At 62.3% G+C, this 56,580-nt stretch carries 52 protein-coding genes, 5 pseudogenes and 1 riboswitch (2 of these 58 running past the window's edge); of the genes and pseudogenes, 30 read left to right on the forward strand and 27 right to left on the reverse strand.

Features of this window, described 5'->3' with window-relative positions; all coding sequences use genetic code 11:
- Window positions 1-491, reverse strand: partial view of a hypothetical protein gene (locus ACD578_RS09325; RefSeq protein WP_404292490.1) — the 5' portion only. 112 nt of this gene lie to the left of the window's left edge; the window shows 491 of its 603 coding nt (coding positions 1-491); its start codon is at window positions 489-491; the stop codon falls past the left edge of the window.
- Between ACD578_RS09325 and ACD578_RS09330 the strand changes: the two are divergent.
- From ACD578_RS09330 to ACD578_RS09355, 6 genes and pseudogenes are all read left to right on the forward strand, one after another.
- A pseudogene (locus ACD578_RS09330) lies at window positions 491-1,387 on the forward strand (HAD family hydrolase); the annotation flags it as partial. The gene ACD578_RS09325 and the pseudogene ACD578_RS09330 overlap by 1 nt on opposite strands.
- Before the next feature lie 441 nt (window positions 1,388-1,828).
- Window positions 1,829-2,029, forward strand: coding sequence for a hypothetical protein (locus tag ACD578_RS09335; RefSeq protein ID WP_404292491.1), 201 nt, complete (start codon window positions 1,829-1,831; stop codon window positions 2,027-2,029).
- A gap of 681 nt (window positions 2,030-2,710) precedes the next feature.
- Window positions 2,711-3,361, forward strand: a complete 651-nt coding sequence (locus ACD578_RS09340) for a DUF1326 domain-containing protein (protein WP_404292492.1) — start codon at window positions 2,711-2,713, stop codon at window positions 3,359-3,361.
- A gap of 11 nt (window positions 3,362-3,372) precedes the next feature.
- Entirely contained in the window at window positions 3,373-4,284 is a 912-nt protein-coding gene (locus ACD578_RS09345; protein ID WP_404292493.1) for a DUF2182 domain-containing protein, read from the forward strand.
- A 16-nt stretch (window positions 4,285-4,300) separates the two neighbouring features.
- Window positions 4,301-5,749 carry a DUF5939 domain-containing protein gene (locus ACD578_RS09350; RefSeq protein WP_404292494.1) on the forward strand — a complete coding sequence of 483 codons (1,449 nt, stop codon included), beginning with the start codon at window positions 4,301-4,303 and terminating at the stop codon, window positions 5,747-5,749.
- A gap of 356 nt (window positions 5,750-6,105) precedes the next feature.
- Window positions 6,106-6,390 (forward strand): hypothetical protein, encoded by a 285-nt coding sequence (locus ACD578_RS09355; RefSeq protein ID WP_404292496.1) that lies wholly within the window; start codon window positions 6,106-6,108, stop codon window positions 6,388-6,390.
- Between the two features lie 71 nt (window positions 6,391-6,461).
- Here ACD578_RS09355 and rnk read toward each other — a convergent pair whose 3' ends face one another.
- Together rnk and ACD578_RS09365 are read right to left on the reverse strand one after the other, a co-directional pair.
- The gene (gene rnk, locus ACD578_RS09360; RefSeq protein ID WP_404292497.1) at window positions 6,462-7,094 is read right to left on the reverse strand and encodes a nucleoside diphosphate kinase regulator; all 633 of its coding nucleotides are present in this window, start codon (window positions 7,092-7,094) and stop codon (window positions 6,462-6,464) included.
- Window positions 7,095-7,157: 63 nt separating this feature from the next.
- A complete protein-coding gene (locus ACD578_RS09365; protein ID WP_404292498.1) occupies window positions 7,158-7,712 on the reverse strand; it encodes a transcription elongation factor GreAB in 555 nt (184 codons plus the stop codon).
- Between the two features lie 406 nt (window positions 7,713-8,118).
- Between ACD578_RS09365 and ACD578_RS09370 the strand changes: the two genes are divergently transcribed.
- The 11 genes and pseudogenes from ACD578_RS09370 (at window position 8,119) to mnhG (ending at window position 18,440) form a co-directional block, all read left to right on the forward strand.
- The gene (locus ACD578_RS09370) at window positions 8,119-8,535 is read left to right on the forward strand and encodes a DUF3830 family protein (protein ID WP_404292500.1); all 417 of its coding nucleotides are present in this window, start codon (window positions 8,119-8,121) and stop codon (window positions 8,533-8,535) included.
- 178 nt (window positions 8,536-8,713) lie between these two features.
- Window positions 8,714-8,802: riboswitch (glycine riboswitch) on the forward strand.
- Window positions 8,803-9,193: 391 nt separating this feature from the next.
- On the forward strand, window positions 9,194-9,775 hold the full coding sequence (locus ACD578_RS09375; RefSeq protein ID WP_404292502.1) for a L,D-transpeptidase: 582 nt from the start codon (window positions 9,194-9,196) through the stop codon (window positions 9,773-9,775).
- 26 nt (window positions 9,776-9,801) lie between these two features.
- Window positions 9,802-11,089 (forward strand): annotated as a pseudogene (istA, locus tag ACD578_RS09380) (IS21 family transposase).
- Window positions 11,089-11,889 (forward strand): IS21-like element helper ATPase IstB, encoded by an 801-nt coding sequence (gene istB, locus ACD578_RS09385; RefSeq protein ID WP_404292504.1) that lies wholly within the window; start codon window positions 11,089-11,091, stop codon window positions 11,887-11,889. Before istA ends, istB begins: the two are co-directional and overlap by 1 nt.
- 56 nt (window positions 11,890-11,945) lie before the next feature.
- Window positions 11,946-12,137: pseudogene (locus tag ACD578_RS09390) on the forward strand (L,D-transpeptidase); the annotation flags it as partial.
- 269 nt (window positions 12,138-12,406) lie between these two features.
- The gene (locus ACD578_RS09395; RefSeq protein ID WP_404292506.1) at window positions 12,407-15,343 is read left to right on the forward strand and encodes a monovalent cation/H+ antiporter subunit A; all 2,937 of its coding nucleotides are present in this window, start codon (window positions 12,407-12,409) and stop codon (window positions 15,341-15,343) included.
- On the forward strand, window positions 15,343-15,687 hold the full coding sequence (locus tag ACD578_RS09400; RefSeq protein ID WP_404293766.1) for a Na+/H+ antiporter subunit C: 345 nt from the start codon (window positions 15,343-15,345) through the stop codon (window positions 15,685-15,687). Before ACD578_RS09395 ends, ACD578_RS09400 begins: the two co-directional genes overlap by 1 nt.
- Window positions 15,684-17,300: a monovalent cation/H+ antiporter subunit D gene (locus ACD578_RS09405; protein ID WP_404292507.1), complete on the forward strand. Its 1,617-nt coding sequence runs from the start codon at window positions 15,684-15,686 to the stop codon at window positions 17,298-17,300. Before ACD578_RS09400 ends, ACD578_RS09405 begins: the two co-directional genes overlap by 4 nt.
- Window positions 17,297-17,785: a Na+/H+ antiporter subunit E gene (locus ACD578_RS09410; RefSeq protein WP_404292509.1), complete on the forward strand. Its 489-nt coding sequence runs from the start codon at window positions 17,297-17,299 to the stop codon at window positions 17,783-17,785. Before ACD578_RS09405 ends, ACD578_RS09410 begins: the two co-directional genes overlap by 4 nt.
- Window positions 17,782-18,066, forward strand: coding sequence for a K+/H+ antiporter subunit F (locus ACD578_RS09415; RefSeq protein ID WP_404292511.1), 285 nt, complete (start codon window positions 17,782-17,784; stop codon window positions 18,064-18,066). Before ACD578_RS09410 ends, ACD578_RS09415 begins: the two co-directional genes overlap by 4 nt.
- Window positions 18,063-18,440 (forward strand): monovalent cation/H(+) antiporter subunit G, encoded by a 378-nt coding sequence (gene mnhG, locus ACD578_RS09420; RefSeq protein WP_404292513.1) that lies wholly within the window; start codon window positions 18,063-18,065, stop codon window positions 18,438-18,440. The genes ACD578_RS09415 and mnhG overlap by 4 nt, the downstream gene beginning before the upstream one ends.
- Window positions 18,441-18,670: 230 nt before the next feature.
- Here mnhG and ACD578_RS09425 read toward each other — a convergent pair whose 3' ends face one another.
- Window positions 18,671-18,913, reverse strand: coding sequence for a helix-turn-helix transcriptional regulator (locus ACD578_RS09425; RefSeq protein WP_404292515.1), 243 nt, complete (start codon window positions 18,911-18,913; stop codon window positions 18,671-18,673).
- Window positions 18,914-19,216: 303 nt separating this feature from the next.
- Window positions 19,217-20,404 (reverse strand): metallophosphoesterase, encoded by a 1,188-nt coding sequence (locus tag ACD578_RS09430; protein WP_404292517.1) that lies wholly within the window; start codon window positions 20,402-20,404, stop codon window positions 19,217-19,219.
- A 317-nt stretch (window positions 20,405-20,721) separates the two neighbouring features.
- Here ACD578_RS09430 and ACD578_RS09435 point away from each other — a divergent pair, with 317 nt between their 5' ends.
- The 3 genes from ACD578_RS09435 (at window position 20,722) to ACD578_RS09445 (ending at window position 23,705) form a co-directional block, all read left to right on the forward strand.
- Window positions 20,722-21,756 (forward strand): sialic acid TRAP transporter substrate-binding protein SiaP, encoded by a 1,035-nt coding sequence (locus ACD578_RS09435; RefSeq protein WP_404292519.1) that lies wholly within the window; start codon window positions 20,722-20,724, stop codon window positions 21,754-21,756.
- A 168-nt stretch (window positions 21,757-21,924) separates the two neighbouring features.
- Entirely contained in the window at window positions 21,925-22,422 is a 498-nt protein-coding gene (locus ACD578_RS09440) for a TRAP transporter small permease (RefSeq protein WP_404292520.1), read from the forward strand.
- A complete protein-coding gene (locus ACD578_RS09445) occupies window positions 22,419-23,705 on the forward strand; it encodes a TRAP transporter large permease (RefSeq protein WP_404292522.1) in 1,287 nt (428 codons plus the stop codon). Before ACD578_RS09440 ends, ACD578_RS09445 begins: the two co-directional genes overlap by 4 nt.
- Before the next feature lie 68 nt (window positions 23,706-23,773).
- Here the strand turns inward: ACD578_RS09445 and ACD578_RS09450 are convergent, their stop codons facing one another.
- From ACD578_RS09450 to ACD578_RS09480, 7 genes are all read right to left on the reverse strand, one after another.
- On the reverse strand, window positions 23,774-24,784 hold the full coding sequence (locus ACD578_RS09450) for a Gfo/Idh/MocA family protein (RefSeq protein WP_404292524.1): 1,011 nt from the start codon (window positions 24,782-24,784) through the stop codon (window positions 23,774-23,776).
- Window positions 24,781-25,671 (reverse strand): sugar phosphate isomerase/epimerase family protein, encoded by an 891-nt coding sequence (locus tag ACD578_RS09455; protein ID WP_404292526.1) that lies wholly within the window; start codon window positions 25,669-25,671, stop codon window positions 24,781-24,783. The genes ACD578_RS09450 and ACD578_RS09455 overlap by 4 nt, the downstream gene beginning before the upstream one ends.
- A complete protein-coding gene (locus tag ACD578_RS09460; RefSeq protein WP_404292527.1) occupies window positions 25,668-26,504 on the reverse strand; it encodes a carbohydrate ABC transporter permease in 837 nt (278 codons plus the stop codon). Before ACD578_RS09460 ends, ACD578_RS09455 begins: the two co-directional genes overlap by 4 nt.
- The gene (locus tag ACD578_RS09465; RefSeq protein WP_404292529.1) at window positions 26,501-27,394 is read right to left on the reverse strand and encodes a carbohydrate ABC transporter permease; all 894 of its coding nucleotides are present in this window, start codon (window positions 27,392-27,394) and stop codon (window positions 26,501-26,503) included. The genes ACD578_RS09460 and ACD578_RS09465 overlap by 4 nt, the downstream gene beginning before the upstream one ends.
- Window positions 27,395-27,466: 72 nt before the next feature.
- Window positions 27,467-28,687: an ABC transporter substrate-binding protein gene (locus ACD578_RS09470; RefSeq protein ID WP_404292531.1), complete on the reverse strand. Its 1,221-nt coding sequence runs from the start codon at window positions 28,685-28,687 to the stop codon at window positions 27,467-27,469.
- Window positions 28,666-29,643, reverse strand: coding sequence for an alpha/beta hydrolase (locus ACD578_RS09475; RefSeq protein WP_404292533.1), 978 nt, complete (start codon window positions 29,641-29,643; stop codon window positions 28,666-28,668). Before ACD578_RS09475 ends, ACD578_RS09470 begins: the two co-directional genes overlap by 22 nt.
- The gene (locus tag ACD578_RS09480) at window positions 29,640-30,278 is read right to left on the reverse strand and encodes a GntR family transcriptional regulator (RefSeq protein ID WP_404292535.1); all 639 of its coding nucleotides are present in this window, start codon (window positions 30,276-30,278) and stop codon (window positions 29,640-29,642) included. The genes ACD578_RS09475 and ACD578_RS09480 overlap by 4 nt, the downstream gene beginning before the upstream one ends.
- 585 nt (window positions 30,279-30,863) lie before the next feature.
- Here ACD578_RS09480 and ACD578_RS09485 point away from each other — a divergent pair.
- Complete coding sequence (locus tag ACD578_RS09485; protein ID WP_404292537.1) at window positions 30,864-31,619, forward strand: calcium-binding protein; 756 nt, start codon at window positions 30,864-30,866, stop codon at window positions 31,617-31,619.
- A 308-nt stretch (window positions 31,620-31,927) separates the two neighbouring features.
- Here the strand turns inward: ACD578_RS09485 and ACD578_RS09490 are convergent, their stop codons facing one another.
- The 4 genes from ACD578_RS09490 to ACD578_RS09505 form a co-directional block, all read right to left on the reverse strand.
- Window positions 31,928-32,530 (reverse strand): hypothetical protein, encoded by a 603-nt coding sequence (locus ACD578_RS09490; RefSeq protein WP_404292539.1) that lies wholly within the window; start codon window positions 32,528-32,530, stop codon window positions 31,928-31,930.
- Window positions 32,531-32,811: 281 nt separating this feature from the next.
- Window positions 32,812-33,636 carry a carbohydrate ABC transporter permease gene (locus ACD578_RS09495; RefSeq protein WP_404292541.1) on the reverse strand — a complete coding sequence of 275 codons (825 nt, stop codon included), beginning with the start codon at window positions 33,634-33,636 and terminating at the stop codon, window positions 32,812-32,814.
- Window positions 33,637-33,638: 2 nt separating this feature from the next.
- Entirely contained in the window at window positions 33,639-34,571 is a 933-nt protein-coding gene (locus ACD578_RS09500; protein WP_404292543.1) for a carbohydrate ABC transporter permease, read from the reverse strand.
- A 42-nt stretch (window positions 34,572-34,613) separates the two neighbouring features.
- On the reverse strand, window positions 34,614-35,939 hold the full coding sequence (locus ACD578_RS09505) for an ABC transporter substrate-binding protein (RefSeq protein WP_404292545.1): 1,326 nt from the start codon (window positions 35,937-35,939) through the stop codon (window positions 34,614-34,616).
- Between the two features lie 140 nt (window positions 35,940-36,079).
- On the opposite strand from ACD578_RS09505, the gene ACD578_RS09510 reads away from it, so the two are divergent.
- From ACD578_RS09510 to ACD578_RS09520, 3 genes are all read left to right on the forward strand, one after another.
- Entirely contained in the window at window positions 36,080-36,967 is an 888-nt protein-coding gene (locus ACD578_RS09510; RefSeq protein WP_404292547.1) for a dihydrodipicolinate synthase family protein, read from the forward strand.
- Window positions 36,964-37,638: a GntR family transcriptional regulator gene (locus tag ACD578_RS09515; RefSeq protein ID WP_404292549.1), complete on the forward strand. Its 675-nt coding sequence runs from the start codon at window positions 36,964-36,966 to the stop codon at window positions 37,636-37,638. The genes ACD578_RS09510 and ACD578_RS09515 overlap by 4 nt, the downstream gene beginning before the upstream one ends.
- A gap of 69 nt (window positions 37,639-37,707) precedes the next feature.
- Window positions 37,708-38,637: a PfkB family carbohydrate kinase gene (locus ACD578_RS09520; RefSeq protein WP_404292551.1), complete on the forward strand. Its 930-nt coding sequence runs from the start codon at window positions 37,708-37,710 to the stop codon at window positions 38,635-38,637.
- Here ACD578_RS09520 and ACD578_RS09525 read toward each other — a convergent pair.
- From ACD578_RS09525 to ACD578_RS09545, 5 genes are all read right to left on the reverse strand, one after another.
- Window positions 38,634-39,536 (reverse strand): NAD(P)-dependent oxidoreductase, encoded by a 903-nt coding sequence (locus ACD578_RS09525; protein WP_404292553.1) that lies wholly within the window; start codon window positions 39,534-39,536, stop codon window positions 38,634-38,636. The genes ACD578_RS09520 and ACD578_RS09525 overlap by 4 nt on opposite strands.
- A gap of 57 nt (window positions 39,537-39,593) precedes the next feature.
- Entirely contained in the window at window positions 39,594-41,108 is a 1,515-nt protein-coding gene (locus ACD578_RS09530; protein WP_404292555.1) for a tripartite tricarboxylate transporter permease, read from the reverse strand.
- Window positions 41,109-41,133: 25 nt separating this feature from the next.
- A complete protein-coding gene (locus ACD578_RS09535) occupies window positions 41,134-41,613 on the reverse strand; it encodes a tripartite tricarboxylate transporter TctB family protein (RefSeq protein ID WP_404292557.1) in 480 nt (159 codons plus the stop codon).
- A gap of 81 nt (window positions 41,614-41,694) precedes the next feature.
- On the reverse strand, window positions 41,695-42,690 hold the full coding sequence (locus tag ACD578_RS09540; protein ID WP_404292559.1) for a Bug family tripartite tricarboxylate transporter substrate binding protein: 996 nt from the start codon (window positions 42,688-42,690) through the stop codon (window positions 41,695-41,697).
- 56 nt (window positions 42,691-42,746) lie between these two features.
- Complete coding sequence (locus tag ACD578_RS09545) at window positions 42,747-43,766, reverse strand: 4-hydroxythreonine-4-phosphate dehydrogenase PdxA (protein WP_404293769.1); 1,020 nt, start codon at window positions 43,764-43,766, stop codon at window positions 42,747-42,749.
- 216 nt (window positions 43,767-43,982) lie between these two features.
- On the opposite strand from ACD578_RS09545, the gene ACD578_RS09550 reads away from it, so the two are divergent.
- From ACD578_RS09550 to ACD578_RS09575, 6 genes and pseudogenes are all read left to right on the forward strand, one after another.
- Complete coding sequence (locus ACD578_RS09550; protein ID WP_404292561.1) at window positions 43,983-44,672, forward strand: GntR family transcriptional regulator; 690 nt, start codon at window positions 43,983-43,985, stop codon at window positions 44,670-44,672.
- 55 nt (window positions 44,673-44,727) lie between these two features.
- A complete protein-coding gene (gene otnC, locus ACD578_RS09555; protein WP_404292563.1) occupies window positions 44,728-45,447 on the forward strand; it encodes a 3-oxo-tetronate 4-phosphate decarboxylase in 720 nt (239 codons plus the stop codon).
- 4 nt (window positions 45,448-45,451) lie between these two features.
- A complete protein-coding gene (locus ACD578_RS09560; protein ID WP_404292565.1) occupies window positions 45,452-46,261 on the forward strand; it encodes a hydroxypyruvate isomerase family protein in 810 nt (269 codons plus the stop codon).
- Window positions 46,258-47,522, forward strand: a pseudogene (otnK, locus tag ACD578_RS09565) (3-oxo-tetronate kinase). The gene ACD578_RS09560 and the pseudogene otnK overlap by 4 nt, the downstream one beginning before the upstream one ends.
- A gap of 79 nt (window positions 47,523-47,601) precedes the next feature.
- Complete coding sequence (locus ACD578_RS09570; protein WP_404292567.1) at window positions 47,602-48,996, forward strand: NAD(P)H-dependent oxidoreductase; 1,395 nt, start codon at window positions 47,602-47,604, stop codon at window positions 48,994-48,996.
- Window positions 48,997-49,021: 25 nt separating this feature from the next.
- Window positions 49,022-50,032 carry a bile acid:sodium symporter family protein gene (locus ACD578_RS09575; RefSeq protein WP_404292569.1) on the forward strand — a complete coding sequence of 337 codons (1,011 nt, stop codon included), beginning with the start codon at window positions 49,022-49,024 and terminating at the stop codon, window positions 50,030-50,032.
- A 12-nt stretch (window positions 50,033-50,044) separates the two neighbouring features.
- On the opposite strand, the gene ACD578_RS09580 is transcribed toward ACD578_RS09575, so the two are convergent.
- From ACD578_RS09580 to ACD578_RS09605, 6 genes and pseudogenes are all read right to left on the reverse strand, one after another.
- On the reverse strand, window positions 50,045-50,908 hold the full coding sequence (locus tag ACD578_RS09580) for a PCC domain-containing protein (RefSeq protein ID WP_404292571.1): 864 nt from the start codon (window positions 50,906-50,908) through the stop codon (window positions 50,045-50,047).
- A gap of 84 nt (window positions 50,909-50,992) precedes the next feature.
- Window positions 50,993-51,796 carry an SDR family NAD(P)-dependent oxidoreductase gene (locus ACD578_RS09585; protein WP_404292572.1) on the reverse strand — a complete coding sequence of 268 codons (804 nt, stop codon included), beginning with the start codon at window positions 51,794-51,796 and terminating at the stop codon, window positions 50,993-50,995.
- A 7-nt stretch (window positions 51,797-51,803) separates the two neighbouring features.
- The gene (locus ACD578_RS09590; RefSeq protein WP_404292574.1) at window positions 51,804-52,610 is read right to left on the reverse strand and encodes an SDR family NAD(P)-dependent oxidoreductase; all 807 of its coding nucleotides are present in this window, start codon (window positions 52,608-52,610) and stop codon (window positions 51,804-51,806) included.
- Between the two features lie 56 nt (window positions 52,611-52,666).
- Window positions 52,667-54,303, reverse strand: a pseudogene (locus ACD578_RS09595) (acyl-CoA synthetase).
- Between the two features lie 101 nt (window positions 54,304-54,404).
- Window positions 54,405-56,279: a TRAP transporter large permease subunit gene (locus tag ACD578_RS09600; protein WP_404292575.1), complete on the reverse strand. Its 1,875-nt coding sequence runs from the start codon at window positions 56,277-56,279 to the stop codon at window positions 54,405-54,407.
- A gap of 115 nt (window positions 56,280-56,394) precedes the next feature.
- Window positions 56,395-56,580: the 3' portion of a TRAP transporter substrate-binding protein gene (locus ACD578_RS09605; RefSeq protein WP_404292577.1), read on the reverse strand. The gene runs 834 nt beyond the window's last position; 186 of the gene's 1,020 nt are visible here — the last part of the coding sequence; its start codon lies beyond the right edge, outside the window; its stop codon occupies window positions 56,395-56,397.

A 56,580-nucleotide genomic window follows, 5' to 3' on the forward strand; every position in this document is an offset into this window, starting at 1 on the left:
GACCTCGCCTCCTCAGTGCCCGTTGAGCAAAGAGCGAGAATGCGCGCAAGATCGCCGTGCAGCAGCGCGTCCAATCCCCCCTCCTCGCGCGGGCCGAGTTCGATCTTCTCGATCAGCGAGCGGATCAGCTCCATCGCCTCATCCTTGTGCGTGGCATCCTCAAGGAGGCTTTCCAGTTCTTCGACCTTGCGGCGGTAAACCGCCGCGAGGTTCGGATGCACCGAAACGTTCGGTACGATGTTCGAGTTTGCTTGCTGCCCGAGAAGGCTCACCTTCTCGGCCTCCAACTCTGAAAGGCGCGCCTTCATCGAAGGCTGGTGCAGCCGGTCCTCGATCGCTCGCATGATGCCGTCGATCTTGCGTTGAACGCCCAGGAGCTTTGATTCGAGTTCCGCCGCCTTGCCACTTGCCTCCTTCGTCAGCCGACTCACCTCCTCCTGATACGCTCGGGTAAACTCCGCGACGAGATCCGGCGTGAGGAGGTCTCGCAATCTGGATCTCGGTTGCCTTCGCCCAGACCGACCCGCTGCCCTCGTGGAACGACGGTCCGGCGAAACAGGCGATCGTCGCCTTCGTCACCGACGTGACCCGGGAAGGATCCCCCGACTTCGTTCCGCCGCCGGAGCGGATCGCCACGTTCGACAATGACGGGACGCTGTGGATCGAGCAGCCGATCTACGTGCAGTTCGCCTACGCGCTCGACCGGGTCAAGGCGCTGGCGCCGCAGCATCCGGAATGGAAGGACACGCAGCCCTTCAAGGCGGTGCTCGACGCCGACATGACGGCACTTGCCGCCACCGGGGAGAAAGGGGCCGTCGAGATCGTCGCCACGACCCATGCCGGCATGACGCCGGAGGAGTTCCGGCAAGGCGTCAAGGAATGGCTCGCGACCGCCAAGCACCCGCGCTTCGGCCGCCGCTACGACGAGCTCGTGTACCAGCCCATGCTGGAAGTCTTGGCCTACCTGCGCGCCAACGGGTTCAAGACCTACATCGCGTCCGGCGGGGGAGCCGAATTCATCCGGGCTTTCGCCGAAGAGCGCTACGGCATCCCGCCGGAGCAGATCATCGGCTCCCGCATCGTCACGAAGTACGAGCGCCGTGATGGCCGGCCGACGCTGTTTCGCCTGCCCCAGGTCGACTTCGTGGATGACGGTCCCGGCAAGCCCGTCGGCATCAACCAGGCGATCGGCCGCCGGCCGATCGCCGCCTTCGGGAACTCCGACGGCGATCTCGAGATGCTGCAATGGACCACCGAGGCGGGCAAACGCAGGCTTGGTCTTGTGGTGCATCACACCGATGCGGAGCGGGAATACGCCTACGATCGCCAATCGAAGGTCGGCCACCTCGACAAGGCGCTCGAGGCCCCCGCCGTGCCCGGGTGGACCTACCACGTCACCCCCTATGGCTGGCTCACCGCGCTGACGGGCACCCAGACCGTGCGCGGGCGCTCGGTGAAGGTCGATGCGAGCTTCATCGACATCGTCGAGAAGAGCGATAGCCTTGTAGCCTTGATGGGCAACATCGAGGCCCGCAACGGCCCGTTTGCGCTCTACGGCGATCAGGTCTGGAGCAAGGTCGGTGTCGAGGGCGGCAATGTCCGCACGCGCACCTTGGCACCGGGCGTGACCGGAACGCTCGGCACCTCTCTCAACCTCGACATCGAGATGGCCATCATCGAGGTCGGGGCTGCCTACGAGGTCGTGCGCTCGGGGTCGCTGGCGTTCAATATCCTCGCTGGCGCGCGCTACTGGCACTAGGAAGCGGATCTTTCGTTCGACATCGCAGGTGCGGTCGACATCGGCGACCTCCAGATCGCCGGTGCTCGGGTGTTCGCCCGCTCCGGGTCCGTCGACTGGCTCGATCCGGTGATCGGTGCCCGGATCCGCTATGCGATGGCGCCGGGCCATGAGCTCTTCCTGCGCGGCGACATCGGCGGCTTCGGCGTCGGGAGCGACTTTCCTGGCAGGCTATCGGCGGCTACGGTTTCGAGTTCGGCACCTACCAGGGCATCACATTCTCGGGCGTGATCGGGTACCGGGCCCTCTCTGTCGACTATGTCCAAGGCGAGGGCCGCCGTCGCTACGAGTTCGACATGATCCAGCACGGGCCGATCCTCGGCATCAGCGCTCGGTTCTGATCTCGCATCCCCGTGTGCAAAAACCTGCAGGAAAGGGGTATGTGAGGACAATCGTCGAAGGTCTGGAAGCGGGCAACCAGCGACGTAGGGCGGATGCATCTGAACGTCCGCTCTCTGTCCTCATTCCGACGCTGGAGCAACGTGAACGCTTGTCCGTTGACCAGATCTGCGGAAGGCCCTTGCTTCACATTGCGGAAGTATTGTCCGGACATCCGCGGAGGGCGAATGACTGAGCTTCACGCCACAGATCGCAGTGGCACAACCTTAGGCTCGGTGATTTTTGAGCTCAGGTCCTCACCTTCCGCTCACTTCTGTCTCGGACTCTCGACGTCTAATAAGTGAGAGCAGCCACAGTGGAGTTCGGCTCTTCGGACAACTGCCAAGTGACCCCGCCTGAGAGAAAGGCGGTTGCAGGTTTGGTCGCCATTGTTGGGTTTGCCGGATGGTAGTAATATGAAATTGCCTGATCCGGCTGTGCCATCGCGTAATAGTTTGCGGTTTGGTTGGCATCGAGCCGTACGCTCACCGCCGCAGATCGGAGTAAGATTTCAACTTCACGGAGGGACACCCAATGGCAACGGTCCCTGAGTGGCGTCTGGCCGGCGACTGGTTCGACATCTGCAGTTGTGACATCCCCTGCCCCTGTGAGTTCGCCCAAGCCCCAACGAATAACGCCTGCCAGGGCATGCTGGCATGGCATGTCCGGCAAGGTCATTTTGGCGATGTCCAGTTGGACAATCTGAATCTGCTCGCCCTTGCGGCCTTTGAGGGCAACGTATGGGCTGGGGACGCGGCGGTCGCGATGGGCCTCTTTATCGATGAAAAAGCCGACGGGCAGCAGCGCGAGGCCCTGCAGCGGATCTTTGTCGGTGAAGCCGGCGGGTGGCCTGCCCAGTTTGCCGCTCTGATCGGCGAATTCCGGGGCATCGAATTCGTCCCCATCACCTTTGAAGTCGCGCACGATCTTGCCTTCTGGCGAGCCGAGATCCCAAACCGGGTCGTCGGGCGAGCGGAGGCCCTGACTGGGCCGACAACACCGCCGGGTCAGCGGGTCCAGACGCTCAATCCGCCGGGATCCGAGGTCGGACCCGGGCAAGTCGCCACCTGGGGCCGATCGGTCGATGTGCGCACAGAGGGATTTGGCTTCCAATGGTCCGGTGAGAGTCGGTCGAGCAAGCACATCCCGTTTGCCTGGGCCGGACCGGACCCCGTCTCGCCTTGAGAGGTCTGCCGGTGCCCGAGCCTATCTCAAACAGAACCGGCCACCCTGCAAAGCTGCACCCGGTGCTTTCTCCGGCACGGGCGCGGTTGTCCCTACTGCTGTCGCTCGGCGTCCTGACCGCAGGAGCTTGGGCGCTGACTCTGTATCAAGCCTTCGTCATGGCCAAGCCGACGGGCATCGCGGTACCTAGCGGCTCGACAATGGAGGGCATGAGCATGGACAGCATGAGCGGGATGGCGATGACGGGCACGCCAGTAGTCGTCTGGTCGCTGCAGGAAGCGGTTGCGTTTGTGGCAATGTGGACAGTGATGATGGCGGCGATGATGCTTCCCGCCATGACGCCAATGGTGCTGACCTTCGCGGCCGCCCAGGCGCGGCGAGTACGGATCATGACCATCCCGACGTGGATTTTCATTGCCGGATACCTGCTGGTCTGGCTGGCTGCCGGCCTGCTCGTCTACATCCTTGTCCAAGCCGGCAGCTCGGTTATCGCCCACCTGTCCAGCGCCGAGTGGGAGCGCTGGATGCCTCTCGCCCTCGGGGCCGTTCTCGTCGGCGCCGGGCTGTATCAGTTCACCCCGCTCAAACGCACGTGCCTTGCCCATTGTCGCTCGCCCTTGGCGTTTGTTGCCCTGCACTGGCGCGATGGTCGAGCCGGTGCTCTCCGGATGGGCCTTCGGCACGGCGTTTATTGTCTTGGCTGTTGTTGGGCCCTGTTCGCCGTACTGGTTGCTGCCGGCGTGATGAGCGTGGCCTGGATGCTTTTGCTGACGCTTGTGGTCGCCATCGAGAAGCTGCTGCCGCTAGGTCAGCGGGCATCGGCGGGCATCGGCGTTGCGCTGCTCATCCTCGGGGTGGCTGTTGGTAGCGGCGCCGCTTTGATGCCATGGCTTGCCGCGGCCATCGGGCGCGGGCCAGGGTAGGTGCGCGATGGAAGCGATGGTTCATGAACAGATTCTGGACGAGCGCCTCGCGGCCTTAGAGGCAGCTCGTGCCTGGAACCCGCGCGTGATGTCCAAGCTGGAGAGCCACATCCGGGTGGCCGATGATGTCGCCCTGTTCCGGATCAATCCGATCCGGTTTGCCACTGAGAAAAACATCGCTGAGGCCGAGACCATCGATCTGTTCCTGCACGGAGCGTTCCTGGGCCTATTCGAGATGGACTGGCTTCTGCTCTGCTCAGCCTGCTCCTGCGTGGTTGAGAGCTTTGGCAGCCTCAAGGGGGTGCGCAATCAGTTCCACTGTGCCATGTGCCGGGCTGATGTGGAAGCAACGCTCGACGACTACATCGCGGTCACCTTCACGGTCTCACCGCAGATCAGATCGATCGCATTCCATAGGCCCGAGACCCTTACAGCCCAGGATTTTGCATTCGCCTACAAGCTGACGGATGAGGGACTGCTGCCCGACGGAACACCTTTCGTCCAGATGCTCAGGTCCTGGACTTCCGCCGTCAGCTACCTGCCGCCAGGAATGACGCAGCTCGAGGTCAACGCCAAGGTAGGGCTCCTGCATGCCTGGGGACCCGACACTGATGCCGGTTTTGACTTCCGGGTTGAAGGCGAACCGGCTACGTCACCTCAAATCGCCCGCATCCGCTACCTGGGTAACCGTTGCGAGCCAGCCGAGGGCACTGTGGCGCCAGGACGGATTGTGTTTGAGATCGAGAATGAAACTGGTCAGCAAGGATTTCTTGGCATCTCCGCCGTGCCTGCCAAGGACCTGCCGATCCTGGCGATTCCCGAACTCGACTTCCTGTCCTACCTGTCAGGCAGCCGCCTGCTTGCGACCCAGACCTTTCGAGACCTGTTCCGCTCGGAAGCGATCCGGGCGGTCGAGGGGATCCGTGTCCGGGACATCACGTTGCTCTTCACCGACCTGAAAGGCTCGACCGACCTCTATGATCGGATCGGCGATCTCAACGCCCTGTCCCTAGTGCAGCAGCACTTCGAGCGATTGCGAGATGTCACGGTCCGGCATGGCGGTGCGATTATCAAGACCATCGGCGATGCTGTCATGGCCGCTTTTGTCGAGCCGGCGGATGCCGTCCGGGCTGCACTTGCGATGCTGCAGGACATGGAAGTGTTCAATGGCCGCTTGCCGAGCCGGGAGGTCATTCTCAAGGTCGGCATTCACCGGGGAGCGGCCATCGCGGTCACGCTGAACGAGCGCCTCGATTACTTCGGTCAAACGGTCAACATCGCAGCCCGCGTTCAGAACCTATCGGGCGCAAAGGAGATCTGTCTGACGGGTGAAGTTCTGAGCGCACCGGGCGTCAAAGACATTCTGGCGCCCTTTGCCATGCAGCAGGAGATGGCCCAGCTGAAGGGGATACATCAGCAGATCCCGGTCTTCCGGATCGGTTCCGCGAATTCTCCGGCTGTGTAACGTTTGCTCTTCGCCGCTTCGCGGAATTACGACCTACTTCCGAGAAGTGCGACAAGCGGTCCTTACGCTTCGAGCCATCGGCATACGAATGGTCTCCATCCTTGCTAATGACGGATGCGCCGTTCTCAACCACGGTAGCTTGGAGCATCGACGCGCAAGGCGAACACCGCCGAGGATTGCCGTCGGATAAAGTACCACACGTTCTGATCGCAGACGCAACCATGGGTGAAGATTATGCGCTGCCATCACTGGCTTAGAACCTTGACATTGCTGCGCTTGAGAATGGCAGACATCAGCGCGTGCAAGCTTTGCATTTCAGGTGCCCTATCCATATAGATTGGCTCTCTTTTCAAGGCATGGGTGTCGCACACCAGCTATTCTGGATCGCGGAGGTCTCGACCGGCCCCGACCTCGTTCCGGACTACCTGACTTCCGTGCAGGAGGGCGGCTTCTACGGATGGCCTTACAGCTATTGGGGCCAGAACGTGGGCCCGCGCGCACAGCCGCAGGATCCGGAGAAGGTCGCTGCGGCGATCCGCCCGGATTATAGCCTGGGATCGCATGCCCGCGCCAGCGGGCCTTGCGGCGAGCGGGTCGAGAAGTCCGTCGCTGCGAGGATGTGCATGGTTCGTCTCCTGTAAGTTCGGATGGGCCGGAGTTTGCACACAACCTCGACCGAACTCCCGTATTCCGTTTTCCGGGCTGGCCGCTGCTACCCGATCTGGTCGATCACGAGCTTCCGGATCTCCTCGCGGGTCAGAGGGTTGGGTTGAGGTGCCCACGCCGGAACCACGACAGCCTTTGCTTCGGCTGGCCGAAGATTGCGCGACTCCCTGGTGTCCAAGATCTTGTTTTCGGATTTCACCCTTCTTCTCCTTTTCCGCTGCTTGGAAAGTCCCTGCGGCATGTTCCCGTTTCGGATTCGGGCGCCAAGGCTGGCCATTCGCTCGGGCTGGAAATGCACCCGTCGCAACGTGATCTTGCGCCGACCGCCCGTTGGCCCGTGCCATTCCATGGACTGTCCCCCTGACAGACCGATCAGGGCCGTACCGACCGCCATCAGGACCGAGAACCGTCCGGCATTCGAATCCTCCTCACCCGGATACACCAAGGTAATGCGGCGGGTCTGGCCGGTCACCTCATCCTGGTATTCGACCTCCGAATGCATCGTCACGACATCCGGGCGGATTGCGCCGGGTGCCGCGATCATCGCGCGATTGAGCCCGTCTGCCAGCATCTCGGCGACCGTGTAGCGTTGATTGTGAACGCCAGCGGACGCGATCCGGGACAGTCGATCGTAATCGATCGCAGAGATGGTGATGGGAGGCAGGTTCAAATCATCCATTGTCTTCTCCAATTCGGCATGGTGCCCGCAACCAAGAAGCGGCAAGCATTCAAGCTCTTCGTGTCAGGACCGTCCGCAGACGATGACCGAGACCGGATCGCTGGCCGGAAAAGTCTCCATCAGGGCGTTGTCAAGCCGACGGTCGAGATCGTCCCACGCGTTATCATGCCGCTCGCCTGACGGATCGGGTGCGTTCCCGCCAGGCTCCACTTCACCCGGCAGAAGCCTGAACTGGACATCTTCCACGACGACCTCGTGCCATGGCCCGCTGCGGTCCGTCCGGAACGGCATGCAGTCGCCCACGCGAAGACCGAGCAACGCGATTCCCAGTGGCGTCAGCACCGACAGTTCGGCACCCAGCCAGAGCAGGTCCTGTGGATGGACCAGGACGTGCGCCGTCGGCCGTCCGCCATCGATCCTGTACGTGACGTTCGCATTGGTCGAGACCACGTCGTCAGGCAACGCGTCGGGATGGCAAAGCGTAGCCCGACGCAGCTCGGACATCAGGAACTGGCGATGCGGCTTGCGCTCGTGGCGATCCATGGCGGCGACGGACATGAGACGGTTGTAATCATGCGTTGCGATGGTGACCTGCGGCAGGTCGATGTTTGTGTTCATGAGATGATCCTCTTGGACGCACCGATCCGGGTTCGCGAGCGCGCTGCCTCGAGACAGACGGCCGCTCTCACCCGTGACCGGGCTTGCTGGATTCAGTTTTGCAAGATTGGTCATGACCCCGAACCACAGCGGCGCATGGCGCGCGCCCGAGTTCGGGGTTCAGCGGCCTGCGAAGAGGCAGCCTCCGCGGAGAACGAGAATGTGACGCGATGTAATCATGACAATACGAACGTAATCATCAAAAGATGATATTCAAGAATTGGGACTGTTGTAGAATGCTCCAGAGCGTGAAGGCAGCCTGATCCCGATCTGGAGCTTCGAACCCGCACCCCTCCTAAAACAACGTGTTGGTGTCCCGCAGTTGCCGTTGATCACGCGTTCGCGATATCCTGACGGAGAAACACCGATGACCCTCCTCCACATCGAGGCCGGGCCCTTCGATTTCGAAGCGAGGCTCGAGCAGGAAGCCGCACCGAAGACTTGCGAACTGTTCCTGAATCTGCTGCCCTACAAGCAGCGGATCATTCACGTGCGCTGGAGCGGAGAAGGTTGTTGGATCCCCCTCGGCAGTACCAATTTCGGCCTCGCTTTCGAAAATGCGACAAGCTATCCGGCGCCCGGTCAGTTCATCTTCTATCCTGGCGGCTTCAGCGAAACCGAACTGCTTCTGGCTTACGGTGGGGTCCGTTTCGCGAGCAAGATGGGCCAGCTCGCGGGCAATCATTTCCTGACGATCAGCAAGGGGCAGGACAATCTCTTTGCGCTCGGCACGAAGACCCTCTGGGAAGGCGCGCAGGACATCCTGTTTGAGCGTCTCGACTGAACTCTTTCCCCATGAGGTTATGCAGAAAGCCATGGCCGGCATCCTGGCACGTCACGGCACCCTTGCAACATGTGCCCTTCCCGCAACAGGGCAGCGCCTTCTGGCTCAAATCGGCAGCAAGAGGTGCGGGCCGCGTCCAAGCTTCACAATTCCGCCCCAAACCGGCCTAGTCTCCCAACCATTGCAAGCGGGAGAGAGCCAGCGTGCTGGCCGCCGAAGGAGCAACCGCCCCGGAAACTCTCAGGCACCGAGGACCGCTTGTCGGTGAAACACTCTGAAAAGCGGAGCGTCCCGCTCCCGCCCACGGTGTAAGTCGCGCCCGAGCAAGTCGGCTGCGATGAAGCTCTCAGGCCAATGACAGAGGGGGCTCGCATGCAATCCGCGTGCGGAGCCTTTTCGGAGCCTGATCATGCATTTCCCCCACTATCCTCGTGCGCACCGATGCCGGGCCATCTTGGCCTGCGAACCTGCGCCCCTCGGCCAGCAGCACGCCCTGTAAGCTGGCGCAGGCGCTCACTAACTGAGCCCCGCCTCGATCCGACTGCACGCTTCCCCGCTCGTGAACCACACGTCCATCACGGATCCGTGCGGCGCAAGGGCCGGAAGCGTGCGTGCGGATGTCATCCTCTTAACCTCCCGTCAAAAGCAAACTCATCCCATGTCTCCTTTCAGTCTCCTCTCTCGCCGGAACCCGTCCAAGCACCTTGCGGTGATCGGCATCACGCTGCTGGCCCTGACACTGGCGGGCTGCGTCTCGACGCAGACGCTTCAGGACGCTGCTCTCGAGGCGCCGCATCCGACCTACGTCGCCATGTATGGACCGCAGCCGAACGAGAAGTTTCCCCTCCCGGCCACCGACATCTCGACCGTCGATCCGCAGTTTCTCCGGCGCGAAGTCGCCTACGACACCCGGGAGCGGCCCGGCACCATCGTGGTCGACACGGCCAACCGTCACCTGTACCTCGTGCGGGAGAACGGACGCGCGCTCCGCTACGGCATTGGGGTGGGCGCCGACGGCATGAAATGGGCGGGACGGGCGCAGGTGGACCGCAAGGCGACTTGGCCGCGCTGGACACCCACCGCCGCGATGATCAAGCGCGATCCCGAGCGCAATCGGCGCTGGGCGAACGGCATGTCTCCGGGACCGAACAATCCCCTGGGGCCGCGGGCGCTCTACCTCTTCCAGGATGGCCTGTCGGCCGAACTGAGAAACTGCCCCCCTGACGAAACGAAGAACTGACCCCCTCCTTGGCAAAGGAGGAATAGATGTCGACTGGGGTTTCAGTGGATCCTGCATTGTCGCGGACGATGCGGGGAGAGGAGATGCTTCAGGCTGAGGAGGTGGCCGCGATGCTGCGGCTTCATGAGCTTGGCTGGGGTGCCAAGCGGCTGGCCAAGGAATTCGGCTGCGCCCGCAACACAGTGCGGCGGTATTTGCGCGAGGGCGGGGCTGTGGCGTTCCGCAAGCCCGTGCGCCGGACCGCGTTCGACGGCTTGGATGACTGGCTGCGGGAGCGCTTCTTCCGGCATGGCGGCAATGCCGACGTGGTCCGCCAGGAACTGGCGAGCGAGCACGGGATCGTCATCGGGCTGCGCTCGGTGGAGTTGCGGGTGCAACGCTGGCGCCGCGAGCTGAAGGCGCAGATGCGCGCAACCGTGCGGTTTGAGACGGCACCGGGTCAGCAGATGCAGATCGACTTCGGCGACACGCGGGTGTGGATCGGTGGCGAGCGGGTGCGGGTGCACCTGTTTGTGGCCACCCTGGGCTACTCGCGCCGGCTGCATATCCGTCCCTCGCTGCGGGAACGCCAGGCGGACTGGTTCGAGGGTATGGAAGGCGCCTTTCTGCGCTTTGGCGGGGTTCCGGCCGAAGTGCTGTTCGACAATGCCAAGGCGCTGGTCGAGCATCACGATGCGGCAACACGGGAGGTGCGCTTCAATGGACGGCTTCACGCCTTTGCCCGCTACTGGGGATTTACCCCGCGCGTCTGTGCGCCCTACCGGGCGCGCACCAAGGAAAGGACGAGCGTGGGGTCGGCTACGTCAAGAAGAACGCCATTGCCGGCCGCTGCTTCGAGAGCTGGGCGGCCCTCGAGGCCCATCTGGACCGGTGGACGCGCGAGATCGCCGATCAGCGGGTGCATGGCACGACAGGCGTGGCTCCGGCGGAGCGCTTTGCGTCCGAGGCCGGGGCGCTTCGCCCCTCGGCGGACGAGCCCCGTTTGGGCAGTTGCGGGATCTGGTGCGCAAGGTTCAGGCGGACTGCGCCATCGACCTGGACACGAACAGCTACTCGGTGCCCTGGCGGCTGATCGGGGAGAGCGTCCAGGTGGTGGTGCTGGGTGGGCGGGTGATCGTGCGCCATGCCGGTGAGGTGGTGGCCGACCATGCCTTGTGCCGGGGGCGCCGGCAACGGATTGTCGAGCGGGCGCACCTGACCGGCGTGGTCGGCGCGGCCGGGCCGGTGCGATCGGCGTCGGCGGACCTCGATCCGCCTCCCGCCCTGTTGCGGCCGCTGGCCGAGTATGAGGCGCTTGTGGGAGGAGGCTGGTGATGACGGGTGTCGATCACGAGGGGCTGGTGACGATGCTCGACCGGCTCAAGCTGACGGCGATCCGCGACCAGCTCGACACGCTGCTGGACGAAGCAGCCCGTTCCGACATGACCTTGCGCGAGGCCCTGGCGTTCCTGGTTAGGCGCGAGATCGCACGGCGCGACGAGCGGCGGATTGCCATGGCGAGCAAGATCGCGCAGTTCCCGTTTGTGCGGGAACTCGACGGCTTTGAGTTCGACGCGCAGCCGTCGCTGGATCCGCGGCAGATCCGGGAGTTGGCGACCTGCCGCTGGATTGCGCATGGTGACGCGGTTTTGCTTTTAGGACCTCCAGGCACCGGCAAGACCCATTTAGCGGTGGCGCTCGGGCGGGAGGCGATCCGGCAGACCTGCAGCGTGCAGTTCGTCACGGCTGCCACGCTGGTGGCGATGCTGGCCAAGGCCCATGACGATGGCGTGCTCGACAAGCAGCTGACGATCCTAGCACGGCCGAAGCTGCTGATCATCGACGAGCTCGGCTACCTGCCGTTCGAAGCCAATGCAGCGCATCTGTTCTTCCAGCTGGTATCGCGCCGCTACGAGCGCGGCTCGATCCTGATCACCTCCAACCGCTCCGTGGGCGAATGGGGATCGGTGTTTGGCGACGCCGTTGTGGCGACGGCGATTCTGGATCGCCTGCTGCATCATTCGACGGTGATCACCATCCGCGGTGACAGCTACCGGCTGCGCGAAAAGCGCCGTTCCGGCCTACTGCAAAAGGCTGGAGCGGCATTCGAAACCGAGGGAGCCACAAAGCAATGAGAGGGGGTTAGATCTTCAATTCGCTCAAGGGGTCAATTCTTCGGTTCGCTTGACATGGCCGGGACACCTTGTACCGGATCCACGGCACCACCGAGCCTGGCACCATCGGCGAGGCCGTGTCGAGCGGCTGCATCCGGATGCTCAATCCCGACATTCTCGACCTCTACAACCGCGTCCCGGTCGGAACCCCGGTGGTCGTCCTCCCGGACACGCGGACGGCCGATGCCACTATGGAGCCATCCGCTTAACTCGCCCAACCTTGGTTGCGGGCGCTCATCCGTCATCCAACCGATCCGGAGCGGCGCATGCATTGAGCCGCAGATCGCTCCAACCGGGTTGCCGATGGTTTGGGTAGGGACCGTCGGACGTACTGCCGCCCCCATCGGTCCCTACCCTGGCGTAAAATTTGTCAGGCCAAGTCCTTGCGTCTTGGCCTTCATGTCAACCATATTGGGTGACATCGCCCCAGTTTCGGAGTTTCGTCCGCGCTCCCGTCCGGAAGGAGACCGCACAATCCATGTCGAGTGGCATGCCCCTCCTGGCCATCGTCGCCCTTCCGTTCATCGGGAGCCTCATTGCCGTCTGCCTGCGGCAGGATGCCAGGAACGGCGCCGCCTTCCTGGCAGGGACCGTGGCCCTGTGCGCCACCGTTCTGACTGCCTTCCAGTATCCTGCTGTTCATCGCGGCGGCGTTCTGCGTATGGGTTTCAAGTGGCTGCCCACCCTCGGCCTCGACTTCACGTTACGTATGGACGGCTTCACGTGGCTGTTCGCCATGCTGGTCACCGGCATCGGCTTCCTGGTGGCCCTCTACGCGCGCTACTACATGTCGCCCGCCGATCCGGTGCCGCGATTCTTCGCCTTCCTGCTCGCCTTCATGGGTGCCATGCTGGGCATCGTGCTGTCCGGCAACCTGATACAGCTGGTCTTCTTCTGGGAGCTGACCAGTCTGTTTTCGTTCCTCCTCATCGGCTACTGGCACCACAATGCCACTGCAAGGGACGGCGCTCGAATGGCCCTGACGGTGACCGCCACTGGCGGACTGTGCTTGCTTGTCGGCATCCTACTGATCGGCCACATCGTCGACAGCTACGATCTCGACCACGTGCTGGCCTCCGGGGATCTCATCCGCCGTAGCAGCCTCTACCTGCCCGCCTTGATCCTGGTCCTGCTCGGCGCCTTGACCAAGAGCGCCCAGTTCCCGTTCCACTTCTGGCTGCCGCACGCCATGGCCGCGCCCACCCCGGTCTCGGCCTATCTCCATTCGGCCACAATGGTGAAGGCCGGCGTGTTCCTGATGACCCTGCTCTGGCCCGTGCTGTCCGGCACGGAAGCGTGGTTCTACATCGTGGTCTCGGCCGGGCTCTGCACCTTGGTCCTCGGGGCCTACGCAGCCATCTTTCAGCAGGACCTGAAGGGTCTGCTGGCCTATTCCACCATTAGCCATCTCGGTCTGATCACGCTCCTGCTCGGGCTCAGCAGCCCGCTCGCCACCGTCGCGGCCATCTTTCACACGATCAATCATGCGACCTTCAAGGCATCGCTGTTCATGGCGGCGGGCATCATCGACCACGAGTCCGGCACCCGCGACATCCGGCGTCTGAGCGGGCTGTTCCGGTTCATGCCGATCACGGCCACTCTGGCGATGGTCGCAGCCGCCGCCATGGCCGGCGTACCGCTGCTCAATGGCTTCCTGTCCAAGGAGATGTTCTTTGCCGAGGCGGCGGCCTTCCACGTCGACTCGATCCTCGACCACTCCCTGCCGTACTTCGCCATGCTGGCGAGCGCCTTCAGCGTTGCCTATTCCCTGCGGTTCATCCATGGCGTGTTCTTCGGTCCGCCCGCGACCGACCTGCCGCGTACGCCGCATGAGCCGCCGCACTGGATGCGCTTTCCCATCGAGTTCCTCGTCGTGGCGTGCCTGCTCGTCGGCATCCTCCCGGCGATGACTATCAAGCCTTTCCTCGCCTCAGCGGTGCGCGCGGTCCTGGGGCCGGATACGCCTTACTACAGTCTGGCCGTGTGGCACGGCTTCAACGAGCCCCTTCTCATGAGCATGATCGCCCTGAGCGGAGGCGTCATCCTGTACTGGCTGTTACAGGGATACCTCGCGAAGGGCATCGACGGTCCTCCGCTGGTGCGCCGTCTCAAGGGCCAGCGCATCTTCGAACGGGTGCTCGTCACTCTGTCATGGAAATGGGCCCGTTCCCTGGAGCGCCTGTTCGGCACCAAGCGGCTTCAGCCGCAATTACGGCTGCTGGTGGCCTTCGCGGTGATTGCGGCGCTCTGGCCGCTCTACCCTAATGGGTTCGAGACTGGCTCCGGTCCGAGCACCGAATTCGATCCCGCCTTCCTCCTGCTCTGGATCGTGGGCTGGCTCTGCGCCATCGGCGCGGCTTACCAAGCCAAGTACCACCGGCTCGCGGCCATGGTCCTGCTGAGCGGGGCCGGGCTAGTCACCTGCATCACCTTCGTCTGGTTCTCCGCCCCGGACCTCGCCATCACCCAGCTCCTCGTCGAGATCGTCACGACAGTGCTGATCCTGCTTGGCTTGCGCTGGTTGCCGAAGCGGATCGAGATTGTTGGGGAAGGTCTCTCAATGGGGGTCCGGGCCAGGGTGCGACGGGCCCGGGACCTGGCTCTTGCTGTTGCGGCCGGGGCCGGCATGACGCTGATCGTCTACGCGATGCTCACGCGACCGCTCCCGGACGCCATCTCGCGCTACTTCGTCGAGAATGCCTACGTGGAGGGTGGCGGACGCAACATCGTCAACGTCATCCTGGTCGACTTCCGCGGCTTCGACACCTTCGGCGAGATCGTTGTGCTCGCCGTGGTGGCGATCACTGTCTTCTCCCTGCTGCGCCGCTTCCGCCCCGCACCCGAGAGCGTCGAGGCGCCGGAGCAGCAGCAGGTGCAGGATGCCTATGACAGGGCCAGACCGGACCGGACCGCGGGCGACACCCTCGCCGATTACCTCACGATCCCTGCGACGATCATGCAGTGGCTCTTCCCGGTGATCATCATGGTCGCGATCTATCTCTTTCTGCGCGGCCACGACCTGCCGGGCGGAGGGTTTGCAGCGGGCGTCACGATGTCGATCGCGCTAATCCTTCAGTACATGGCGGGCGGAACGCGCTGGGTGGAGGCCCGGCTACGGATCCTTCCCATCCGTTGGATCGGCCTCGGCCTGCTGTGCGCCGCCCTCACGGGGATGGGCGCCTGGGTGTTCGGCCGTCCCTTCCTGACCTCCTATTTCCGGTACCTGGACCTTCCCGCTATCGGCAAGGTGCCCGCCGCCACCGCGCTTCTGTTCGACCTCGGCGTCTTCGCGGTCGTGGTGGGCGCCACGATGCTCATCCTGATCGCCTTGGCGCACCAGTCAGTTCGCAACCCGCGCCCGGCGCGGAGGCCGCACACCCCCGCAACGCCAGCCGTGATGAAGGAGAACGCATGATGGCGTTCATCTTCGCGCTGGCCGTGGGAATCCTCACCGCATCGGGAGTGTGGCTCCTGCTGCGCCCGCGCACCTTCCAGGTCATCATCGGCCTGTCCCTGCTGTCTTACGCGGTGAACCTGTTCATTTTCGGCATGGGCCGGCTGCGTGTCGGCGCCCCGCCTGTCCTCGAGAATACCGAAGGCGTTGACCCGGCGCTTTACGCCGATCCGCTGCCACAGGCCTTGGTCCTCACTGCCATCGTCATCAGCTTCGCCATGACGGCCCTGTTCCTCGTCGTCCTGCTGGCCTCGCGTGGCCTCACGGGGACCGACCACGTGGATGGCCGGGAGGATCCGCAATGACGGGCTTGGCCGATCACCTGACCGTCATCCCGATCCTGCTACCGCTCACCTCCGCGGCTGTAATGCTCCTCCTCGACGAGCGGCGCCGGGCCGTCAAGGGCGGAATCGGGATGGCCACGACGGTGGCATTGCTGATTACATCGATCGTCCTGCTGCGCCTGGCCGACATGATGCCTCCGGGATCCGGCGTGAGAACGTACCAGCTCGGCAACTGGCCAGCGCCGTTCGGCATTGTGCTGGTGCTGGACCGCCTTTCCGCCCTCATGCTGGTGCTGACCAGTGTGCTCGGCATCGCGGCACTGCTGTACTCGCTCGCGCGGTGGCATCGGATGGGCCCGCGGTTCCACACGATCTTCCAGCTCCAGCTCATGGGACTCAACGGCGCCTTCCTGACCGGGGACCTGTTCAATCTCTTCGTGTTCTTCGAGGTGCTGCTGGCGGCATCCTACGGTCTTGTCCTGCATGGGGATGGAGTCGCTCGGGTCAGGGCGGGGCTTGCCTACATCGCGATCAACCTGACGGGCTCCTTTCTCTTCCTGATCGGCGCCAGCCTGGTCTATGGCGTCACCGGCACGCTCAACATGGCAGATTTCGCTGCCCGCATTCCGACCCTTGCGCCGGGGGACGCGTCCCTCGTGGCGGCCGCAGCAGCGATCCTCGGCACCGCCTTCCTGATGAAGGCGGGCGCGTGGCCGCTCAACTTCTGGCTCCCGACGACTTACGCGGCCGCCTCCGCACCGGCCGCCGCCATATTCGCCATCATGAGCAAACTCGGGATCTACGTCATCCTGCGCCTGTGGACGCTGGTGTTCGGTGTGGAGGCGGGGCCGCTTGCCGGATTCGGTGGGGACGGGCTGCTTGTCATAGGCATGCTGACGATCGTGTTCGGCACGGTGGGCGTCCTGGCCGCGCAGTCCCTGCCGCGGCTCGCCGGGTGCAGCGTGCTCGTCTCGTCCGGAACGCTGATCGCAGCCATCGGCACCGGAGGCGGCGCGGTCATTGGCTCGGCCCTGTTCTATCTCGTCACCTCCACCTTGGGCATCGCCGCCTTCTTCCTACTCATCGAGCTTATCGAGCGCATGCGCGATCCCGGCGCCGATGTGCTGGCCGTCACGATGGAGGCATATGGCGAGGGTGACGACGATCCCGAGGAGGTCGGCATAGCCATCCCGGCCACGGTGGCCCTCCTCGGCGGCAGCTTCATCGCCTGCGCCCTTCTCCTGGCAGGACTGCCGCCCCTTGCCGGCTTCATCGGCAAGTTCGGCATGATGGCGGCGATGCTGAAGACGGACGGCGCCGCGGTCCGGGCCTCGGCCTGGATGCTGATCGGCCTCCTGACCGTGTCGGGCCTGGCGATCCTGATCGCCATGACCAGGACTGGGATCAGCTCCTTCTGGGCCCGCCTGGACGACAGTGTTCCCAGGGTGCGGGTCATCGAGATGGCCCCAGTATTGTGCCTTCTGCTGCTCTGCCTCGGCCTGACCGTCGGCGGCGGTCCGGCCATGCGCTACATGGAGGCAACGACGAAGGCTCTTCAGACCCCGCAGGACTACGTCACAGGCGTGCTGAATGCGCCGAGGGTCGGCTCTTCCGATGGGGAGGCACGCCCATGAGCGGAGTCCTGCCCTACCCGTTGCTCTCTCTGGCCCTGCTCATTCTGTGGCTGCTGCTGAACCAATCGGTCTCGGCCGGCCACGTCATCCTGGGAAGCGTTATCGCCGTCCTCGCCTCCTGGGCGATGGCAGCCCTAAGACCCGAGAAGCCGCGCATCCGCCGACCGGGAGTAGCCTTGCGTCTTGTGGGCATGGTGGTGATCGACATCCTGCACTCCAATCTCGCGGTCGGACGGATCATCGTGGGCTCCAGGGAGCCGGGAGTGAACGCGGGCTTCATGACCATCCCGCTCGAGCTGCGCAGCCGCCATGGGCTTGCGGTCCTTTCCATCATCATTACCTCCACGCCCGGCACGATCTGGGTGAACTACGACGCCGCGAAGGGAACCCTGTTGCTGCACGTTCTCGATCTGGTGGACGAGACGGTGTGGGTCCGGACGATCAAGGGCCGCTACGAGCGGCTGCTGATGGAGATCTTCGAATGAACGCTCTTGTCATCCTCGGATGGGCCATCACCAGCGCCCAGGTCATGCTCGGCCTGGCTATGTGCTGCGCCACCTTCCGCCTCGTCGCGGGTCCGCGCGCGCAGGACCGGATCCTGGGGCTGGACACCCTCTATGTGAACGCGATGCTGATGCTGGTCACATTCGGCATTCGCACGGGCAGCACGCTGTATTTCGAGGCGTCGCTCGTCATCGGCCTTCTCGGATTCGTCTCGACCGTCGCGCTTGCCAAGTTCCTCATGCGTGGTGAGGTGATCGAATGAACGCAGCAGGGACCCTGCCGGCTTGGGCCGCGCTGATGACCGCCCTCTTGGTGCTGGTCGGGGCGGCCGTCACCCTGATCGGATCGCTTGGATTGCTGCGGCTCGGCAACTTCTATGCCCGCGTCCATGCCCCCACGCTCGGCACAACGCTGGGCGCGGGAAGCATCCTGGCCGGATCCGCACTCTGCTTCAGCGTGCTTGAGGCGCGGCCGGTCGTTCACGAGATACTGATCGCCGTGTTCGTCACCCTGACCACGCCCGTGACCTTGATGCTGGTCGTCCGGGCGGCGCTCTACCGCGACCGAACGGAGGGTAGCCCGAATATTCCGGCGGCTTGGGCGGTGAAGGACCTGATCTCTCCTAAGGAGGAATGAGCAAGGCTTGAGGCTCCGAATGTTGCAATTTGCTTGGGGCTGCCCTTTGCAGGTCCATATCCGACACCAACTCCGCCGGAGGAGCAGCAAGTGCATGACCGATCCCACCCGATACAGGCCCCGCTAGCGCGATGATAACAGGGATGCCGAGCTCATGTTCTGGTACTGGGCGCCCGTGGCCGGAGCCTGGATCGGCCTAGCCTTGATCCTTCTCGACAGGTAATCGAAGCCTAGGACAAAGGCTTCCGAAGCCGCACACCAGGGCCGGCCTCATCGGATGGGATCAGCAGCGCTCCGCCGCTTTCTAAGGCTGCCACGACTTGGGTTGCCGTCGTGGGGTGAAGGTGATGTCGACCATTCTCGAAGTCGCGAATGGTGCTGCGCGAGACATCCGCCCATTCGGCGAGTTCCTCCTGGGTCCAGTCCAGGAGGCCACGGGCGGCACGGCATTGCTCAGGTGTTAAGACCGGCATTCAGGATGCTCTTGCGCAGGTCATGCAAAACTGCCCATTTTGGTTGAACCTAGAATAGCTCGGCGACCGACACAAGCAAAGTGTCCAGGGTCCGGAACAGAGCCAATCAGCGGGCCTCAATCATTGGGTTTGGGCCAGAGAGGCCTACTCGGTTCATCATCAAGGACAGCTTCGGGTCAGGCTCTGAAATTCTTCAGTCCTTCAGGAACGTCTTCCGTTCAGGGCACGAGCAGACATCTGGCCTGCTTCTGGGGTGGGCCAGAAGTTGCCAGTACGCGGGAAGGCGTTGTCCCCGTGAAGTCATCATGAAGCGACAGTAGCACGCTGTCGCAGCCCCAAACCCGTGGCTGGTTGTCGATGAGGGCTGACCTGCTGCGCCGCGCGCCGCAGGGTGATGCGTGTCAGTTCGGACGGGCGCCCGAGCCTCAGCGCGAAGCCGGGCCAGAGTGCGGTGCCGTTGTTGACGTAGAGCGTCATGCCCCCGATCGAATATCGGCCCGAGACGAAACCGCCATTGGCACGCGCAACCAACCGATCCAGCCCAAGGATCATGCCGCCATGGGTATGCCCGGACAGTTGCAGCGCGACACCCCGTGCGGCCGCCTGCGCAGCGTTCCTCGGCTGGTGGTCGAGCAACACGATCGGAGCATCTGACGGCGCATCCGCAAGAGTAGCTGACAGATCCGGTGCCGGATGGCGGGTCCCGGGCGCTGACAGGTCAGTAAGGCCGGCCAGCACGAGCGACCCGCCATCGCGGGTCAGGACCGTATGGTCGTTGGAAAGCACGCGCATCCCCAGGCCGGCGTAATGGCGCATCCACGCCTCGTAGCCAAAGAAGTACTCGTGGTTGCCGGGAATGACCCAGACGCCGTCTTTCGCATGCAAATCGCGGAGCGGTTCCACATCGGCGCGCCGGGCCTCAAACGAACCGTCGATCAGGTCACCCGTCACCACGACCAAGTCGACGCCGAGCGCATTGGAGCTCTCGACCAGCGCTTGCGTCCATTCCTTGGGAAACAGGCGGCTGATGTGGAGATCGGTCAGTTGCAAAAGCCTGTAGCCATCGAACTGCGGCGGTAGCCCAGGGATGGTAATCTCGACATCCTTGAGCGGCGGTACGCGCGCTGCCTGATAGACGCCTAGCGCCGAGAGCAGCATGGCCGCGACCGCGGCCGCGTAGCGCACGCCGTCCGGTGTGGCCCAGCCGCCAGGTCGAAACAGCCTCGCCACCAGCCCGGTTACATCAAGCGCGACCTGCATTACCGCCAGCAGCACGATCGCCCCGAACGCCCAGTTGAACAGAAGCACCAGGGCCCGCGGGAACTCGGGCGAGAAGACCGAGCCGGATGAAAGGCGGCTCCAGAGATGGTATTGCGATGCCATGAGCAAGACGACGGCAAGGGCAATCTTCCCGCCGGGCGCCCAGGGCAGCGACCACACGAACCGCTCCAGGACATAGAGGCTCGGCAGTGCGAAGATCAGGTGGAACATGGATGTCCTTGGGCAGGAGAGGCACGGGAACGGTCGGGCGGCCTGAAGTCCGCTTACCTAGACCGCGTGGCAGCCTAAGCAACAGCCAATCTTGAGCATGCCGCCAAGCTTGCCGATTATCCAGCCTGTCGCTAACATGTCAGTGATCAACCAGGGAAGATCCACCATTGCCTCCCCGAGACCGTCAACCTCTCATGCATCCTTACAACGACGATGTGCGAGGGCGGTGCCGCCGAGGAGATGAGCACGCATATCGGTAGCGCCCGCAGCCGGGCGCCGACACCGACGCTGCGCCGGGAATTGCTGGCGTGGTCCACATGAAGGAGCCGAAGAATCGGCCGCACTGGGAGGAAGCCAAGATGAACACACTGACGAAACGCGCCTTCGTTCTGGGATCCGCCGTCGCCGGCGCTGCCGTATCGATGCCCAGTGTTTTGCGCGCACAGGCGACGGTATTGCGCTGGGGCGAGATGCTGCCGACCACGCACCCGCAGGTGCAGATGGTCGAACGCATTGCCAAGCAGGTTAAGGAGAAGACCTCCGGCCGCGTCGACATCCAGTCCTTCCCGGCTGGCCAGCTCGGTTCAGGTAAGGACATGATGGAGGCGGTTGCCTCCGGCGCACTGACCATGACAACGGATGGCGCGGCAGCACTCAGTTCCTTCCTGCCGCAACTCTCGGTGGTTGAGGCTCCCTATCTGTGGCGTGACGCCGCCCACATGGCGAAGGTCGCCAAGGCGCCAGTCTTCGCGCAGATGAACGCCGAGCTTGAGAAAAAGCGCGGCATGCGTATGGCCGCCGTTACCTATTACGGCAAGCGCCACCTCACCACCGGCACCAAGGTTGTGAAGAGCGCCGCCGACGTCGCCGGCCTCAAACTGCGCGTGCCTCCGGTCGACACGTTCCGCGCCATGGTCGAGGCCTGGGGAGCCAAGGCGACACCCGTGAACTTTAACGAACTCTACTTGGCGCTGAGCCAGGGTGCCGTCGACGGGCAGGAGAACCCGCTGCCGACCATTCACAGTGCCAAGCTGCAAGAGGTGCAGAAGCATTTGATCCTAACCGGCCACATCATCACTCCCCGCCTGATCATCGTGAACACCGACTTCTGGAAAAGCCTCAATGATGCTGATCGCGCCATTGTTGAGACGGCGATCGCCGACGGCGTTGCCTGGCAGGATCAGGAGTTGGCGAATCAGGAGGCGGGCCTTGTCGCGACGCTGAAGGGGGCCGGCATGAGCGTCACCGAGCCGGACATGGATTCCTTCCGCAAGCCTGTGCTCGACAGCGTGCCGAAGCAATTTGAGAGCAAGTGGGGCAAGGGCACCTGGGATGCGCTGGCGTCGCTGTAAGGTGAAGTATCGTCTCTGCAACGGCCGTCGTTCAGGCCAAGCTGTGTGAGCGGCGCGGCGCCGAAAACCATCGTGAACCACCACGGTTCCATGGATCTCGGCGCTTGGCTCCGCTTCGGCCGGAATGAAAAGCAAACGCCGCCGCCATCGCCAAAGGATCCGTGGTCGATGAACTCCTTTCTCTCCATCGCCGACAGACTGCTGCGCTGGAGCGCCGTTGTGCTGCTGCTGACGCTGCTCGCGAGCGTTCTCATCGGCGTAATCTCGCGCCAGCTTAACGCGCCGGTCGCCTGGAGCGACGAACTCGCGCAGTACCTCCTCGTCTGGACGGCGTTCGTCGGCTGGATCATCGCAAGCAGGCGGCGCGCGCATATCCGCATCACCGTCTTTGCCGACAAGCTGCCCGCCCCGCTCGGTCTTGCGCTCGAGTTGCTGACGCATGGCTTGGTCGTGCTCTTTGCCCTCGTCCTCCTGCGCTACTCCTTCGGCCTGATCGATCGGACCTGGGATGTCGAATCGATCGCGCTGCCAATTACGGCTGCTGCACTCTATGTGGTCATGCCGCTGGCGGCGCTCGCGCTGATCCTGCAGGCGCTTGGCGATGCCGCGCTGGCTCTGGCGGGCAGGCGCGTCGCTGCTCAGGAACCGGGAGCCCAGCCGCTATGAGCACGCTGATGCTGCAGATCCTGCCAGTCTGGTTCGCCGCGCTGCTACTCGGTGTGCCGCTTTTCGTCTCAATGGGACTGGCGGCAATCGCCTTCGCCTATTTCGGCGCCTTCCCTCTCGGCATCGTTCCGCAAAAGATCGCGCAGTCTGCATTTTCCTTCCCGTTGCTTGCGGCGCCGCTGTTCATCCTGATGGGCAACATCATGAACTCGGCCGGCATCACCGACCGCATCTTCGCCTTTGCCACCGCCTGCGTCGGCTTCCTGCGCGGCGGATTATGCCATGCCAACATCCTCGCCAGCGTGATCTTCGCCGGCATGTCCGGCTCCGCGGTGGCCGACGCCGGCGGCGTCGGCACGCTCGAGATCAAAGCGATGCGAGACGAGGGATACAACCCGGAGACAGCGGCCGCCATCACCGCCGCCTCGGCGACGATCGGCCCGATCATCCCGCCTTCCCTGCCGATGGTGATCTACGGCGTTTCCGCTGACGTCTCGATCGGCGGGCTCTTCCTCGCAGGCGTGATTCCCGGCCTGCTGATGGCGGGCGCCCTGATGGCAATGGTGGTCTACGTCTCGAAGAAAAACGACCTGCCGCGCCATCCCTTCCCTGGCTTCGCGCAGCTCTGGGTGGCCTACAAAGAGGCGCACTGGGCGCTCATGACCCCGGTCATCCTGTTCGGCGGCATGATGGCCGGGATCTTCACACCGACCGAGGCAGCCGCTGTCGCGACCGCCTATGCGCTGGTACTCGGCCTGTTCGTCTACCGCAGCTTCTCGCTCAACGACCTACCCGAGCTCGTCGTGCAGACGGTGGAAACGACCGGCGTGGTTCTGGCGCTGGTGATGACGGCCGCCGCGCTCGGCTGGTGTCTTTCGATCTCACGCATCCCGCAGCTCGTCGGCCCCTGGCTCGTCGACCTTGCCGGCTCGCCGCTGATCTACCTCTTGATCGTCAACCTGCTGCTGCTCTTCGTCGGCTGTTTTATGGAGGCACTGGCGGCGATGCTGATCCTGATCCCGATTCTGACGCCAGCTGCGGCGCAGTTCGGTATTGATCCGATCCAATTCGGACTGATCTTCGTGCTCAACCTGATGATCGGCACGATCACACCGCCGGTGGGGGTCGTGCTCTTCGTCACGTCGAAAATTGCAAACATCAGTTTCGAGGCGATGTCGCGGGCCATCCTCCCATGGCTGGTGCCGCTGCTTGCAGTGCTGGTCGCGATCACGTTCTGGCCGCCGCTGACCACGTGGCTGCCGAACCTGGTGCTCGGCCGCTAGAATAGCTTCGGCGAAATGGATCCGTTAGCCGAAAATTTGACCGGTAAGGATGGGAGCGCAGTTCCGAGTCAGCGGACTTCGGCGGCCGTCCCGCCGATGGCCTGCTCGAGCAGCTCCATAGCACGAGCCCCATCGGCAATCGTCGGAGCGTCCGTCGGCCCGCGAATACCGCGTACGAACTCGCCCAGCAAGGCGTGATAGCCCTTGTGATCCTCGTTTGCCGCTGCGGTCAGGTTCGGCTCCCAGACCAAGGTGTCGACACCATCCGCCAGCGTCGCATTGCGGTCGGAGACTTTGAAGGGCGGAGCGCGGTAGTAGCGGACCTCATGGACATTCCTGACCTCGACGCGGCGATGATCACCCATGACCTGCCACCATTCCATGGGCGTGCCGCGGGACTGATGCGTGCCCACCACGAGCGTTCCGATGGAACCACCGACGAAGCAGAAATCGACGTGGAGGAGAAGCTTGCCCGGTGCAAGCTCGTGCCGTCGGGCCGCCACCGTTTCGACATCGCCCATCAGGTAGGGAACGAGATCGAAATAATGGACGCAGTGATGCAGGTAGAAGCCGCTATAGTCCGGATCCTTGGCGAAGTAGGTCGGCGCCGTCATGTACTGTCCGAGGAAGCTTGCCCGTTCGCCGAAATCGGGTGCCAGGAGGATGTTGGACGCAATCCGGTTTGCCGTCGAATAGCGCTTCATGAAGCCCATGACCACCGGTGCGCCCTGGCGCTTCGATGCCTCGGCAAGCTGACGAGCCTGAAGCGCCGTCGGAGCCGGCGGCTTTTCCATGAAGACGGGAAGGCGCCGCTCGATGGCGGCCATTCCAATTTCGAAATGTCCCTGCGGGCCTATCGCCAGTCCGAGGGCGTCGATGTCATTCCGGTTTAGGACGTCACGCCAGTCACGGGTTGTCCGCTCCGGAGGGACGCCGAAACGCGCAGCCGTCCGGGCGAGCCGATCGGCATCCGTGTCACAGAGAACGGCCAACGTCACATCATGCCGCATGAGCTGCGGCAGAAGCATCTCGTTGGCGTGAGTCCCGCACCCGATCCAAGCCACTCTTACCAATGTCATTGGATCCTCCCAGCGAAAGCGAGGGCAGTCTTGAGGTAGGCAATGCTCGCCGCCAGTTCTGGATCCTCGTCGCGCGCAGGAGCCCTCCACTGAGCCAGGGTGACACCCGCATGCTCATCGTCGCGCCGAAACGGCTCCAGAACGATAGGGCCCTCATAGGAGATATCGTGAAGCGCCCGGGCAATGCCGGGCCAATCGATATGGCCCGACCCGACGAAACCACGGTTGTTCTCGTTGGCCTGAAAATGGACAAGGCGCGCGCCGGTCTTGCGGATCGCGCTGGAAAGGTCGAACTCCTCCATATTCATGTGAAAGGTGTCGAGCATGACGCCGAGCCCCGGTGATCCGACGCGGTCGACGATCTCGATCGCGTGGCCGGCCGTGTTGGCGATGTCGGTCTCGAACCGGTTCAGTGCTTCAAGGCCGAGGACGACGCCTGAATCCACGGCTCTCGCGGCCGCTGTTTTCAGGCCGGAGACCACGGCGTCGATCCGGCGTCGGCGCTCATCGGGGCCAACCGGCGACGGTGCGCGACCTGCGAAGACGAGAGGCGCACCGTAGAGCGGACCGCCGACGATGCGAGCTCCAAGTTCGGATGCGATGTCGACGCAAGTCTCCAAATAGGCGATGCCCGCCTGGTGAGCCTCGGGGCTTGCGCTTGCCAGATCTCGCTTCAGATTCACCCGGGCCGCAAGAACGATGGCGAGACCCGCATCCTCCGCTGCGCGCCGGGTCTCCACTAGGTCCAACTCGCCCGGCTCGGGGACGAGCAGTTCCACCACGTCGGCGCCTGCGGCCTTCATGCGGGCAAATGTCGCGAAGTGCTCGCGCGTGAAGGGCCGCGCATAGAACATGGAGATGACCCCAATCGGGTTTTTGCTTGTCATGATTTCACCGCACCGGCTGTGAGACCGCTCACGAGCCTTCGTTGCACAAGGAGGAAGAGAATGGTGACGGGGAGCGCAATGAGAGTTCCACCTGCGGTCAGCAGGCCCCACTGGATGGTGAACTCGCCGATAAACAGCTGCAGCGCGACCGTGACGGTGCGAACGGCCTGCCCCGACAGCATCATGGCAAACAGGTACTCGTTCCACGAGGTGATGAAGATATAGATGCCCGCGGTGACCACGCCCGGCATGACGAGGGGCAGAACGATCAGGCGGATCGCCTGCTGGCGTGTTGCCCCGTCGATCATCGCCGCTTCGTCGAGGTCACGCGGGATCGCGTTGAAATAGCTCGTCAGCATCCATATCGCGAAGGGTATTGCGAAGGTCGAATGGCCGAGAATCACACCCAGAAACGTGTCGAGCAGACCGAGGTTCTTCATCAGGATGAAGAGCGGGATGATCAGGAGGACGATCGGAAACATGTTGATGACAAGGAAACCCGTCATCAACGCGCGCCGTGCCCGAAACCGGAAGCGCGAGAACGCATAGGCAGCCGGGATGGACACACCAAGCCCGAGGGCGGCCGCGCCGGTCGCGATGATGAAGCTGTTGAGGAGATTTCCCGCGAAAGTGGTTCGGCTGATGAGTTCACGGTAATGGTCGAGGGTGGCATTCTCCGGCAGATAGCGGATCGGCCAGAGCGAGAGCTCCGCCTGGGGTTTGATGGAGGTCAGGACCATCCAGGCATAAGGCGCGAGAGCAAAAGCCAGGATGGCGAGCACCGGAAGCTCGACCTCCAGGAACCGTCGCACGGCGGATCGGCGGTCCTTCATCGGTCGAGATCCCGTGAGGCGCGCCGGACATAGAGCCAGACGACAGTAAGCAGGAGAAGCGTGAGGATCAGCGCGAGCGCGGCGGCGTAGCCGAACTCCATGCTGCTGTAGGCCCGCACGAAGGCGTAGAGCGGGAGGGTATGCGTGGCATAGCCCGGACCACCGCCCGTCATGACGAGAATGACGTCGAGGGAGTTCGCCACCCAGATGGTCCGCAGCAGCAGCGCAGTCGCGATCACGTCGGCGATGCTCGGAAGCGTGATGTGCCGCAGCATCTGGCTCCGATTGGCGCCATCGATCTCGGCGGCTTCGTAGAGCTCCGACGGAATGGTCTGCAGCCCTGCCAATATCGTGATGGCGAAGAACGGGAAGCCCTGCCAGACGAGGGACGCCATGATGGCCGCGAGCGCGAGGTCGGGACGCGCAAGCCACGCGACCGGTGCGTCTATGATCCCGATGCGAACGAGAATATCGTTCAGGACGCCGACATTGAAGTCGTACATCCACGTCCACATCAGTCCGATGATGACGCTGGGCAGAGCCCAGGGCACGACGACCAGGGCCCGCGCGGCGCCACGCCACCAGAAACTCTGGTTGAGCAGGAGGGCGGTGACGAGGCCCAGGAGAAACTGCAATCCGACCACTCCGACGATCCAGACGGCCGAGTGCCAGAGAGAGATCCAGAAGACCTCGTCCCGCAGGATGGCGCTGAAATTCCGCAGGCCGACGAAGGTGGCGGCATCGGGTTCGTAGAGCAGGTAGTCGTGCAGGCTGAGCCAGATCGTCTGGGCGGCCGGCACGACGACAACCGCGGCGGTGATTGCCAGCGCAGGTGCCAGAAACCATGCCGGAGTCCACCGGGAAAATCGATGATTGGCTGCGGTGATCAAGATGGACTTCCGGATTGGGGCGGTGGCACGCCACCGCCCGGTTGCGACTGCATCTGCCGATCCCGATGACCTTCAGCCGTTGAAGTGCTGTTCGATGGCCTTCATCATGTCGTCGGGCGATATTTCCCCATTCAAGGCTCTCTGCATGTTGGTGGGCCAGACGCGGGCAATGAAATCCGGTGTCTTGGGATGGTCCGGAAGTGACCGGGCAATCGGCAGCGAGGCGGAGCTCGCATCCACGAAACGCTTGGGATGGCCTGTCCATTGCGCGGCACCGGAGGTGGTGATGGGCAATTGTCCCGTGAGCTTGTTCAGCTCGACATTGTTCTCGGCCGTCGACAGGAAGGAAATCCAGCGGAAGGCCGCCTCCTTGGCCTTGCTGGCGGCGAAGACCGCATTGGATTCATCACCGAAATAGGTCCAGCCTTGTCCATCCGCAGCGCGAGGAACCGGAATGGCGGACACCTTGTCACCGAGCGCTCCAACGATCTCGTTGGCGGATCCAACATGGTGCATGATCATCGCCGTCCGGCCCGCCTTGAAAGCGTCGACGATCTGACGGAAGCTGTCGGTGGGGGCGGAAGCCGGCGTCACCTTCGCGTCCCGCGCCAAGCCGACATACCACCGGTTGGCCGCGAGCGCCTTCTCGCTGATCATGCCGCCTTTCTCGAAACTCGCTCCGCCACCGAGGACAAACGGGCCCCAGTTGTCGAAGCCACCGGCTCCGCCGCGCATGCCGAACCCGGCCATATCGCCCTTCGTCAGTGTCCTGGCGGCGGCGAGAAACTCATCGAAGGTCTTCGGCGGCTGGAGACCGGCTTGCTGGAAGAGATCCTGGCGGTAGTAGAGGTAGATCACGACATATTGCAGGGGCAGGTAATATTGCTTACCGTCTGCGCCTTTATTGATCTTCCAGACATTGTCCGAGATGTCGCTTCGCCCAGCCCATCCGCCAATCATCGCATCAAGAGGCTCAAGGGCCTTCATGGCCGCGAAGCGCGCGGCCCAGGACAGGCGCACCATGGCGGCGTCAGGCCCGTTGCCTGCCACGAGAGCGGCGAACAGGCGGGTCTGGTAGTCGTTGCCGCCTCCCCACGGAATTGCCTCGGCCTGGATCTTGATACCGGGGTTCTCCTGCTCGAATTTCGCCACCAGGGCTGCGGGCGAGTTCTGCGGATTATCGAAATGGTACCACCAGCGCACAGTGGTTGGCGTCTGTGCTATGGCCGGTCGTGCGAGCGGTGCCGCCAACGCGGCGGCGGCGGAAAGCTTCAGGAAATCTCGGCGCTCCATGTTTGTGTTCCTCCCAGATTTTTTTTGAATTGCGAGACGATGAAGTCAGCTCCCGCCTCGATCATTGCTCGGGCGGCATCGAGCTCCCGGGTCATGCGCAGACAGCCGTGGACCACACCGGGAACGTGATCGCAGCGGAAGGAAACTCCGAAGGCGGCAAGCTTTTCGGCAAGGTGAAGGGTATCGTCGCGGAGCGGATCGAGGCCAGCCGCCGACAGGTAGAGCGGCGGCAATCCGCTCATGTCATATCTCACCGGCGCAGCGAGAGAGGTGGTGCCCTCGCCTTCTCGGCCCAGGAAGTTGCTCCAGTACCAGCGCATGTTCACGCTGGTGAGCAGATAGGCCCCGCCCCCGAATTCCGCATGGCTCGCCGTCGTGAAATCCGGCGCGTAGCAGCCATAGAAGAGAGCGGCGCATGCCAGCTGAGGCAGCCTCCGGTCGCGGCGTGCCAGCAGCGCTGCGAGAGCCAGGTTGGCCCCTGCGGAATCGCCCGCGATCGCCATATCATGCGCGGAAACCGGGATGCCGAGACCTCCGGTCTCGACGAACGCGATGGCCGTCAGAACGTCGTCGAGAGGCGCCGGAAAGGGATGCTCCGGAGCGAGGCGGTAATCGATGCCGAGCACGGGACGCTGCGCGGCCTCAGCGAGATTTCGCATCGTGCCATCATGGGTGTCGATGGATCCGAAGGTCCAGCCGCCGCCATGGATGTAGAGGATCGGCGAGACGACGGCCCCCTCAACCGGAAGGTAGAGGCGCGCTCTCATCTCATGCGGACCCGCATCGACGGTCAGGTCCCGCACCGCCATCTCAGGCGCGCCGTGACTCCATGGGACGGTGGCAGCGTCCGACTGCCGGCGCGCCTCCGCGATGGGCATCGTCTTGAAGTCGATCTGCGGACCCGACCGGATCCGGTCCAGAATGGCCTGCATCTGCGGTTCCACGAACGGGGTCATGCATCCTCCTTCGTGACGATCGTATCGATATGCGCACCAATGGCATGAGCCAGCCCCTCCCCGTCGCCTGCTTCAAGGCGTTCAAGGAGCACATTGTGCCTTCGTGCCGTCTCAAGAAGCGGTCTTCTATGGCTTGGCGCCCAGAGCTTCGATCGATGGGTGTGAAGGGTGCAGCGGGTGAGGATCTGTTCGAGCGCCTCAAGACCGGAGAGTTTGAACATGGTCAGGTGGAAGGCCATGTCGAATTCGATCAATGTGAAGGCGTCGTCCTGATCGGCCGTTTCCTCCATCCGAACGATGAGGCGGCGAAGGTCCGCAAGCACCTCGTCCGTGACGTTCCGGGTCGATTTCAGCGCCCCACGCACCTCAATGCGGCGTCGGATCGCGAGGGTTTCCTCGGCCTCCTCTTGGTCGAGGCGCGTCACCGTGGTGCCCCGGTGGCCGGCCCTCGTCACAAGGCCGTCTTCTTGGAGCCGAAGGAGAGCCTCCCGGATTGTTCCCTGACTGCAGCCGATCTCGCGAGCCAAACCGAGTTCGGTCAGACTAGCGCCCGGCTTAAGTTCGTTCATCATGATGCGCCGCTTGACGGTCTCATAGACAAGCTCGCGCGGACGCTTAATCGGAACAATGTTCATAATGCACCCGATCATTTATCGATATCGATAATGAGCTTTGCTGTGATGGTCAACTGCTCCCGGCGGGGGACCAGCGCTTGGGCATTATTAGGAGGATTTTAGTGACGAGAGGACAAATTTGGCACTGAAAGGGAAAGTCAGCCAGAAGGCCCGCCTCTGTATGGTTGTCGCAGTTCACGGATTAGGGAATCAGACGGACAGGTTCTTGGCGGGTTCAGGTCCCAACCCGATGCTGGAAACCCTTGGACGTGAACATCGTCAGGGTTTTTGATTGTCCTTGCCGAGCAAAATCTCGCGCCAGACCGACAACGAGCGCGGAATTCTGCAAGCAGGACGCCTGCCCTTTCGTGCCATGGAAGCTGGGCTTTCCCTGACCACGAGCGGCGTCAGAGAATATCGCCCATTGTGCTTCAATTCCGTTCCTCACGAGATTTATCGCCGTGGAAGTGCGCCTCAAAATACCCACCTGAGACGATAGCATTTTCCCACATGCGAACGGTGGACGGCGTATAATTGGTCGCAATTGATCTCCGACAATAGGCCCGGACCGTTTGAGGCACCCGAGGGGGCAGCGCGGAGGAAGGCATGGCGACCTTCTATGGGAACGATTGGCCCAATCTGATCGACGGAACCTCCCGTCGCGATGTGATCTACGGATTCGGCAGCGACGACGATCTCTACGGCTTTGGCGGCAATGACGATGTCTATGGCGCCTGGGGCTATGACATCGTCGTCGGTGGGAACGGCAACGATTATCTGAACGGCGGGGATGGTCCCGACGATATGTACGGCGGGTCGGGTAACGACAGTCTCGTCGGCAGTTACGGCTTCGATTTTCTTTTTGGCGAAAGCGGAAACGACCGCCTCTCCGGCGGGGCGAATTACGACAACCTGTACGGAGGTTCGGGACAGGATTCGCTTTCCGGAGGTTCTAGTGACGACCTTCTCAACGGTGGTTCCGGGCGAGACCGTCTCACCGGAGGAACGGGCGGTGACGCTTTCGAATTCACCCGGAACTCGTCCGGGATCACCAGCACGAGCGCCGACACGATCACCGATTGGAGCGCGGCCACCGATTGGATCGGAATGCGAATCGCAGGGACCTCGGTCAATTACCGCGAGGCCAGCACAGGTGCGACCTCCATTGCGGATGCGGCATCCCAGGCGGAGTCAATCTTCACCAGCGCAAGCATCGCACATGTGTTCCTGTACAACGCTCAGACGGATACAGGCTACCTGCTCTCCGATCTCAACAACGACAACCGGTTCGAAACCGGCGTCATCCTGACAGGTGCCGGCAGTGCCGCGGACATGAACTACCGCTATATCATCAACATCTGATCGTGAGACGCTCGGCGCGTTCGGATCGAGCGTAGATGCACGAAGATGAATCAACGAGCAAAACTGGTAGGGAACACCACCCTATTAGCAGTCGCGCCCGGTCTTTAACGAACCACGATATATCGGTCCTTGCCTCCCTGATCCTTAGACCGAACGTGGAGAGTGCCGCAGATCGATGCGGCAACGAGGTCCCGGTTCGACTTCAAAACGCGGGACGGTCCCACCTTGCCCTAAGGACCGCAAAAGCAACGCCAGAGTCGGCGTTCCCAGGCCATCGGCAAAAAACGATCCTTCGCAACCGGCGCTCTTCAGTAATTGCAGACCTGTTCGCGGCGGATGAAGACACGTCCATAAGGACCAATGACGCGGCGGCGAACCCAATAGCAATCCTCGCCATATGCTACCGTGGTCGGGTAATTTCCATAATACGGGTAATTGTAGCCGTAGCCATAAAACGGGTAGCTGAAGGCGCCAAGCGCCAATCCCGCGGCCAAGGCTCCGCCATAGTAAGGATACCCTCGATAATACGGGTAGCCCCGGCCATAATAGCCACGGTAATAGGGCCTGTAATTGCCGGCGACGCGACCGTAATACGGAGCGCGGACACCATATCCAGGACGCCCGAGCGCGGCCATTCGGAAATCACTCCGGCCAGGTCGGGCTGCAATGGCTCTGCCGGAGAACCCGCCGCCCATTCCGACCCGCGCCCCGCCCATGCCTCCACGAGGAATGAACATCCTTTGACCGCCGCCGAAGCCGCCTCCTCGGAAAGCACCGCCGCTGCCGAACCCGCCGCCGATGCGGGCGCCCCCTCCGCCGCCGCGCCCGCCGAACCGCTGCGCCTCAGCATCGCCTGGAATGAGAAGAGCGCTCACTGCCAGAGCACCAAGAGCCAGGAGAGTTCTGTTCATCGCCATCCTCACATCTGCTAACGCGTGCGGCCCATGCCGGAAGCAAGGACCACGACGATGGCCTATTGTACTCGTCCTCCGGCGAGGTTGCTTGATCATTTGGGACAACCGCCTGGCGTTCCTGACGAAAAGGCCGGCGATTGCGTTCCACGATCCGAGCCAGCCTTCCCGAACGAGCAGCCTGGCTGTCGTGCAGGACATTCTCCCTCCGCAATCCCCTTGTCGATTGCTTGGAAATTGCGCTGACAAGATCGAACCGGCAGACGGATCTGCCGCTCGGTTTAGCCGCCCTTCACGGCACCGGCCGTGAGGCCCGCCACGATCTGCCGCTGCGCGATGATGGTGAGAATGAGGACTGGCAAGGTCACGATCAGTGCCGCCGCAGCCAAGGGCCCCCAGCTCAACTGTTCGAATGACAGCATGTTGTAGACCGCGACGGGCAGGGTACGGGTTTCCCGGCCTGCCAGCACGACGCCGAAGACGAAGTTGTTCCAGGAGAAGATCACTGCGAGGATGAATGCGACCGTGATGCCAGGCTTCGCGATGGGCAGGGCGACATAGCGAAAAACGTGCCAGCGGTTGGCACCATCGATGACCGCCGCCTCCTCGAGTTCGAGCGGAGTTGTCTCGAAATAGCCGATCATGATCCAGATGACGATCGGCACCGTAATCACGAGATGAGCGATGATCTGCGGCACGAGCGTACCCATGAGCCCCAGCCACTGGAAGAGCAGGAAAAGCGGGATCAGGTACGACAGGCCGGGGGTCATGCGGGCGATGAGCACGACCACCGCGGCCTTGGTGGCCCGCATGCGGGCAATGCCATAGCCGGCAGGCACGCCGATCAGGAGGGCGAGTCCGGTCGCGGCGCCGGTCACGATCAGGCTGTTGAGAAAGAAAAGGCCGAAGCGATTGGATTCGAACACGCCCGTATAGTTCTTCCAGGCGAAACGTTCGGGGATCAGGATCGGCGGGTAAGCGGCGTTATCGACTTCGAATTTCAGCGAGAGCGAAATCATCCAAAGGAAGAATAGGATGGCCGGCGAGACCAGCACGAGACCGACGAACAGAAGACCGAGCGAATTGGCGACTTTTCGGAGGTTCATGCTCACCCCTGAATGTCGATCCACTTCGTGCGCTGACGAAGATGGAGCATGAGAAGGGACAGGGCGATGACGATGGCGAAGAACACGACTGCAATCGCTGATCCGTAGCCGACGTCGTAATAGGCGAAGGCAACACTGTAGAGATAGAGATTGATGGTTTCCGATGCCGTGCCTGGTCCGCCCTGGGTAATGGCATAGATGATGTCGAAGCTCTTCAAGGCATCGATGGTTCTGATAATCACGGCGACCATGAGGAACGGCGCGATCATCGGCAGCGTGATGTAGCGGAAGCGCTGCAGGACGTTTGCTCCGTCAATGGCGGCGCTTTCATAGGGCTCTATCGGGATGGCTGCGAGACCACCCAGGACGATCAGCATGACGAGCGGCGTCCACTGCCAGGTCTCGACCAGAACCAGCGACGGGATCACCGTGGAGGGATTGAAGACCCAGGCCTGCGGACCGATGCCGATCAGGGACAAAAGGTAGTTCAGCACCCCCAGTTGCGGATGAAACATCATCGTCCACACCAATGCGACAGCCACGGGCGTGGCCATCATCGGCATGACGAACACGCCGCGCAGGACGCCCCGGAACGGCAGACGGGAGTTGAAGATGAGAGCCGCGAAGGTACCGAAGATCAGCGGCAGAACGACGGCCAGGAATGTGTAGACGAGCGTATGGCCGACGGAGGTCAGGAAGCGCTCGTCCGACACGAGACGCATGTAGTTCGACAGGCCGGTGAAGCGCCGGGCTCCACCGACCGTCCATTCTTGCAGGCTCATCCACACCGTGAAGGCCCACGGGAACACGATCACCGATCCCACCACAGCCACGGCGGGAACGACGAACGGCCAGTAGGAGCTTTTTGGGCGAGCGCCCGTTGTGGGCGCTGGCTCCGTCAGCGGGGTGACTTGGCGTTCAGCGATGGTGGCCATGGACATGCTCCACCATGCCGATCTTCTCCCATCCGGCTCGCATCAAGCCTTCTCGCTGCGCTCGAGGATAGGCTTGAATTGCTCCGTCGCCTTTTTCATCTCGGCGGCCGGATCCCCTCCTCCCAGAAGATTCGTCAGCCCGATGCCGATGACATCGCGGAACTCGGTCACCGGTTGGATGACAGGAAGGCCGAGCTTGCTGATCTTGCCCGACTCCACCACTGCGTCGATCCAGGCCGGCGGCATCTTCACGCCCTTGCGCGTCTCAGGGTCGTTGAGGATCGACTGGCGGAACGGAACGCCACCACCCGCCTGCAGCAGGCGCGCGCCCATCAGCTTTGAGACGGCCCATTGGCAATAGAGATAGGCTGCTTCCTTGTTCTTGCTGGCAGCCGTGACGCCGATGCCATCGCCGAACGTCGCCGAAGCTTGCGCCTTCGGTCCACGCGGCATGACACCATAGCCGACCTTGCCGACGACTCGCGATCTCTCCGGATCCTCCAGCGGAGGTGCAAAGCCGACGCCATCGAGCCACATGCCGACCTTGCCCTGTAGGAAAGCCGATTGGCATTCCGACCAATTGAAGCCGGCGACGCCCTGCGGTGCGGACTTGGTGAGAAGACGCTGATAGAGCTTCGCAGCCTCGATCGCCTCCGGCGAGTCGGTCATAAGATTGCCGCTGGCATCGACGGGATCGATCCCCTGGCCGAGCAGGAAACTCGTCCAGACAGGAACATTGGCATTCTTCAAACCGCGGGCGACGAAGCCGTAGGTCCCCTCCTTCGAATCCGTCAGCGCCTCCGCGACCTTCACCATCTCGTCGAAGGTTTGCGGATAGGCGAGCCCCTTTTTCGCGAAGAGTTCCTTGTTCCAGTACACCAGCCAGTAATCGACGGAGAACGGCAGCGACAGCATCTGGCCCTGCGGATTCTTCGCATAGAGCAAGCCCGCCTGAGAGAAATCGCTTTCGGTGAGGCTCGGATCCGTCAGTTCCGGATTCTTCATGAAGCCGCTGATGTCGGCCAGCCAATTGGCCTTCTCGAACTGGCGCTTCTGCACGTGATAGCTGATATGAACCACGTCGAAGCTCGGGCTTCCCGAGTTGAGTTCGATCACGGCTTTCTGCCGCTGCTGCTGCTCCGGCGTCTGCTCGGATGAAACCTGAATTCCCGTTAGGTCGGTGAATTCCTTCTCGTATTTCTGCAGAACCTCGCCGCGCGGGCTCTTGATGAGGTTCACCCCGATCTTCGTGCCGGCGTACTTCTTCCAGTTCACATCCGCGAAGGCGGGCATCACGCCGCCGAAACCGTATGCGGCAGCAGCCGCCGTGCTTGCAAGAAATGTACGACGCGTAACCGATCCGACCATTGCCCGTTTCCTCCGTGATTTGATGTAACGGTCCTTCCGGACTCTTTTCGGTGCTTGCAACCGATTAAGCACCATGTAACATGTTAGTGTCAACACAACACTTGCTCGGCCAGGAGCCGAAGCTGTTATTGGAGGCTCTCTTGTCGCTCAGCTTTGGCATCAGTCCGGCCCTCGTCACCCCCTTTCTCGACGGAAAGGTGGATGTTCACCGCTTGGCGGCCCATGCCAAAGATTGCCTTGCCCGCGGCTGCCGGACGGCGACACTGTTCGGGACGACTGGCGAGGGCCCCTCCGTCGGAGCCGCCGAGCGTGAACGCGTCGCGAACGAGATCGTAGGCCTCGGCATCCCGGCGGAAAAATTGGTGGAAGGCGTGATCGCCTGTTCGCCGGAGGAGGCTGCCTATAGCACACGCCAGGCTTTGCGCCGCGGTGCCCATGCGGTCCTGCTGGCGCCGCCCTTCTACTTCCGCCCCGCCCCGGACGACGCTGTGCTCGCCTGGTATTCGGCCGTGTTCGAGGCCGTCGGCAGCGACCTTCGAGATGTCATCCTCTATCATATTCCCGGGATGACCGGCGTGCCCCTCTCGCACTCCGTCATTTCGCGCCTGAAGGACCGCTACCCCGGCGCCATCAGAGGCGTCAAAGACAGCGCGGGCGACGCCGAGGCGACATTCGCCCTGATCAAGGCCTTTCCCGAGCTCGACATCCTTGTCGGCGATGAAACCTATCTCGGCCGGGCCTGCGCCGCGGGTGCCGCAGGATCCATCTGCGGAGTGGCCAACATCCTGCCCGAAGCCGTGATCGCCTTGGCGGAGAACGGACGAGACGATCCTCGCATCGTCGAACTGGTTCAGGAGATCGTCCGGCGCCCCGTCATCCCCATGGTGAAGGCGCTCGTCGCTCATGTGCGCAGAGATCCGGTTTGGGCGGCCGCAAGGCCTCCTCTTCCGACACTGGACGAACAGACCACGGCGCGAGCCGTATCACTGCTCGAGCCGTTCGGAAAAGTGACCAAGGCCGTCGCATGAGCATGGCTCGCCCAGCGCCCCGCTCGGAACTCAAGCTGCGTGAGCGGGCCTATGACGTCTTCACGGACCAGTTGTTGCGAAGCGAGATCAAGCCTGGCCAATTCGTGACCCAGCGGGAATTGGTCACCCTTACAGGACAATCCCTCGGCGCAATCCGCGAGCTGATTCCCCGGCTGGAAGCGGAAGGGTTAATCGTTACGGTTCCGCAGCGCGGATTGCAGATCCTGCCGCTCGACATCACGTTGATCCGCAACGCATTCCAGTTTCGACTGATACTCGAGCGCGAGGCGATCGCATCCTTCAGTCAGACAGCCAGCGACGCTGCAATCGGACGGATCGAAGCTGCCCATCAATCGATTGTCGCTGCTGCACAAAACGGACTGACGGAAAAACTCGTCGCCGAGGCTCAGCAGGTGGACCGCGAGTTCCACGAGACGATCATCGATGACCTGAACAACGATATCATCTCGAAGGCCTACCGGGTGAATTGGATCAAGGTGCGTCTCATTCGTCAGAACGAGACGAGCCTCGACGAAGTTCTCGTGGTCCCTGTTATGCGCGAGCACCTTGCCATCATCGCGGCCATGAAGCGGCGGGATATCTCGGCCGCCGTGGAAGCCTCAATTGCCCACATCATGAACGCGCGGGCGCGGGCACTCAGGCTTGAGTAACGGCCTTAGCCCTCCCAATGTGCCGCGAGACGTTTCAGTCTCACTTGGGCCAGCAATTGACAGTTTCGGATGAAGATGATGAACCAGAAGCCGGTGATCTGCCTCGGGTGCGCATTCTGGGACACCATCTTCAAGGTCGACCAAATCCCCGGCCATGGCGCCAAGGTGCTGCCGGAAAGGGCCGTCCAAGCGGCTTCCGGGATGGCGACGGCCGCTGCGGCCACCATCGCCCGACTTGGCGGCCACGTTGAGCTCTGGGCACGCATAGGCGACGACCCCACCGGCGACAGCTTCCTGCGCGACCTGTCTCGTGAAGCCGTATGCATCAACCGGATTCGCAGGATCCCAGGCGCCCGTACCGCCTTCTCGACCATTCTCGTCGACAGTGCCGGCGAAAGGCTGGTGGTGCCGTACACCGACCCGTCACTCGATCCCGATCCAAGCTGGCTCCCGCTTCACGAAGTGGCCGAAGCCGCTGCCGTTCTGGTCGACATGCGTTGGCTCGAAGGCGCAAAGGCGTTGCTGGCCCAAGCGCGCCGTCATGGCGTTCCATCGATTCTTGACGCGGATGTCGCGCCTCCCGAAGCGCTCCGCGAGATGATCGGCCTTGCAGACCACGTTCTCTTTTCCGAGCCCGCTTTGCTTTCGCTTGCCACGAGCACCTCACCTAGAGAGGCGCTGATAGAAGTCGCAACCGATCTTGGAGCAGGCGTTGTCGGAGTGACGCTTGGATCGGCGGGAGCATTGATATGGCAGCGCCAAGCCGTGGAGGGCTCTATATCCGCGTTCCCATCAATTCCCATTCGCGCCGTCGACACCTTGAACGCCGGAGATGTCTGGCACGGCACCTATGCCTATGGTATCGCCAACAACTGGGATCTGTCGCAGACCGTTCAGATGGCCAACGTTGCGGCCGCCATCAAGTGCGAGCATTTCGGGGGACGCCTCGGCTCTCCTCGGCTCTCGGAAGTGTTTGGACGAAGCCGCGCTGCGACTTAAGATTTGATCGAAGATCCTAAGGCGTTCCGGCGTTCCAGTTCCACGAGCAGTCCACTGTGATCGAGATCGCCTGCATAGTCGATAAGGCCTCGGAAGAGATCTGCCGTCAGCGCGGTATAGGGCAGAGCATCCAGATCGATGCGCTCCGCAGCATCCAACGCGTTGTCGAGGTCCTTGAGATGCGTGACCGAGCGGCCTTTCGTGGCGAAATCGCGCTCGACCATGCGTTGGCCATGAAGTTCGAGAATGCGGCTTTCGGCAAATCCTCCACGGAGAGCTTCTCGGACTTTGGCCGGATCGGCGCCTCCCCGCTGCGCCAGCAACAGCGCCTCGGCAACTGCACCGATGGTGACGCCGACGATGATCTGGTTGGCAAGTTTCGCCAGTTGTCCTGCCCCATGCGGACCCACGTGAACGGGCCGGCCCATGATCGCCAGGAGCGACTCGACACGATCAAACATATCGGACTCGCCGCCGGCCATGATCGCGAGAGTGCCCTGCTCTGCCCCAAGCGTTCCGCCGGAAACGGGTGCATCGATGTGATGGACGCCGCGCTCCGCGAGGCGCTTCGCGTGCTCCTGTGCTTCGGCCGGCTTTATGGAACTCATGTCGACCAGGACAGCACCCGGCCGGAGGGCTCCCGCCGCGCCTTGCGAGAACAGTACATCGGTGACGATTCTGCCGTTCTCCAGCATGAGGATGACGACATCTGCGTCAGCCACGGCTTCAGCGGCCGTATCCACGACACGGGCGCCAAAAGCGGAAAGCGCTTCAGCCTTCTCGCGCGAGCGGTTCCAGACCGTCATTGAATGGCCCGCATCGAGCAGTCGTTTCGCTTGGCGCGATCCCATGAGACCGATACCGAGGAACGCCACATTGACTGAAGTGGTTGCCGCCATTGGTTACTCCATCAATGGGACCCGCCCGATCTCGAGCGGGCCTTTTGAACATGAGGCTTAGGCGACCGCCGATGAGGTTTTGGGCTTCACCAGGCGGCCGAGCACGGTGCTCAGAAGCGGACCGAGGGCGAGCGCGAGTCCGATCAGCATGAGCGTTGCGACAAGGCCGTTCGACCAGAAGATCGAGAGCGATCCTCGAGACATGATCATGGACTGCCGGAAAGCGTCCTCCGCCTTGTCTCCGAGCACCATCGCCAGAACGAGCGGCGCGATCGGATAATCCAGCTTCTTGAACAGATATCCCACCACGCCGAAGGCCAAGGCCAGCCAGAGATCGAACGGACGACCCGCGACCGTGTAGGCACCGATGAAGCATACGACCACGATGACGGGACCGATGATCGCGAAAGGAATGCGCAGGATCGAGGCGAAAAGCGGAATGGTTGCGAGCACCATGAGCACGGCGACGATGTTGCCGAGATACATGCTGGCGATCAGACCCCAGACAAAGTCCGGCCGTTCTATAAACAGCATCGGACCCGGATTGAGGCCCCAGATCATCAGGCCACCCATCATGACGGCTGCAGTCGCGGAACCGGGAACACCGAGGGCGAGCATCGGCAGGATGGCGCTGCTTCCGGCAGCGTGATCTGCCGTTTCCGGAGCAACAACGCCCTCCGGCTCGCCCTGTCCGAAACCTTCCTTGCGGCGGGAGAGGCGCTTGGCCAGACCATAGCTCATGAAGGAGGCTGCCGTCGGCCCACCGGGAGTAATGCCCATCCAGCATCCGATGGCAGCGCTGCGCAGGAGCGTCACCCAGTAGCGCGGCAGGGTCGCGATCGTCTTGAAGACATCGCGCACCTTGACGCGGGCCCGTATACCATCGAAGCGCAGCCCCTCCTCCATGGTGAGCATGAGCTCGCCGATGCCGAACAGGCCGATCACCGCAATGAGGAAGCTGATGCCGGACAGGAGTTCATTGAACCCGTAGGTGAGGCGCAAGCCTCCCGAAACCGTGTCCATGCCGACCGCTGCAAAAGCAAATCCGAGGCCCATGGAGACGACGGTCTTGAACGGAGATGCGGCGCCAAGCCCGATGAAGCTGGCAAAGGCCAGAAAATAGACGGCGAAATATTCCGGCGAACTGAAGCGAAGAGCAAACTTGGCAACCCAGGTCGACAGCACGGTGATCAGGATCACGCCCACCAAAGCGCCGAAGCCGGCCGACAGGAATGCCAGAGTCAGCGCCTGCGTCGCCTGTCCCTGCCTGGCCATAGGATACCCGTCGAACGTTGTCGCGACGGATGATGGCTCGCCTGGGATGTTGAAGAGGATCGAGGTCGTCGATCCGCCGAAGAGCGCTCCCCAATACATGCTAGTGAGCAGAATGATCGCCGCAACCGGATCCATGGTGAAGGTCAGCGGGAGCAGCAGCGAAACGCCATTGGGCGCTCCGAGGCCCGGCAGAACACCAACGAGAATGCCCAGCAGAACGCCGACCATCATCAACATGACGTGGTAGGTTGTCAGCGCGACGCCAAAACCATGAAGGAGTGATGCGAAATTTTCCACGACCTGTCTCCGTCAGGATAGGAGTCTAATAAAGGCCCAGGGCAGCTTCGAGCGGACCCTTCAGGAGAGGAACCTGGAAGGCGACTTCGAGCACGAAATAGAAGATTACGGCGGCGGCAATGCCAGAAGCTGCGGATATGACGAGCCGGTACTTGCCCTGCACGCACATGACGAAAGCGAGATAGAGAGCCGTCGCCACATAGAGACCGAGGAGACGCGCCACTACCACGAAGGCGAGCATCGGCAAGAAGAACGATGCCACACGCTTGGCCTCTTCCTTATGAAGAAAGACCGACTGCAAGCCGCCTCGGCCGACCGTCGCCTGGATCAGGGTGCCAACGCTGGCGGCAACAACCAAGAGGCCGATGTAAAATGGAAATGCCCCGGGCTCCGGCCCTGCATCTCCCCAGCCGATCCCGAATTCCAGAGCACCAACCACGGCAGCGAGCCCCAGTCCCGCCGTCAAAGTCGCAGTTCCGATCTCAGCCGTATAACGAGAAATCATGGCGTCCGTCCCGGTCCGATGAATGCCGCATAGAATAAGGGCTGGCGGAGTCATCCCCCGCCAGCCGCGAGATCGTCGCAGTTAGCGAACGACCCAACCTTCCTGTTCGAAGACCTTGCGGTTCTTGGCATCATCTGATGCGATGAAGGTCTTCAGATCCTGGCCTGCCAGGAAACGGTCGGTCTGGGACGTACGCTCGATATATTCCTTCCACTCGGGCGTCTCGCTCACCTTCTTGAGGACATCGGCGTAGAACGCGACCGACTCGGCCGGAACGCCGCCCGGCAGCCATACGGTGCGCGGCATCTGGAACTGATCGATCGGGATCCCTGCTTCCTTGCAGGTCGGGATATCCGACCAGCCCATGCTGGCCGTCACCTTGGCGCCGCTCTGCAGGCGCGTCGGGCTGAACACGCAGAGTGGGGTGATCGCTCCGGCCTTCCACTGACCTGCGTTCTCATTCGGGTTGTTGGTGTTCGAGTCGATGTGACCGCCGGCAAGCTGCACACCGGCTGCACCACCGCCCTGGAAGGGAACGTAAATGAACTTGGAGCCCGTCGCGTCCTGGATCAGGCTCGTCAATGTCTGATCCGTATCCTTGGACTGGCTGCCGCCCATCTTGAAGGTGTCGGGTTTCGCCTTGACCGCTTCGATATAGCTCTTGGCGTCCTTGTAGGGAGCGTCCGCCTTCACCCACAGCAGGAACTCGTCGAGAGCCATGGCCGCCACAGGGGTCAGCTCATCGGGCTTGTAGGCGAGCTTCGCCACATAAGGCAGGAGATAGGCGTTGTTCGTGCCGAAGGTGAGCTTGTGGCTGTCGCCCGTCGCAATCTTCGTATAGATGAAGCCTTCCGCACCGCTGCCGCCGCCCTTGTTGGTGACGACGATCGACTGTTCCATCAGCTTGTGCTTGGCGATGATCGACTGCACGACGCGGGCGAAGTTGTCCGTGCCGCCGCCGGGGGCCGATGTGACAACGAACTCGACCGGCTTCGTCGGCTTCCAATCCGCCTGAGCTGCGCCGCCGAATGTCACCGCGATGGCGGTGGCGACCAACCATGAAGTCTTTTTAAGCATGTTCTTCCTCCCTGTGATGTTTCCAACCGATGGCGTCGGTTCTCGGAACTGGCTGTTTAGGAATTGACGGCTGACAATCTGGGCTGCTCGGCTTCAGATCGTCGGGCCCGCACCTCGGCGCCCATGCGGATGGCGAGCGAGAGCGCCTCGCGGCTGGCACCGAGATTGGCAATGCCGCGACCGGCGATCTCATACGCCGTGCCGTGGGCAGGCGTGCAGATCGGGAATTCGAAGCCGCCGATCAGCGTGACGCCGCGATCGAAGCCCATCAGCTTCATCGCGATCTGGCCCTGATCGTGGTACATGGTGAGAACGGCATCGAAATCGCCATTCTTGGCGCGCAGGAAGACGGTATCGGACGGGAACGGCCCTTCGACCGTGAAGCCCTGGGCCTGCCCCTGACGGACGGCCGGTTCGATGACGTCGATTTCCTCGCTGCCGAAATTGCCGCCGTCGCCTGCATGTGGGTTAAGGCCAGCAACCGCAATGCGCGGCGGATTGAAGCCTGCGCCGCGCATGCACTGGTCAGCCAGCGTGAGAGACCGCAGGATCGATTTCTCGGAGATGGCGGACGCTACCTGCGACAGCGGGATATGCGATGTGACGCGGGCATTCCAGGTCTTGCCCAGAACGTTGAACTCGCTCGCGGCCACCGACGTCTTGAGAACGTCGCGCACGAACCGGATCTCGTCGTCATAGCCTTCGTAGGCGAGACGCATGGCCTTTTTATTGAAGGGCGTGAAGAACACCGCATCCGCGCGGCCCGACTGGGCCAGCAGCAGCGCGCGCCGGAAATTCTCGGTCGCGAATACGCCACCTTCAAGCGTCGCCGTAGCGGGCACGACTTGGCTGGGATCAAGATTCTTCAGATCGACGAAAACGGGACGGGTCGAGCGATCCGGGATCGCCTGCTCCGACACCACAACGTCGATGTCGACCTCAACACCCGCAACCTTGGCGCCCTGCTCCAAAATCCGAAGGTCGCCGAAGATCACCAAATCCGCGCCGGAGCGGAATTCGTCGGACGCAACGAGCTTGGCAGCAAGCTCCGGGCTGATGCCCGCCGGATCGCCCATGGCGAACGCGACGGTCGGCTTTGCTGACGGGATCGATGACGTTTGAGCGTTCACGGCAACCTCTTCTCGGGATGACGCAAGGACATTAACAGCCAAAAATTTCGTACACAAGTATGCTGCATACAGAATTTTGTTTGCGAGGATTCAGGAAAAAGTTGTAAAGAGGGGTCGACGCCGTCAGGATTTGTGGAAAGACGGCAAGGAATGGAATGAGCCATGGCGTCTGAGGCAGCTGCCCTGCTGATCGAAGAGTTCGATTCGCGCGGCCCAATCGTCCGCCCCACCCTTCACGATGCCATCGTGGCGCGAGTGCGCGACATGATCATCGAGGGTGAGCTGGTCCCGGGGACGCGGCTTCATGAAGGCAATCTCGGCAAAATGCTGGGCGTTTCCCGGACTCCCCTCCGGGAAGCCCTCAAGTTTCTGGTCAGTGAGGGATTGCTGGAACTGTCACCCGGCAGAGGCGCTGTTGTGCGTCAGTTCACCGCAAAGGACGTCCATGACAGCTTGATTGTGATTGGCAATCTCGAGGGTCTCGCCGGACGCCTCGCCTGCGAGCACGCGACGGATGCCGAAATCCGGGAGGTCCGGCAACTGCATGACCGCATGATGGACATGTATGAGAAGCGTGACCGCCTGCCCTATTTCAAGCTGAACCAGAGCATTCACTCGGCCATTCTCCGTCTCTCCAAGAACGACGCCTTGGTCTCGGTTCACAGCGTGCTGCAGGCCCGGCTGAAGCGCATTCGATATATCGGCAACGAGGGGCCGGAGAAATGGGCCGGTGCCGTGGCCGATCATGAAGAAATGATCGATGCTCTGGAAGCGCGGGACGCCAATCGCCTGTCGAAGGTCCTGACGGTTCATATGGAAAAAACCTGGGAGCGCGTCAGGAACGCGATCTGAAAGCTGCTGCCACTCAGCTACCAGTTCCAACGCCAAAAGTTTCAAGGGCCCCGACATGAGCCATGAGAGTCAGCTTCGCGAGACGATGTGCCTTTTCGGGCGCTCTCTGTTCGAACGCGGTCTGACAGCCGGATCGTCCGGCAATATTTCGGTCCGCTTGAGCGATGGGGGCTGGCTGACGACACCGACGAACAGCTCCCTGGGGTTTCTCGACCCGGCCCGCATGAGCAAGCTCGACGGCGACGGCCGCCTTCTCTCGGGCGATGCACCGACGAAGGAGCTGCCTCTCCACGCAGCTCTTTACGCAACCCGCAAGGATGCAGGCGCGATCGTCCATCTGCACTCCACCCATTCCGTCGCGGTTTCGATGCTGCCCGACGTCGACCCGGCCAATGCACTGCCGCCCATGACGGCCTATTACGTCATGCGTGTCGGCCGGACGGCCCTCGTTCCTTACTATCGGCCGGGAGATGCAGCCGTCGCGGATGCGATCCGGGGTCTCGCGGGGCGCTACAGTGCCGTACTTCTTGCCAATCACGGCCCTGTGGTGGCTGGCAAGGATCTGGAAGCTGCTGTCTATGCCACTGAGGAACTGGAGGAGACCGCGAAGCTGCGCCTTCTCCTCCACGGTCTCAACCCACGCCTGCTGACCCGTGCGCAGGTTCGGGATCTGGTGACTCATTTCAAGCTGGACGAGGCGATTGCCGACGAATCTCCCGACAGCTCTCAGGAATGCTGTTCCGACCCTCATCACCATTCCCACAAGTGCGGATGAACCGATGCCCCGTTTCTCGGCCAACCTAGGCTTTCTTTTCACTGACGTTCCTGAAATCGAACGGATTGCGGCCGCAGCCGCAGCAGGCTTCAAAGCCGTCGAGATGCACTGGCCCTATCAGGTGCCTGCTGCCGAAATGCGCAGCGCCTTGAGCCGCAGCCAGGTCACCATGCTCGGATTGAACACACCGGTCGGTAACGCCGCCGCGGGCGATTTCGGGCTCGGCGCCCTTTCGGGCCGCGAGGCCGAGTTTCAACAGGCACTCGATCAGGCCGTGTCCTACGGACATGCTATTGGCGCGACAGCCGTTCACTGCATGTCCGGGCTGGTCACTCCGGATGCTGCTTCAGCCGCTGAGCGTACACTCGTGACGAACCTGACGCTTGCCGCCGACAAGGCCTCCCAGGCTGACATGACGGTCCTGATCGAACCGATCAACCATCGGGACAAGCCGGGATACTTCCTTCACACCATCGAGCAGGCCGCGTCGATCATCGATCAGGTCGGCCGCCGGAACGTGAAGATCATGTTCGACTGCTATCACACCCAGATCATGCAGGGAGATCTGACACGGCGGCTCAAGGACCATCTCGATCTCATCGGCCACGTGCAGATCGCTGCGGTTCCGAGCCGTGCCGAGCCGGATGAGGGCGAAATCGACTACCGCGACATTTGCCGATCGCTCGACCGTCTGGGATACAGCGGCTGGATCGGAGCCGAATACAAGCCGCGCGGCCGGACGGAAGACGGCCTCGGCTGGCTTTCAACCTGGACCCAGGATCGATCCTCCAACGGCCGTGGAGCTGTGACATGAAGCTCGGATGCGTCGCCGATGATCTGACCGGAGCAACCGACCTCGCTCTCATGCTGGCCCGCGAAGGGCTCCGGACGATCCAGACGATCGGCGTGCCGCGGGCGGGTCTCGACCTGTCGGGTGCGGACGCCGTCGTCGTCGCCCTGAAATCCCGGACGGTTCCGGCTCCCGAGGCTGTCGCTCAATCCTTGACCGCGGCGGAGGCTCTCAAAAAGGCCGGCGCGCAACACCTGTTCTTCAAGTACTGCTCGACGTTCGACTCCACCGACGAGGGTAATATCGGGCCCGTTTCGGAAGCCCTTCTCGCCTTCACCGGCGCCGACTTCACCCTCGCCTGCCCGGCCTTTCCAGCCAATGGACGTACGGTCTACAAGGGCCACCTCTTCGTGAACGGGGTGCTACTGCACGAAAGCAGCATGAAGGACCATCCGCTGACGCCCATGCGCGATTCGAATCTCGTGCGGGTTCTGCAGCGACAGACGAAGCGCTCGGTCGGCCTCGTTTCCTATGAAGACGTGGAAGCAGGACCGGACGCCATTCGCTCAGCCTTCGAGCGCGAAAAGGCTGCGGGACATCAAATCGTCATCGTCGACGCGCTGAACGACGCGCACCTTCGGGCCATCGGTCTCGCAGCCGCCGACTTTCCTCTCATGACCGGCGGATCGGGTGTCGCCATGGGCCTGCCTGCCGCTTATCGGCAGAGTGAGCGCTCAACCGCGCCCTCCCCGTCAAAAGGCTTCGATGCCCCTGCCGGCCGCAGCATCATCCTGGCTGGATCGTGTTCCAGCGCCACGAGGGAGCAGGTCAAGACCGCCCTTGAAGCCGGCGTTCCCGCTCTCCAGCTCGACGCCATGGAGCTCGCCTCGGGAGCCATGTCCGCGAAGACGGCTCTCGAGTGGCTGAAAACACAGCCTGCCAACGGACCGGCCCTGATCTATTCCACAGCGACCCCCGACGAAGTTCAGGCGGTCCAAAGCAAGCTCGGACGCATGAATGCGGGGAGATCGTCGAGAGCACCCTTGCGGGAATTGCGAAAGCGCTTCCGGCCCTCGGCTTCACGCGCCTCATCGTTGCCGGCGGCGAGACGTCCGGGGCCGTCGTGAATGCCCTCGATGTCGGTGCGCTCGCGATCGGGCCCGAGATCGATCCGGGCGTGCCCTGGACCCGCTCGCTGGCCGGGATCGACCTCGCGCTTGCGCTCAAGTCAGGCAATTTCGGAACTCCGGACTTCTTCCTGAAGGCCTGGAACCTGCTTCGATAGAGCTGCGGCTCAAATAGTCGGCAAATTCAGCGGCACAACAACCCGGTAACGACCGCCTGCCGGAACGGAGATACGTGCGATGAACTATCATGATTACTACGCGAAGGCGGATCGCCCCGTAGAGACCTGCGTCGTCGGCACCGGCGGCTTCGGCCAGAGCTTTCTCGCCCAGGCTCAACGCGTGCCCCTGATGAATGCGCGCATCGCCGTCGATCTTAGCGCCGAGAGTGCTGCATCGGGATTGAAGGCCGCTGGAATCGACCCGCGCAAGATCCAGATTTGCGAGTCGGCTCATGAGGCGAAGGCCGCGTGGGAGCGTGGAGACTACATCGCAACCAAGGATCTCGCGCTCGTGTGCGATCTTCCTTTCGATGTGATCGTCGAAGCGACCGGTCAGCCGAAAGCGGCAGCCCGTCATGCCCTGCTCGCGGTCGAGGCCGAAAAGCACCTTGCGCTCGTCACGAAGGAGCTCGACAGCGTCGTCGGCCCGGGCCTCAAAGCTCTTGCCGCCGAACGTGGCCGCATTGTCACGACAGTCGATGGCGATCAACCGAGCCTGCTCATTGGCCTTGCCACCTGGGCCGAAGTCATGGGCTTTCATGTGATTGCCGCTGGCAAGTCCAGTGAGTACGATTTCGTTTTCGATCCCTCCTCCGGCCGTCTCACCAGTAACGAGCGCTCCGCCGAGAACGTGGATCTGGAAGGTCATTGGGCACTCGGCGAACGGGATGTTGGCGAGATCCTGGCCGCCAGAAGCAATGCCATTGCCGGCTTCCCGCAGCGGGCCGTGCCGGATCTGTGCGAGCTCATGGTCGTTGCGAACGCAACGGGTCTGCAGCCCGACCGATTCGATCTTCATGCGCCCCTTGCGCGCATCAGTGAGGTTCCGACGATCTTCTCGCAACATGATGATGGCGGCATTCTCTCGGGCACCAGGCGTCTTGACGTCTTCCACTGCCTGCGCAAACCCGACGAGATCAGCTTCGCGGGTGGCGTCTTCGTCATCATTCGCTGCGACGATGCGAAGAGTTGGGACATGCTGGCCCAGAAAGGACATATCGTCAGCCGGACGGGCGCAAACGCCATGGTGTTCCTGCCGCGGCACCTGCTGGGGCTCGAGGCCGCCACCAGCATCCTCGACGCCGCAATCCATCAGACATCCGGCTACGGCTCCGACTACCGGCCGCGCTACGACCTGATCGCCGTAGCAACCGAGGACCTGCCGGCTGGCACGGTTCTCTCCATGGGAGGACACCACCATACGATCTCGGGCGTGACGGCCGAGTTCCGGCCCGCCGGACCTCTCACGGCGACAGCCCCTGCCCCGTTCTACCTTGCGGCGGATTGCCGATTGACGACTACGATCCCGAAGGGGCAGGAAATCCGGATGGGAGACCTGGAACCGCAGGAGGCATCGGCGCTGATGCGGCTGCGGCGGGAGCAGGATGCACGCTTCTTCGGACCCCGGTCTTAAGAGCCTCACCCGGAGCGCATAATCGATGGCCTTCCTCTCCCTCCTGCGGCCTGACCGCTTCACCATTGCCCTTGTGGCGACAGCCATTCTCGCGACGGTTTTGCCTGCGACAGGTGCGGCGGCCCCCATTCTGAAAATGGTCATCGTCGGCTCGATCGCGCTCCTGTTCTTTCTCCAAGGAGCCCGTCTTCCCCGGCAGGCGATCATTCAAGGGGCCATTCATTGGCGCCTTCACCTGATGGTGTTCGCCGCGACCTTCATCCTGTTCCCGGTTCTCGGGCTGCTCACGAAGACCTATCTGCAATCGTACCTGGCTCCGGGCATCGCCTTAGGCATTCTCTACCTCTGCCTCCTTCCGTCCACGATCCAGTCGTCGATCACCTTCACGTCGATCGCGGGCGGAAATGTCGCCGCTGCCGTGTGCAGCGCCTCGGCCTCGAATGTCCTGGGAGTCTTTCTCACTCCTCTTCTCATGGGATTCTTCGCGCAGACCCAGGGAGGTGTCTCGTTCGGGGCCATCGGCGAAATCGTGCTGCAGATCCTCGTTCCGTTCGTGCTCGGCCATCTCGTGCGCCCCTGGATAGGACAATGGGTCGAGAAACGCCGGACATTCACCGGCATCGTAGATCGTGGTGCCATCCTCCTGATCGTCTATTATGCTTTTGGAGAAGCCGCCATCAACAACCTGTGGCACCAGTTGGAGCCGAGAGACATGATCCTCCTCGTTCTCCTCAGCTGTGCCTTGCTTGCCGCCGTTTTGGTGATCACCACGACGGCAAGCCGCCTGTTCGGCTTCTCGCGCCGGGATGAGGTCGCCATCGTATTCTGCGGCTCCAAGAAAAGCCTTGGCAGCGGCGTCCCGATCGCCAGCATTCTCTTTCCAGCCAGCATGATCGGCGCGATCATCCTGCCGCTGATGCTGTTCCACCAGATTCAGCTGCTGGTGTGCGCGGTCCTGGCGAGAGCCTATGCGGAGCGGAATGTTCGAGAGCCGTCAGTTGCGGAATCCGCCAGCTCGTCGACCGGCCGAACATGAAACCGGACAAGGTCAATCCGTCCTCGGTTCGATGACCAGTTCAAAGGTGACGCAGACCGGGTTATCGCCGCGCACGATCTCGCCGGCGAAGATCCTTCCCTCGATATCGACGACGTCGATATCGAGGCTTGCCCGCGGCAGGCCGTCGACGCTCACCACCCTGCCCTTACGGATGAGAACCTCCGTCGCATGGGAGTCGACATGGGTTCCATCCGTGAACCGAACTTCGTTCAAGCTGCCGATGCCATAGACGTTGGCCGCTTTGATCCCATGCCGTGAGCAGATGGCCTCGATGGCGAGGGTGATATCCTCGTTGGGCCTGACCTTCGCCAGCAGCACACCGGAGTGGGAAGCCTGTGCCATATCTTCGGAAACAAGCATCGGCTCGAACAACGTAAAATTCGTCTCAGCGTCCGGCAGAGCCTTGAAGGCTGCGGTTCGGGATCCGATCCCGGTGACGACGATCGGCTCCGCTACGATTGTCACCGGTCCGAGCATATGGCCCATCTGCCGGCCGTCGCGTGAGTTCCAGATCCCGTGGCAGTGGATGAAAAGCTTGCCATCGCGCCAGCCGACGATGGCACAGGCGCGCTCGATCGTCACCCACCCCCCAGGCTCGAACGTTCCGCTGTACCAGGCCGCATGAAGAGCGTCCGGAGAGGCGGCCGGCATGACGAACTGGAACGGGTCGCATCGTCCGCCGTCGAATTCCACGAACCCACCGGTGCACCCGGAATTCGCGAATCCCTTGGCGATCGCTGCATCGACGGCCTGCCCTGGCTCAAGCGTGAATTGCAGTGGCACGGCAGACCCGGCAACGGCGGCCGAACGCTCGGGAGATGCAGGGCCAGGGTGGCGAATTGTTCTCAATGTCATGTGTCGCTCCCTGGCAAATCGCCTGAATGTAAAGAAGGCTTCATTCAGCCTCACACTCCCCGCCCGCAATCTCTAGCCCGATCGTCAACGAAACTCCGACACGGCACAGCTCTGACCGCCATCCACCGGCAGGCAGACACCCGTAATGAATTTGGCCTCGTCCGATGCCAGGAAGACGGCAGCATTCGCAATGTCCCAGGCCGTTCCCATTTTTCCAAGTGGGACAGCCGCATTGCGTGCGCTCACCATCTCGTCGATGGACGCATATTGCCCGGAGATCTGCTTGTAGATCAGCGGAGTATCGATAAGTCCGGGCATGATGCAGTTGGCCCTGATTCCCTGTCGGGCATATTGCATGGCAAGAGCGACGGTCGCCTGGTTCACCGCCGCCTTGGTCGCGGAATAAGCGAAGTAGGGATAGCCGGTCCATCGGATGGCTGCGAGAGAGGATATGTTGACGATCGCACCTCCGCCCTGGCGCAACATGTGCGGAATGACGGCCTTGGAAGTCCGATAGATCGGCCCGATATTGAGATCCAGGGCGGCAGCGAACTGCTCCTCGCTCAGCTCGACGGGACCGCCCATATGGGTCACTCCGACGTTGTTATGCAGGATGTCGAGCCTGCCGAATTTCGCGGCCGCTCTCTCGACCGCTCCGTTAATTGAACTCATTTCCGTTACATCGGCGGAGATGGCCAGGGCATTGCCTCCCTCCTTGTCTATGATCGAGGCCGTTTCTTCGGCCGCAGCCTGGACAAGATCAATGCAAACTACGCTCGCCCCTTCCCGCGCATAGGCAACCGCGGCGGCTTTTCCGTTGCCCCAGCCCGGCCCCGACGATCCGGCCCCGAACACGATGGCGATCTTGCCTCTTAAACGCTCGCCCATCCTGGCCTCACCTATGGTCCGCACCAGGGGCTTCGGAGACAGGCACGTTCGGCGCAGGATCGAGAATGCCCGCGATGGAAAAGCCGCCATCGACACAGATCGTCTGTCCGGTGATGTAGCTGGACTTGCGCTGATCGAGCAGGAAGATGGCTGCTCCGGCAATCTCATCCGGCGAACCGTAGCGGCGCTGCGGCACGGTCGTCATCCAGGCAGCGCGCACTTCAGGAGTGTGAACCTCCTGCACGAGCGGCGTCTCGATCGGACCGGGAGCAATGGCGTTCACGCGGATCCCGACGGAAGCCAGTTCGACGGCCATGACCTTCGTCATCGTGATGACTCCTCCTTTCGAGGCGCCATAAGCCACGCGCCCCCTGTTGCCCATCACGCCGGACACCGACGCAATGTTGACGATGGAGCCACTTCCCCGCGCTCGCATCAGTTTGGCCGCCTCGCGGGACACGACGAAACTCCCGATCAGATTGACCTCCAGCATCCTCCGGAAGAGGTCGACGCTTGTGTTGAGGGCAGGCACATCGCGGCCGATGCCGGCTGAATTGACCACCCCCGTGATGGGCCCGAACTCCGCTTCGCACGCCGCGACGGTGCGGACGACTTCATCTTCGTCTGCGACATTCATCCGCTCGAACCGAACCCGGTTGTTGGACGGGGACAGGACATCCCTGCATCGGTCGAGGTTCCTCTGTTCGAGATCCGCAACAACGGCGCGCCAACCTTCGGCAAGAATTGCTTCGACGACCGCAAGCCCGATGCCGGAAGCCCCTCCGGTCACGATCACCGTCTGCTGCTGGGCCATATTTCTCTCTCCTCAGAACTGACACACGGGTTCCGTGGCGAAGCGGAATCTTCACATCAGGTCGTACTCGGTGCCGGCTGGGCCAACGGCAGACAACCGCGAGATTCCAGCTCCGCCCGGATGTCCTTCTTCGTGATCTTGCCATAAGCGGATCTGGGCAGCGCCTCCCAGAAGAACACCCGCTTCGGGATTTTGTAGCGGGCGACCTTGCCCTCCATCCAAGCCAGGAGCTCGCTCTCGCCGACCTCCGCCTGCGGTCGTCGCACGCAGACGGCCACTCCCACTTCTCCCCAGGTTCTGTCGGGTACTCCCAGGATGGCGACTTCGGCAACGGCAGGGTGCGTCAGGATCTTCTCTTCGATCTCTCGCGGATAGACGTTCGAGCCGCCCGAGATGTACATGTCGGAGGCGCGGCCGGTGATGTAGAGATAACCTTCCTCGTCCACATGCCCCAAATCGCCCGTCCGGAACCACCCGTCCCGGAAGGCCTTCGCATTGGCGTCGGGATTATTGTAGTACCCCGCGAATACAGCCGGTCCGCAGACGCAGATTTCCCCTGTCTCGCCGGCTGCCACCTCGCGCCCCTGCTCGTCCTGGATCGAGACCTGCATGCCGGTCCGCTCATAACCGCAGGTTCCGATCTTCACATCAGTGCCGTCGTCGGATTCGTGGAGCGCCGGCGGAAGCACCGTGATGTTCCCGGTCACCTCGCCAAGGCCGAAATACTGGACAAGCACCTTTCCGAGCTTCCTGAGCGCATGCTTCTGGTCCTCCCGGTACATGGGAGCGCCGGCATAGATCACATAGCGAAGCGATGAGTGATCGTGTCTGTCGACCGATGGATGCTCAGTCAGCAGCTTGACGATGGTGGGAACGGTAAAGAGATTCGTGATCCGCCATTGTTCGACGAGCTTCCATGCCTCGTCGATGTCGAACCGCTCGCTCGAAAGCAGCACGGTCTTGACCCCACGCGCCACCTGCGTGAGCTGATGGACTCCCGCGCCGTGGGACAACGGTGCCACCACGAGGGATGCGTCCTGGTGTGTCGTACCCGGCATCAGGTCGCAGAGGTGGTTCGTCACCACAAAGGCCATCTGGCCATGAGTCAGAACGGCGGCTTTCGGACGTCCGGTCGTGCCGGAGGTGAAGAAGAACCAGCATGGATCATCATGCTCGACCGTTGCCATCGGCACGCTCTCACCCGAATATCGTGCAACAAGAGCATCGTATTCCTCACCGAACTCCGAAGATCCGATTGAGATTACGGACCGGATGCCGGGAGCAGCCTCACGCACTGCTGCGACATGCTCCGGGAAGTCACGATGGCAAATCAGGGCCGAAGCGCCGCTCGACTTGGCGAGATAGGCGACCTCGTCCGGCGTTTGACGAAAGTTCGCCGGCACCCAGATGGCTCCAAGCTGGAAGCATGCGAACATGGACTCGAACATCTGGTTGCAGTTCTTGGACTGCACCAGGACGCGGTCGCCCTTCCCGATCCCCTTTGCGGCCAAGGCTGCCGCCATGGCATCGACACGCCGCGCGAGATCGCCCCAGGTCCAAGTCGCGCCCCCCAGACGAAACCAATCTCGTTTCTATGACGCCGGGCCGCCTGATGCAGAAAATTGGCTAGGTTCATGACCCGTTTTGACACAGGTCCGACGCCTCCCGCAGGGATCCGCGTGGAGGTGGTCATTTGCGGCGCTTCCAAAGACAAGCAATAACTGCGTGTGCCATAAGTGATTTTCCCTGTATCGAACTGCTTGAACGATCATCCTCGCGAGACTGAGGCTGCGATCAGAGAAAAGCCGTCGAGATCCACGGTACTGTGGCGATGATCACGAGGCCGATGATGAGCGCCACAAGGTAAGGCCAAATAGCGCCGATTGCCTCATCCGGCGAGACATTGCCGATCTTGCAGGCAAGGTAGAAGCCGATGCCGATGGGCGGCGTCATCAGGCCGATATTCATCGCCGTTACGATGACCATCGAGTAATGAACATCGTTGATCCCAAGGGTCTTCGCGATTGGGAACATGAGGGGAGCCATCAGGACGATGGCGGGTAGCCCTTCAAGAACACAACCCAAAGTCATGAAGACAACGATGGTCACGGCCATGAAGCTGATCCAGCCTCCAGGCAGCCCTGTCATGATGGACGCAAGTCCCTGAGCGACACCCGCCTGCGTGATCGCCCAGGCCATGGCAAGAGCGGTTCCGAGGATCAGCAGGATCGATCCGGTCAGCGCTGCCGTCTCGACCAGCATGCCGTAGAGTTTGCGCCAGCCGATACCGCCATAGAGAACGATGCCCACGAACAGGGCATAGATGACGGCAATGGTCGACACCTCGGTTGCGGTCGCGACACCACCGGCGACGGTGCTCCGAATGAGGAACGGCAGGACGAGCGCAGGAGCTGCGACGAGCAACGTGCGGCCGATCAGTGAAGCCGGAGCCCGGCGTACGCCTTCCATGCTCTCGTGACGGGACTTCCAGCGCGCCAGGACCCCAAGAACCACGAGCAGAACCATGGCGACGACGAAACCGCTGGTGAAGAGGCCTGCAATGGAGACGCCTGCAACGGAACCCAGGACGATCAGGACGATGCTGGGTGGCACCGTGTCGGCCATCGCCGCGCCGGTCGCGAGAAGCGCGATCATCTCCCGTGGGCTGTGACCTCGCCGTTTCATCTCCGGGAAGAGCGCCGGAGCAACGGTCGCCATATCGGATACTTTCGACCCTGAGATGCCGGACACCACGAATAGTGAGCCGAGCAGTACGTACGACATGCCCGCGCGCACGTGGCCGAGAAGCGAGGCCAGGAAATCGACGATCGCTTTGCCCATTCCGGTCGCATCGAGAATGCAACCCAGGAGAACGAAGATCGGGACTGACAGAAGGATGATGCCGGACATGCCTTCATCCATTCGCCCGATCATAACGAAGGTTGGGACCTGCGTGGCAAAAGCCAGATAGCTCAAAGTACCGATGCCGAAGCAGAAGGCGATAGGAACCCCGGCGGCAAGGCAGGCCGCTACGAAGACAACCAGGAAAAGAAGGATCTTAGCACTCCCCAGCTTCACAAGCGAGGGCGAGAAGAACCAGAGTGCGCCGGCGATCGCTATGATCAGGAGAGCCGCGACCGCAAGGTCGCGCCACGATGAGCTTTTCAGCGCATACGCAATCACAATTCCAAGCATCACGACCATGCCGAAGGGAATGGCCGCGACGCGGAAGGTGTTTGGAATGTTCAGTGCGGGCGACGTGATGTACCACTCCTCCAGCGCATAGTCGAAGGCCGGCACCATCAGGCAGAGAAGGAAGGTTGCGATCACCAGGAGAGCGAAGGCCTCCATGAACCCTTGAACCTGTTCCGGCATCTTATGCAGGAACAATGTCAGCCTGAGGTGCTCGTTGCGGTCGAGCGCGATGGCCGATCCCAACATGGCGAGCCACAGGAAGCAGATCGACGCAACCTCATCGATCCACACGACGGGAAGCGAAAAGACATAACGGGAGGTCACGCCCGCCAGCAGAAGCGTCACGATGGCGACCAATAGAGCCGAGGCGACAATCTCGACAGGCTTCAGAAAGCGCGACCCTGCCCGAACCTCGTCGCTTTCGGCGACGATGAGTGGTTCTGATGCAGGAATGGCCTGTGCGGAGGATGTCATGTCCAAAACATTCCCTATGAGTTTTCACCACGCAGCACGGCCGAGTTGGCTAACCGCCACGGAAGTGCCGGGATCCTTTCGCTACAAGCGCGGAACCCCGACATCCAAGGTCGAGTTAGGCCAGGGTGCCGACTGCGCGCTCCAGCAGAGCCCACGCCTCATCGCCATATTTGCCCTTCCACTCCGAGTAGAAGCCGGCTTTGCGCAGCTTATCGCGGAACGGCCCCGGATCGGGCTGGTTGAACACCATGCCTTTCGTGGCTAGCTCCTGCTGAAGATTGCCATTCAGCTTAGCCACATC

The organism is Microvirga sp. RSM25 (assembly GCF_044784385.1).
Taxonomy (GTDB): Bacteria; Pseudomonadota; Alphaproteobacteria; order Rhizobiales; family Beijerinckiaceae; genus Microvirga; species Microvirga tunisiensis.

Excerpts from the sequence above, each read along its gene's own strand:
- ACD578_RS09340 (WP_404292492.1), top strand. The coding sequence starts at position 2,711 with ATGGCAACGGTCCCTGAGTGGCGTCTGGCCGGCGACTGGTTCGACATC.
- ACD578_RS09350 (WP_404292494.1), top strand. The coding sequence starts at position 4,301 with ATGGTTCATGAACAGATTCTGGACGAGCGCCTCGCGGCCTTAGAGGCA.
- ACD578_RS09355 (WP_404292496.1), top strand. The coding sequence starts at position 6,106 with ATGGGTGTCGCACACCAGCTATTCTGGATCGCGGAGGTCTCGACCGGC.
- rnk (WP_404292497.1), bottom strand. The coding sequence starts at position 7,094 with ATGGATGATTTGAACCTGCCTCCCATCACCATCTCTGCGATCGATTAC.
- ACD578_RS09365 (WP_404292498.1), bottom strand. The coding sequence starts at position 7,712 with ATGAACACAAACATCGACCTGCCGCAGGTCACCATCGCAACGCATGAT.
- ACD578_RS09370 (WP_404292500.1), top strand. The coding sequence starts at position 8,119 with ATGACCCTCCTCCACATCGAGGCCGGGCCCTTCGATTTCGAAGCGAGG.
- ACD578_RS09375 (WP_404292502.1), top strand. The coding sequence starts at position 9,194 with ATGTCTCCTTTCAGTCTCCTCTCTCGCCGGAACCCGTCCAAGCACCTT.
- istB (WP_404292504.1), top strand. The coding sequence starts at position 11,089 with ATGACGGGTGTCGATCACGAGGGGCTGGTGACGATGCTCGACCGGCTC.
- ACD578_RS09395 (WP_404292506.1), top strand. The coding sequence starts at position 12,407 with ATGTCGAGTGGCATGCCCCTCCTGGCCATCGTCGCCCTTCCGTTCATC.
- ACD578_RS09400 (WP_404293766.1), top strand. The coding sequence starts at position 15,343 with ATGGCGTTCATCTTCGCGCTGGCCGTGGGAATCCTCACCGCATCGGGA.
- ACD578_RS09405 (WP_404292507.1), top strand. The coding sequence starts at position 15,684 with ATGACGGGCTTGGCCGATCACCTGACCGTCATCCCGATCCTGCTACCG.
- ACD578_RS09410 (WP_404292509.1), top strand. The coding sequence starts at position 17,297 with ATGAGCGGAGTCCTGCCCTACCCGTTGCTCTCTCTGGCCCTGCTCATT.
- ACD578_RS09415 (WP_404292511.1), top strand. The coding sequence starts at position 17,782 with ATGAACGCTCTTGTCATCCTCGGATGGGCCATCACCAGCGCCCAGGTC.
- mnhG (WP_404292513.1), top strand. The coding sequence starts at position 18,063 with ATGAACGCAGCAGGGACCCTGCCGGCTTGGGCCGCGCTGATGACCGCC.
- ACD578_RS09425 (WP_404292515.1), bottom strand. The coding sequence starts at position 18,913 with ATGCCGGTCTTAACACCTGAGCAATGCCGTGCCGCCCGTGGCCTCCTG.
- ACD578_RS09430 (WP_404292517.1), bottom strand. The coding sequence starts at position 20,404 with ATGTTCCACCTGATCTTCGCACTGCCGAGCCTCTATGTCCTGGAGCGG.
- ACD578_RS09435 (WP_404292519.1), top strand. The coding sequence starts at position 20,722 with ATGAAGGAGCCGAAGAATCGGCCGCACTGGGAGGAAGCCAAGATGAAC.
- ACD578_RS09440 (WP_404292520.1), top strand. The coding sequence starts at position 21,925 with ATGAACTCCTTTCTCTCCATCGCCGACAGACTGCTGCGCTGGAGCGCC.
- ACD578_RS09445 (WP_404292522.1), top strand. The coding sequence starts at position 22,419 with ATGAGCACGCTGATGCTGCAGATCCTGCCAGTCTGGTTCGCCGCGCTG.
- ACD578_RS09450 (WP_404292524.1), bottom strand. The coding sequence starts at position 24,784 with ATGACATTGGTAAGAGTGGCTTGGATCGGGTGCGGGACTCACGCCAAC.
- ACD578_RS09455 (WP_404292526.1), bottom strand. The coding sequence starts at position 25,671 with ATGACAAGCAAAAACCCGATTGGGGTCATCTCCATGTTCTATGCGCGG.
- ACD578_RS09460 (WP_404292527.1), bottom strand. The coding sequence starts at position 26,504 with ATGAAGGACCGCCGATCCGCCGTGCGACGGTTCCTGGAGGTCGAGCTT.
- ACD578_RS09470 (WP_404292531.1), bottom strand. The coding sequence starts at position 28,687 with ATGGAGCGCCGAGATTTCCTGAAGCTTTCCGCCGCCGCCGCGTTGGCG.
- ACD578_RS09475 (WP_404292533.1), bottom strand. The coding sequence starts at position 29,643 with ATGACCCCGTTCGTGGAACCGCAGATGCAGGCCATTCTGGACCGGATC.
- ACD578_RS09480 (WP_404292535.1), bottom strand. The coding sequence starts at position 30,278 with ATGAACATTGTTCCGATTAAGCGTCCGCGCGAGCTTGTCTATGAGACC.
- ACD578_RS09485 (WP_404292537.1), top strand. The coding sequence starts at position 30,864 with ATGGCGACCTTCTATGGGAACGATTGGCCCAATCTGATCGACGGAACC.
- ACD578_RS09490 (WP_404292539.1), bottom strand. The coding sequence starts at position 32,530 with ATGAACAGAACTCTCCTGGCTCTTGGTGCTCTGGCAGTGAGCGCTCTT.
- ACD578_RS09495 (WP_404292541.1), bottom strand. The coding sequence starts at position 33,636 with ATGAACCTCCGAAAAGTCGCCAATTCGCTCGGTCTTCTGTTCGTCGGT.
- ACD578_RS09500 (WP_404292543.1), bottom strand. The coding sequence starts at position 34,571 with ATGGCCACCATCGCTGAACGCCAAGTCACCCCGCTGACGGAGCCAGCG.
- ACD578_RS09505 (WP_404292545.1), bottom strand. The coding sequence starts at position 35,939 with ATGGTCGGATCGGTTACGCGTCGTACATTTCTTGCAAGCACGGCGGCT.
- ACD578_RS09515 (WP_404292549.1), top strand. The coding sequence starts at position 36,964 with ATGAGCATGGCTCGCCCAGCGCCCCGCTCGGAACTCAAGCTGCGTGAG.
- ACD578_RS09520 (WP_404292551.1), top strand. The coding sequence starts at position 37,708 with ATGAAGATGATGAACCAGAAGCCGGTGATCTGCCTCGGGTGCGCATTC.
- ACD578_RS09525 (WP_404292553.1), bottom strand. The coding sequence starts at position 39,536 with ATGGCGGCAACCACTTCAGTCAATGTGGCGTTCCTCGGTATCGGTCTC.
- ACD578_RS09535 (WP_404292557.1), bottom strand. The coding sequence starts at position 41,613 with ATGATTTCTCGTTATACGGCTGAGATCGGAACTGCGACTTTGACGGCG.
- ACD578_RS09540 (WP_404292559.1), bottom strand. The coding sequence starts at position 42,690 with ATGCTTAAAAAGACTTCATGGTTGGTCGCCACCGCCATCGCGGTGACA.
- ACD578_RS09545 (WP_404293769.1), bottom strand. The coding sequence starts at position 43,766 with ATGGGCGATCCGGCGGGCATCAGCCCGGAGCTTGCTGCCAAGCTCGTT.
- ACD578_RS09550 (WP_404292561.1), top strand. The coding sequence starts at position 43,983 with ATGGCGTCTGAGGCAGCTGCCCTGCTGATCGAAGAGTTCGATTCGCGC.
- otnC (WP_404292563.1), top strand. The coding sequence starts at position 44,728 with ATGAGCCATGAGAGTCAGCTTCGCGAGACGATGTGCCTTTTCGGGCGC.
- ACD578_RS09560 (WP_404292565.1), top strand. The coding sequence starts at position 45,452 with ATGCCCCGTTTCTCGGCCAACCTAGGCTTTCTTTTCACTGACGTTCCT.
- ACD578_RS09570 (WP_404292567.1), top strand. The coding sequence starts at position 47,602 with ATGAACTATCATGATTACTACGCGAAGGCGGATCGCCCCGTAGAGACC.
- ACD578_RS09575 (WP_404292569.1), top strand. The coding sequence starts at position 49,022 with ATGGCCTTCCTCTCCCTCCTGCGGCCTGACCGCTTCACCATTGCCCTT.
- ACD578_RS09580 (WP_404292571.1), bottom strand. The coding sequence starts at position 50,908 with ATGACATTGAGAACAATTCGCCACCCTGGCCCTGCATCTCCCGAGCGT.
- ACD578_RS09585 (WP_404292572.1), bottom strand. The coding sequence starts at position 51,796 with ATGGGCGAGCGTTTAAGAGGCAAGATCGCCATCGTGTTCGGGGCCGGA.
- ACD578_RS09590 (WP_404292574.1), bottom strand. The coding sequence starts at position 52,610 with ATGGCCCAGCAGCAGACGGTGATCGTGACCGGAGGGGCTTCCGGCATC.
- ACD578_RS09600 (WP_404292575.1), bottom strand. The coding sequence starts at position 56,279 with ATGACATCCTCCGCACAGGCCATTCCTGCATCAGAACCACTCATCGTC.